This is a genomic window from Nostoc sp. ChiQUE02 (assembly GCF_034531305.2).
Taxonomy (GTDB): Bacteria; Cyanobacteriota; Cyanobacteriia; order Cyanobacteriales; family Nostocaceae; genus Nostoc.
The window spans coordinates 1-57,671 of the sequence record NZ_JAVRBN020000042.1 but is presented as its reverse complement, the minus strand read 5'-3'; the positions used below and the strand labels follow the sequence as shown (position 1 = coordinate 57,671).

Below are 57,671 nucleotides of genomic sequence, written 5' to 3'. Positions count from 1 at the left end.
CAAAGAAGTTAAGACTACACCGACAACACTACCACGACTTAAAAAAGCGATCGCAATGGCATCAAATCCGTAACCTGGTGAAACTTGTTCAAATAGCCGATATTTCAACCCCATCACCTCACAACTCCCAGCCAACCCAGCTAAACCACCTGAAAAAGCCATCACCAGCATAATGGTACGTTCAACAGATATGTGGGCATAACGGGCAGCAATCGGGTTAAATCCCACTGCTGTAATTTGATAACCTAGCGGCGATCGCACTAACAATACCCATAAAATACCTGCGGCAATTAAACCGAATAAAATCCCAGCATGGGCAAGGCTTTGCGGTAAGAGAATCGGCAAACGCGATGTTTTAGCAATTAATGGCGAATAAGGACTAGGCGCACCTGTGGCCATTAATGGGTTTTGTACGAGGTAGCTAACTAAATTCACCGCGATATAGTTGAGCAATAATGTAGTAATTACCTCATTCACTCCGCGCATGGCTTTGAGATAACCAGGAATCCAACCCCAAACTGCACCAAAGAAAAATCCTGCCAAAAGTGCTAAGGGGATATGAATCACCGCAGGTAATCCTTGCACATATAACCCAATTAAAGTACTTCCCAATGCACCCAGATAAATTTGTCCTTCTCCACCGATATTAAATTGCCCAGCCCGCAATGCTACTAACACGCCCAAACTAGCGAACAATAGCGGTGTCATTTTGGTGAGGGTGTTACCAAATCCAAAGTAGGTAGAGATAGATTCTTGAAATAAAATGCTGTATGCGGTGATGGGATTTGCCCCAGCAATTAGTATGAGGATAGCACCGACGATAAGGGCGGAGGTGATCGCAATTAGGGGTGATAGGATTGGTGACAGTAATTTCATACGATTAGTTGGGATCATTGATTAACCCCACCAGCCATCAACAAACCAATTTCTTCCACCTTCGCCGTAGCTGCATCCAAAATAGCCACAAACTCACCTCTGTAGATTATGGCAATGCGATCGCTCATTGCCATCACTTCTTCTAACTCAGTAGAAATATATAAAATTGCGGCACCGCGATCGCGTTCTGTTAAGATTCGAGACTGGACGGCTACTGTCGCCCCTACATCTAACCCTCTTGTGGGTTGCATAGCGATAATTAAAGCTGGTGTTAGCGCCAGTTCTCGCGCTAACACCACTTTTTGTTGATTTCCTCCCGAAAGCTGACTTACCTTGATATAAATCCCATTCGCCCGAATGTCAAACTCTTGCATTGCAGCTTGGGCACGATTAGCGATCGCTTCTGGTTGTAACAAAAAACGGCGACAAAATGGCAGATATTTAAAAGCTTTTAAAATCAAATTTTGGGCGATGCTAAATTGTAACACCAATCCCATTGTCTGCCTATCTTCTGGAATGTAGCCCACTGAGGAATGCTTGGGCGTAAACTCAATTTTACCCTGCTTAATAGTCCGCACAAAAGCAATGGCATCAGCTAATTCTCGCTGTCCATTCCCAGCGACACCAGCAATTCCTAAAATTTCTCCCGCCCGCAGTTCAAAAGATACATTATTTACAGCAGGAATATTTCTTTCATCAGCAACTTGTAAATTTTGCACCGATAGAATGATTTCTCCTGGTAATGTAGGACTTTTATTTAACTGTAAACTTACCTCACGTCCTACCATTAATGTTGCTAACTGCTGAGGTGTCGCTGCTGAAGTTAATATTGTTGCTACTACCTTTCCCTGGCGCAGAACTGTTACTGAATCACAGAGATTCATTACCTCTTCTAATTTATGACTGATAAAAATGATTGTGTTACCTGCGGCTGCCAATTGTCGCAAGATAGCAATTAATGATTCTACTTCTGTCCGTGTCAAAACTGCTGTAGGTTCATCAAGAATCAACAACTTTGCTCTCCGGTAGAGAACTTTGAGAATTTCTACCCGTTGTTGTGCCCCAACAGATAAATTTTCAACTTTGGCAGTGGGGTCAATTTCTAATCCATAAGCTTGGGATAATGCGGCAATTTGTTGCTGTTTATCTTGTAAATTTAGCCGCCAAGTTTTCTCCATCCCTAAGATGATATTTTCTGTGACAGTCAATTGAGGTATAAGCATGAAGTGTTGGTAAATCATACCAATACCTAATTTAATTGCCTCATTTGGTGAAGTAATTTTTATTGGTTTTTCTTGGAGATAAATCTCCCCAGCATCAGGTTGATAGAGTCCACTAATAATATTCATTAAAGTACTCTTACCTGCGCCATTTTCGCCTAGTATTGCGTGAATAGTTCCAGATGCAACAGAGAGATTGATATTGTCATTAGCAATAAAAGACCCAAAGCGTTTGGTAATATTGTTTAAGCGTAAATAGTTCATATTCACAAAACTGATAGCTCGTAGTGAGGACTTTAGTAAACCTCTTGCAAAAATCCCTAACACCCCTCGCCTTGCCCCCATTGTAGAGACGCGATTCATCGCGTCTAAAATACAAAACCATTAGACAGACGCGGTAACTCGTTGCACATTAGACAGACGCGATAAATCGCCGTCTCTACAAAGACAATTATTCTTGTTTTTTAATCTAGTCTACCAAACCTATGTTGTTGCTTGCTTCACGCAGCGCGTATCCTTACCAGCCTCTTTACAATCTTCAAAAACGATTTTTTTATTAACAATCTTTTGCTTTGCATTCAATACCTTTTGCTTAACCACTTCCGGCACAATTGCCCCAAACTTACCTAAAAATAATATATCTGGTCTTTCTAAACCAATTGTATATATTTGTCCCTTGAGTTGTTTTTGTTTAGCTAATTCTGCTATGTAAACTATCGCTAAATCTAAGCGTTTTACAGCGCTGGTTAAAACAGCTTTTGGTGCAACATCTAATTGATCCTTAGTGTTACCAAAAGCATATACTCCTTTTTCACCTGCTGTTTGTAAGACTGCTGCTGAGGCGTTATCTAACCATTGATAGATGACATCAGCCCCAGAAGAAATTAATGCAAGCGTCGCTTCCTTGGCTTTGGCAACATCATTCCAATCACCTGTAAAAGTAGAGGTAATTTGGATATTTGGTTTAACAGACTTTGCTCCTAATTCAAATCCCCGGAGTTCTCCCTCGGTAGCGGGGAACTTCTCTCCAGTAATATAAGATAATTTATTAGATTTAGTGACAGAAGCACCGATAATGCCACATAAATAACTAGCTTGTAGGTGATCTATTCGTAAAGAAGCAATATTCTCAGCCTTAAGATTACCATTCACACCCACAAAAAATGTGTTGGGGAACTGTGAGGCAACTTGTTCAATTGCGGTATCAAATTGTCCGCCATGTGCGAAGATGAGATTGTAGCCTTTACGAGCAAAATCTGTTAATACTTCTGTTTGATCTGCTTGTGCTACTTTTTCTACATAGGCGGTTTCTGCACCTAGCTTTTGTTTTGCTAGATTAATTCCTTCATAACCAGATTGATTCCAGCCTTTGTCAGTAATCATTCCAGGGAGAGCGATCGCTATTTTAAACTCTTCAGTACCACCCGTTGTTGTCGCTGTTGGTGTCGTCGGTTTATTACTGCAAGCTTGCACCACTAAGCTAGTAGCAAACGCTGCTGAACCAAACAAGATAAATTCACGCCGACTAAAGCTTGTTGTCATACCTCGCCTTCAGATAGATAGTTATTTCAAAACTCTAAAGTCGTAGGTTGACATACTCTGAAATAACTTAAAATAAACAATACTTTAGCACGCGATCTCTACACATAATGAAAAAAGAAATTATATATTATTGACTAAGTTATCTAAGGCTGACTTAGCTACTGATTCTGCTCGTGAAGATGTGATTTTCTGGTAGCGTAAGGTAGAAGGATACAGATGACACCACAAGACGCACGACAATATGCACCAGCAACCGAGCGTAACCGCGAACCAATTCTAGAAGTACTTTTACAAGTGTTGCCTTTAGTGGCACTATTTTAGAAATTCTTGTGGTACTGGTGAACACGCAGTCTTTTTTGCGTCCAGGCTCAGAGATTGTCTGTGGCTACCAACAGATGTTTTTCCACAATTACGAGCGAGTATTATTGCATGGACTGAACACAATGAATGTGTTGAAGAAGAATTCAGCTATTCACCAATTCAGGAGCAAAGCCGGAGACGTTTCCTGTCTTCTCCGGTCAGCAATCTTGACGCGACTCGAAAATACTCGCTACGCTTTGCTATCACGGACTCGCTTTCCACGTCGCTATCCACTTTTTCGGTCAGAATACCTTTCCTGTATTCTGACGACTGACGCATGTATTCTGATTGATAATTTTTAAAAATCATTATCCGTAAAGGGAACTTACGCGATCGCTTTGGTCGTTTGATTCAGATATGGGTCGATGGAGGTTATTGTGGTAAGGATTTCGCCCATTGGATTATTGATGTTTATAGGTGGATTTGGAGTGTTGTTACCCGCCACCAGCAACAGAAAATACATGAATGTCTACTGAGATTAATTTTCTTGAGACAGCTGTGCCTGTAATTGCTGTACTTGTTTTACGGTTAACCCTGTTACTCGCACAATCACTTCATTTTCTCCCTTGGTTAAATGGACTGGGGTCTACGGAAAGGGATCACACTCTCAATCAGGCGAACGCTGCTTTTGCTTGGTCAGGCTTCAAGGCTTTTACCATGCCAACCGCCGATATCTTCTAAATCTGCAACACCCTATAATTAAAATCAGGGGTAACAAAACGGACACTGTATTTCTCTCTACGAGACACTATAAGGCAGTACTATGTATCTGGAAATACATATTTTTCTGAGACATACATGAATATAATAGCTCGTACTTATAAGGTATGGGGCAAACAGTCTTTCCCTACACCCCACACCATCAACCCTGTTTGCGATCAATTCAACTACCTACCGAAAAGAGAAAAGAGCTGATGTTAGACAACTGGTTAAGCAAAAAACAGATATGGTTGCTGCGTGGTGTAGTGATTGTGATTTTTGTGATACAAGTCGGAGCATATTTCAGGAGCAGTTACCGAGCAACGAATATCTGCAAGTTGTCGCAGCCTCATTCCCAGTATTGCGATTTGACAGTAGTGCAGAAGTTAAGTGGAGTAGCAGAAGCGATCGCCCTTTCTTCTGATGGTCACACCCTAGTGGGCGGCGGTGGCAAAAGCTTTAGCGTCTGGCATCTGCCAAGTCAGCAGCCGCAATTAACTCTCAAAGGACACGCAAATGATATTTATGACCTTGCGCTTTCTTCTGATGGTCAGACTTTGGTGAGTGGGAGTTTAGATAAGACCATTAAGGTGTGGAATTTAGCGACGGGAAAACTCAAATTTACGCTCAAAGGGCATTCTGAAGTTGTTAATGCACTGGTGATCACACCCAATCAGCAAACAATTGTGAGTGCCAGTTCCGACAACACCATTAAGATATGGAATTTGGCGACTGGAAAATTAACAAGCACATTGGCACAAACACCGAATGCTGTAATCACTTTGGCGCTGAGTCCCGATGGCAAGACTTTGGTTAGTGGCGATTGGAGCAATCGCATCACTGTATGGGATCTGGCAACTGGACGAAAGCGCACCACTTTGACTGGACATTATGGTGCAGTATCTGCTTTAGCCATTAGTCGTGACGGTCAGTTGCTCGCTAGTGGTAGTGCCAAGCAGGTAAAAGTGTGGAACCTGACAACAGAAAAATTGTTGCAGGATTTTGGGGGCTTTTATTTTCCACAGATCACCATCGCCTTTAGTCCTGATGGGCAATCTTTAATTGCTGGTGGAGGATATAAACCATATCGGGTTTGGAATCTGGTAACAGGAAATATGGAAGCAACTCTGCCCGATGTTAGCAACTGGTCAGGGGCAATGGTATTTAGTAGGGATGGCAAGACTTTGTTTAGTGGAACACAGGACGGAATTACAGAGTGGAAATTTCCTGCACCAAACCACCCGTAAAAAAATGTTTGGAAAGTTATTAGAGTCTTGCGCTTGAGCTATTCGTCTGGTTTTAAAACTTCCAACTTCGGGCAAGTGAGAGTACTGTATCTGCCAAACTAAAATCTCGTTTGTGTTCGCATACGAATTGATCTAATCGTGGATTTTGTCCTTGAAAATCCACCAGTGAACTGGAGATTTTATCTGTGTCATTTCTCCGATTATCATTATTAAATGCTAGCCCGATTCTGCTGATATTTTTGAGGAATTCTAGTGGCAAGTTGTTTGGGTTTCTGCAATTTTATAGTTCCCGAACCACAAGTAATAATACCATTTTGATAAATAGGATCGCTTAAGTGGATAGTGCCTGGTAATTTGTTTTGACATATAATTGCGAAAGTTGTTAGTTTATTTTTAGAATTTTTAGTATTAGGTACAATAAATACACCACTAACATAACCTATTACTGGTATTTTTACGAACCATCCCTTTTTTACATACTCTCGTCGGGGATTTGCATAATTGAATGCAGAGATTGGGGTTATTTTTATAGAATAGTTATAGTTTTTTGACGAGTTTAACATTTGTTCTTTAAGAGCAATATCTATTTCATGAATCGACTTACTAAAAATGCCATTATGCTCTAAAAAGTATCTCTGCTGACCACGAGTCATCATGCCAACTGAAGCCAGTCCTACTGATGATGTATCCCAACTTTCATTACTAAAATTTAAAGGGAATAAATTATATAAAAATGGTGGCAATATAATCCAGACAAAAGAAATAAATGCTAGCAAAAATAGAGCCTTGAATTGTGTTTTTTTATCAAGTTTTAAGAAAAGATTCATGACTATTTTCTGTCTGAGATAATTTGTTTTGTTAACGAACACTCTGAAGTCTTTAACACAACCTTTTAGTTCAAGTTTTCCCATAGTAGAGGCTTTTCTAACAACTTACTGACCGCAGAGAAGGTGTTTTCTCTTCTGGAGTTTGTATTTTCTGAACACCTCTGACCAATTACGGTCTGCCCTACCCGACTTGTGAGAATTCCGCTTCTCGTCTAGCCTACCGGGGGTTCGACTGCCCCAAGACTCACAAATCGTTTTTATTCGTTCCCTCGGAGAGATTGATAGTTCCGTTAGGCGTGGTCATTTCAACTACTGGATTCCCTTGACTCTAGCCGTTAACATCAACTTCTATGTCATTTCCAGCAAAGGCACGAATAGCATTGCGTGACTCCCAATAAGAGATGACAGTGAACTCTGTAATTGTGCCATTAGTACGACGAAATACTTGCGCTCCAAGATTACCAGGAATCGATTGAATTTTTTTGATTCCAGCTTCAGTTAAATATTTATAATATTCGTCTGCTTTATTGGTGAATGTTTGACCATGCCAAATACGTGCAACTACTGTTTTGGATTGGGCGGTACTACCATTAATTTTAGATGGAACTGCGCTAGGATCAGTCTGTGCAACTGCTACACAAGGTAAAGAACCAATTAATAGTGCAGAGCCAAGAAATATGCCGAAAATTTTTTCTCTTCTCATTGTAAATCTTTTGCTAAAGTTAGAAGATTTGAATGATGATATTTCTTTATAAGATTGTCAGGCTTACAAAATAGATTACAAGATATCGGTTACAGTCGCAAAGGGCTATCTTGTTGGGGGTAGGCGTTGGATGTAGTGTTAAGAAAATTGAATTTTAGTGCATCAAATAGGACAACATCTTCTTCCTTTCCTACGCCCCACACGCTATACCCTATACCCTTTCATCCAGGAAGACCAGGAATTTACGCAAAACAAGCGTGCCATTCCCCTTTCCACCTTTAAGGCTAATTCCCCTTCTTTACCGTTGTCAATTTCATTTGACGGTTACAAATCAAAATCAAGGCTGAATGTTTCTCCATCAGAATTTTCTTCTTCCTCCTCTGTAAATGAAGTTGCAGTCCTTGAAAAGAGTTTATTATCTTCTGTATTAATCGGGGTGAAAGCTACTTGTTGTGTGGGAAATGCACCCTTTCTGAAAGCAAAATAGCAATCAATAATAAAATAAAGCGTCTCCAGGTAACTTTTACCTAGTTGCTGTGATTCGGCAAATATCCGCTCTCGGTAGCTATCTTTGATCCGAACTTTTTCTGGAGTTAAGTCAAGTTTGTCTGCCATTGCGATCACTTAATAGATGTAGATGCTGAATTCTTGCTGCTGATGGTCTTTGCCATCTCTAAAAGCCCAAAGACATTGGCTTCTACTGGATTGTCGAGAATCTTGAAACCGTTCTTCTCTAACAATTTTTTAAATCCTGGTAACAGACAGCCTCCACCAATCGCCCAGATTTCATCCCCTTGGTGCTTGGCATCCAGTGTCAGATTCACCACTTTCTTTAAGTATTTTTCATACCAATCTTTCAAGCAAGCGCTGTATATATCTTTAATATCGATGTCACGGCTGTACCTAGTATGCCCCATTTCCAGACAGAACCGAATCTTGGAAGCATCCCCAATTTTTCCACCATTTAAATGTTTCATTTTTTGGGAGATATCATCGATGAGAACTTCTACACCGATGGGGTAGGCAGTGTGAACTTCTCGCTGACCCCGGTTGTAACGAGAATACAGGGTCGTACCATTGCCAAAGTCTAAAATGGTTAACTTTTTGGGTAGTGGATGCCCAAACAATGCACCCATCCCCTCTAGCACAACTTTGATGACTTCTACCTTCACGTCTGATTGTTTGCCAGCAAGTATTGGCTGATATTCTCCATTGAGTACTTTTTGCAATTCTTCAGCCAGACCAACATCATGTAAGCTGACGACTAATTTTAAGTGCCAAGCCTTACGGTGTGGGAGATGTGCCAATGCACCCAATAAAGTCAACAATGCATTATTGACTTTATTTTCATTATTGTCTGTGTTGCGGTCAAAATAATTCCCTGTCCGGTAAGCAGATTCTCCAACTGTATAAGCACTACCGTTAAAAACTACACGCCCTGGCACATCTTCCATCTCGGCATTGGTTATATAGCTCGGCACACGAACTACTTCAAACCCTTCGACTAAAAGTTTGAGACTTCCGTAACCGTTATCAAAACCCGCAGGAAAAATTTTTTGCAACGTGTGAATGTTTGACATAAAGACAAAGGTAATACACTTTGAGAAAGTGAAAATTATCTGTTTAAGTGATCTGCAAGGGCAAGAGAAAGAAGAATAAAATAACTATCCCTTTTTGATCCAGACTCAAGAGTTTATCATAAACCCTTGGGGGCTAAGTGGGGTACACAATATCAAAAAGTCAGATGTACCCCACTTAGCACCTATATACATCCTATATAGGGGTCAAAATGTCCCAAAAGTCCTAAGATATTGTTGGGGTATATATAGCCCCCATATAGCCCCCATGAGGAATTTTTGAAATCTTTTTTATCAATACAGCAGAAATTAATTTAGATAGTTGGCTGTTTGATTTATACTTTAATGCCTCTGTAAGATGTTCAAGGTGATAAGCGTGGTCTAGCATGATCGTGATTTTGGGGATAGCGACGGGTTTGACTGGAAATAAGCGATGTTGAGAGTTAATATCTCAATTAAACCTGCATCATTCGAGACATTCGCAGGGGTGCAGTGTGTAAAGAAGGGAAAGTTGGAGTAGCTAAAAAATATTGCTGGAATAACCTATAACTGCTGGATTTGAATCAAGAAGGGGCAACTGATCTACAAATGGGAGTGGAAAAGTTTAACCTTTATAATTGGCTAGTCCAATGCTATGTTCCTTTTTTTTCTGATATCTTCCCACAGTTACACTTCAAAGATGTTATTGATGGGCTACCGGTAGGTGCTAGAACAGTAGTAATTAGCGAATCTTAGAGCAGAAGAAATTAACCTTAGTCATATACAAGGTTATGAAACTAATGTTAGTTTCATAAACGATCCGTATATTATGTATCAAGTTGCCACTATCAAAGATTTGAGGAGCCTTGTTATGTAAAACAACCTTTTTATGAAATCACGATTTTTTTGAATTAACTCAGTTGTTGGTAATAAATAAAACTAAGAAAGATGTGAGTTTTAAAAGACATTGTAATGAAAAAGAAAACAGTTAAAAAGCAGATCCGGCTAACAATTGCTAGTAATGCAGGCGGGTCAGGTAAAACCACGGTAGCAACCCATTTAGCATATGCTGTAGGTGCCAAAGGTTACAAAGTTACCCTAATAGAACTCGATCAAAACGGCTCACTATGTATTTTTGCAAGGCTTGCACCAGCATCAATGGAGCAGTCTCTAGCTGCTGTCTTCAAAAAAACATTTACAGGTGACTACCCACTTGTTCCACTTTGGACAGAACATCTTTCCACGGTTACGGCTATTCAAGGAGGAAAATTTCTCGAAGAAAGCATTGCAGAAATATATAACTATAATCGCCGTCACTACACACTGAAAGATAGATTAGAAGATTTTCCCTTAAATAGCGATTTGATTATCTTTGATACTCCTGCTTCCTTAGAGCCTATGGGTTTGATTGCACTAGCAGCTTCTACACATGTGCTTGTTCCTATCAAACCAGAATATAAAGATACAGGAGCTTTCGCAGGTTTTTTAGATTGGTTCTATAGTAAAGTAGACGATTTGAGATTGAAACCTCAACCTGAAATATTAGGGTTTGTACCTACACGAGTAGATTTATATGGCGTTGGGGCACATCGAGATATTTTAGGTTTAGACAAAAAGGGCAACCTCAGAACTGATATTGAGCCTGAGAGAACTCTTCCCTTTCTAATTAAACAGATGGGAATCCGATGCTTTCCCTACATTCGAGAATCTAATTACTACCTTAAAGCTAGTGGTTCTGGATTACCCTTAAATTTATATCGACCTGGTTATGATGCTAGTGAAGACTTTAAACCTATTGTGACTAGCTTAATTAAATTGATGACAGAGGAACTGTAATGCCAAGTAAAAAACCTGTAGAAATTAGTCAACTGTTTGGCCAAGCAGGTCAGTCTCAGCAAATTCACCAACTTAAAAGTCAGATAGAGAAACTCGAAGTAGAAATTATACAGCTGCGAACAAATGTATTTAGTTCAGAAGAAAAAATTACATTAGAGCAACAAATTGAGCAACTCACTAATCAACTGGCTACTCAAGGAGGGATACATGAAATTGCAGTAAATCTTATAGATCCCGATCCGGCTCAACCGAGACAAACGTTTCCTCAATTAGTAATCCAAGAACGAGCAGAGAGTCTGCGTCGGCAAGGTCAGCAAAACCCAATAGTGCTTATTCCACAAATTGATGGACGCTACAAAATATTTGATGGAGAACTCAGATGGAGGTCAGCTCCACTTGCTGGAATGACAAAACTGAAAGCTGTCTTTCTACCTAAAGAAGAAACTTCAGATGAAGTCGTAGTTTTTGAGGGTCAACTGGTAAGTAGTATTCACTCACAAAAACTTCATGACCTTGACTTAGCAACTGCTCTTATTCGATTAATTATTTATAAATATCCGGATCTGAGCGGAAGAGAAGACGAGATTCCAAAGTTTTTGAATGCTTTCATTAACCGACTAGTCCGTAGCAAGAAGCTTCAATATCTCGCACTGATTAAAGATTCTGATTTGATGACACAACAAGAATGGCTAGAAACATCTGATTTCAAGGAACATGAGGAACATGAGATTGTCTCAGTTTTGTTAGGACTACAACTCAATCCGGTATCGATTAATAACAATATCTTTCCTCTTCTTAAAGTGACAGAAGACCTCAAAAATGTCATTCGCTCTGAAGGGTTAGAAACCAGCAAAGTAAGAGAACTCAATAAGTTATCCTCTGAACAGATGAAGATTGAAGAATCTAAAGCTCTGATGATTCGTACTCAGGTAACTCATCGAGTCATCGAAGAAAAACTATCATTGAGCCAAACTAAAACACTAGTTAAGCAAACCCTAGAGCAGTATAGTGCTTCTAATTCTGAAGCCAAGCAGAACAAACAGATGGACAAAACTATTAAGGATATCCAGTCAATAAATTTAAAAATATTGGAACAGACACGACTTATTAAACTACGCCAAGTCCTTCAGGAAAAGCTCGATGAGATTAAAACCCTGATGTAGTAAGCAGTTTTTGTAATTTGTAATATAGTTATCCCGGACAAAGTGAGTTACCAAGTCAAGGTGTCATATACTTTGTTCTAAACGTTTTTGCTCACCTCGTTGATAATAGGTATAACCAGCATCGCTTTACTGCGAAAGCTACCGCCCTCCTCCAGCACCCAAAAAATCAGTAGTTCCACTTAAGAAAAGGAAGCCTAGAACTATGACATATAAGAGTGATGAAGGGAAATTAGGGTGAGTTTTAGATGACACTAATGCTGGGTGTGTCATATAGTATTTATGTACTATAATTAACTGACTTCCAGTATTATAATAATGTGCGGCCTCTTCTAACAGGCAATGTCCACTCCCCCTAATCTTTCCCCTCAACAAGTAAGTGCCTTTCCTCAACACGAAACAATCACCGGAGTCGTAGAACGCCTAACTTTTTACTCTGCTGAATCGGGTTACACTGTGGCAAGGCTGACCCGTCCCCGTAGCACCGAACTCACAACAATTGTTGGCAGCTTTGCTAACATCCAGCCAGGGCAGACTTTACAACTAACTGGTTTCTGGCGTGACCATCCACAATTTGGCCCCCAGTTCCAAGTAGTCAACTACAAAGAAACCAAACCAGCTACTCTCACTGGAATTGAAAAATATTTGGGTAGTGGGCTGATTAAAGGTGTTGGGCCAGTAACAGCCAAGCGTATCGTCGCTCACTTCGGTTTAGAAACGCTCGACATCATCGAAAATCAGATTGAACGACTGATTGAAGTCCAGGGTATTGCCAAAAAGCGGATCACTCTCATTAAAAACGCCTGGTCAACTCAAAAAGCCATCAAAGAAGTGATGGTATTTCTCCAGGGGCATGGCGTTTCTACCACTTATGCTGTGAAGATTTACAAGCAATATAAAGATGAGGCGATACCTTCGGCACGTCTTCGACGAACGCTACTGTTACCAAAAACCCCTACCAGCTAGCAGCTGACATCTACGGTATTGGCTTTCTGACTGCTGACAAGATTGCGAGAAATATAGGAATTGCACCAGACTCAGAATTTCGTTACCGTGCGGGGATTATCCATTGCCTAAGTGAAGCTGCCGAAGATGGTCACTGTTACCTGCCACAAAGCGAACTGATTGAGTCGGTAATCAAACTGCTGACAACCGAATCTCATCAGCCCACAGAAGAAGCAATTGCACAAATCATCAAAGACATGGCTCTAACAGATGAACTGATTAGAGAGTGGGATGAGAATAAAACCCTACTTTGCTACAAACCGACTTACTTTCATACGGAACAGAATTTAGCTCAACTGATCCGCCAACGCTTAGAAAAGCCTGTTGATACTGACATTGAGCGTGTGCGTGATTGGATTAACCGCTTTACAGCCAGCCGTAAAATTCAGCTTTCAGAACAGCAACGCCAAGCTGTAGAAACAGCAGCCTACTCCAAAATCATGATCCTCACTGGTGGCCCTGGCGTTGGAAAAACCTTCACAACTCACACGATTGTCAGCCTGTGGAAAGCAATGGGTAAATCCATAGCCCTAGCTGCACCCACTGGACGCGCTGCTCAACGTTTGGGTGAAATAACTGGGTTGGAGGCTAAAACTATTCATCGCTTGTTAGAATTTGACCCGCGCTCAAGGGGTTTCAAGCGTGATAGCGAAAATCCTTTACCCCACACGGCAATTATCGCTGATGAAGCCAGTATGCTTGATTTATTTCTGGCTTACTCCTTAATTAAAGCAGTACTATCTGGCGCTCTACTGTTGTTGGTGGGTGACATTGACCAGTTACCATCTGTGGGCCCAGGTCAAATACTCGCTGATTTGATTAATTCTGGGCGAGTTCCCGTAGTACGGTTGACCCAGGTATTTCGCCAAGCTCAACAGAGCGCAATTATCACCGCCGCCCACCAGATTAATCGAGGAATTTATCCCACAATCGAGCCAATCTCCGACAATCCTGTGTCTGACTGTATTTGGCACGGCGGCGGACATCAGCCCGAACATGGTGTACAGGCAATCTGCGAGTTGATTAGCGATTTGATTCCACGGCTGGGTTTTAATCCTGCTACTGATGTGCAAGTACTTTGTCCAATGTCGCGGGGCTTGGTAGGGACTCGCAACCTTAATACTGTATTGCAGCAGTTGATTAATCCACCTACCCCCGACAAGGTGGAAATTAATAGAGGTGGGATGATACTGCGAGTTGGCGATCGCGTCATTCAACAAATGAATGATTACCAGCGTGAAGTCTTCAATGGAGATTTGGGAATTATCACCGACATTGATACTGTTGAACAAGAAGTAATTGTGCAGTATGGAGAGCGTACTGTGATTTACGACTATGCTGACCTGAATGAAATTACTTTAGCCTGGAGCGTTACTATACATAAAAGCCAGGGTTCAGAGTATCCGGTGGTGATTCTGCCAATTTATATGCAGCACTATATGATGTTGACCCGGAACCTGTTTTACACTGGTATAACTCGTGCCAAGAAGTTAGCGATCGTAGTTGGCGCAAAAAAAGCGATATCTCTAGCGGTGCGTTCTACTGATGACCAACGGCGGTACACAAGGTTACAGCAACGCTTGCTTCAGACAGGGCTGCATTGGTGAGATGTAATCTATTAGTGATGAATTTTGATTATTAAAAATAAAAAAGTTTATCGAATTATTTGATTTATACTTTTAAATCCCCAGGTTAAAAAAAAGCCGAAAAGTTTGTATGTCCAGCCTCAGTTCAGACATGGTTCGCATCTATTTGCAGGAAATTGGTCAGTATCCTTTATTGAAACCAGACGAAGAAATTGCTTATGGTAGACAGGTACAACAAATGATTGCTATTGAGCAATCTAAAAATGAACTAACCCAACAGCTAGACCGGGAACCAACAATGAAAGAATTAGCCAATGCTGTTGAAAAAACTGAAACACAAATCCGAGCAGCGCTACACCTTGGTCAAAAAGCTAAACAGAAAATGGTGACAGCTAACTTGCGACTGGTAGTATCTGTTGCCAAAAAATATCAAAACCGCAATTTGGAATTCTTAGATTTGATCCAAGAAGGAGCAATCGGTTTACAGAGGGGTATAGAAAAGTTTGACCCCAACCTGGGCTATAAGCTCTCGACCTATGCATACTGGTGGATTAGCCAAGCTATAACCAGAGCAATTGCAGAACAATCCCGCACTATTAGATTGCCTGTTCATCTAACCGAAATTCTTAATAAAATTAAGAAGGTGCAGCGAGAAAGCTTTCTAAAACTCGGTCGCCATGCCACTGCTGAAGAAATAGCTGCATCATTAAACATCAGCCCCGATAAGCTTCGAGAATATCTCAGTGCCTCTCGTACAGCCATTTCTTTAAATAAAAAAGTCGGAGATGAGCAAGAAACAGAATTGGGCGAAATTTTAACAGACGTTGGTGTTTCACCAGAAAAACTCCTTACCCAAGAACTTCTATCGCAAGACGTAGCTAAATTATTAGAACCACTGACACCAATTCAACGTCAAGTGTTGACTTTAAGCTTTGGTCTGGAGAACGATCAGCATTTTAATCTCGCTCAAATTGGTAAAGAGCTAAACCTAAGCCGAGAGAGGATTCGTCAAATCCAAGTCAAGGCGATAAGTATTCTCCGTCGTCAGCACAATGACATCCAAGAGTATTTATTTGATTAAGCCATCATGTAAAAATAAGTTGTACAAATTTCAGTAGACCGAAAAGTTTGGTGTTAGCGTTCGCGCAGCGTTCCGCAGGAAAGCTCACCGTACCACTTCGTGGAAGCAAGCTACGCGTAGCGTCTCGCAGAGAAGGGATCGTTCTGTGATAAATACCTGGGAACCTGATTGTTGTCTGAAAAACTGCAATTTGGGGTAAATATAGCGTAGCTGACACTAAGAGAAAGATAGGCGGAAAGCATTAGTTTATAAGCGTTTTAGCTATCACTTTTAGATAAATTATTCAAGTCATGCTTGCTCCTTGTTAGACAAGCCTGTAACGAAAGAATAAGGGCTTTAGTTTTGTCATTGGCATACTACAAACCTCGATTTTAGGTAAATTTGTACTATTTTGCCCCTGGTGTCAGCTACGCTATATCTGCCCCGTGTTGGAGGAGTTGCTAGAATGATTGACCATGACAGGCTTTTCAAAGAATTAATATCTACATTTTTTGTTGAGTTTCTCGATTTATTCCTGCCTCAAGTAGCCAGCCAAATAGACCGCGATTCTATCCAGTTTTTACCCCAAGATGTATTTACTGATGTCACATCTGGCGAAAAGAAAGAAATTGATTTGCTAGCGCAGGTGCGTTATCAGCAACAGGAAACTTATTTTTTAATTCACGTTGAAAATCAGTCTTATACTGAGTCAGAATTTGCCAAGCGGATGTTTAAGTATTTTGCACGCTTGCATGAAAAATATGATTTACCAATTTATCCAGTTGTAATTTTCTCCTTCGATGAACCAAAACGTGCTGAATCTCAAAATTATCGTGTCACGTTTCCCGATTTAAAGGTACTGGAATTTCAGTTTGCAGCAATTCAATTAAATCGCCTAAGCTGGCGGGATTTTCTAACTCAATACAATCCAGTGGCAGCGGCGCTGATGGCGAAGATGAATATTGCAGTGTCAGAACGTCCGCAGGTGAAGGCGGAATGTTTGCGGTTACTGACAACTTTAAAGTTAGATCCAGCACGGATGCAATTAATTTCGGGGTTTGTTGATACTTATTTGCGGCTTGATGATACTGAGAAGCAGGTTTTTCAAACGGTGATTAGTAGAATGGGATTAGATGAACGGGAGGAAGTTATGCAAATTGTAACAAGTTGGCAACAAGAAGGTGTGGAAATCGAAAGAAGAGAAACAATTTCGACGCTTTTAAAAGTACGTTTTGGAAATTTAGATAGTGAGTTAGAGGCAATTATTCCTCAGTTAATGCAGTTATCTAGGGAAGAATATCTTGGCTTACTTTTACAGGCTGACCGTGAAGAATTATTATTGCGGTTTCAAAGGTAATTCTAATTTAATAAAAGCGGGTGTGCCATTTAGTACATTTACAGAATTTGTTTTGCTACTTCAGTTCAACTCAATATTGTGACTGCTAATATAGTGTCCATTATGTGATGGCTCATGTTTCCTGTGAAGTAATCGTTCCCTCTCTAAAATCATAACTTCTAGCTCACTGGCACGTTCTTCTGAAAGCGGAAATATCTCCTCACTCGTCTGTAGATTACCTCGAAAAATCGTCCGCTTACCTTCATTTCGGACAATAAAATCACACTCGTGTTTGAGCGAAAAATAAGCTGATGTATTTATTAGATACATCAGCTTTTGACTTATCCCAAGATTTCAATCACAGCCGCGAGAATAGCTGGCGCTTTGTCTGAAACCGGAATGAACACACGCTTTTGCCAGTTGATGATCTCGGTGAAACATCCAACAGCTAAGAGTCGCTCTGCCAGTGAGATAGCATTAACCAGTTCTATGCGAGGTTCTGTGGCAATATAAGAACGCCGTAAAGTAACGCCACCCGGTAACTGCTGGGAATAGCCTTCGTTTAGCACTAAAGAGACTAACTCCTGTGGGCTTAACAGCTTATCCTTCAGACCGAGTTGTTCAGCCACCGACTTAATATCATTACCATTCACCACCCGACCGAGTATCTTTTGTCCATCGCTGGTTTGCAGTCGGAATACTCGACTATTTTGCTGTGGTAGTATTTTCCAGATGGGTAGGAGAATACCAGTTACCAAATGCAGGTAATCGGTAGTCAACTTGGGCAGTGCGTCTACTTCAATAGACCAAGTAGCAGCAAAGGTGTCAGCCGAAACCTGCCGCCAAGTGGAAGATTCCAAGTCTTGGACTGATATGCGAGTTTCTTTCTGTGGGCGAATCAGCAAAATTCTTGGGACAACTCCACCCTCAGAGTCGAATAGACTATGCGTTGGAATTGTTATCGCCGCACGACCTTTCTCATTCACCATGAATTGCCCTTGGTACTTGGCAGCAAATTCAACCATCTCTTGAGCCGTTCTGATGTTGTTCTTCTGAACTCGCTCAATTTTGAGGTAGTTGGTGACGCTACCAGTGGTGGGATGAGTGTACACAGCTTCTTGGCTTTCGATAGTAAACCTGTCAGCCCTAAGCGTTTCAACACCCATCTCATAGACCCCCGCCGCGATCGCTGCTTCAATCTGCTGACTCAAGAGTAGTTCAAACCTCTCGAAAATGATGTTTTGCATATCGATGCGTAGAGCCAGCAGCCGATTGAGGAATTGCCGCAATGGGGGCAAGTCGATTTTCATCCCGCCTTCATGAGAGGTTAAGCTAAGTCCCGTCATCTGCTCAAAAGTTCCCAAAGGCACTTGGGCAAACCGCCCTTGGAATATCTGCTTGAACAGTTCATACAGTGCATATTCGGCGTAGTTTGACTCAAGGTTATCTTTGTTTGAAAATATTCCGTTACCTCCAGTTTGCCTCTGTCCACGAGTGAGTGCGCCCAAGCTATCCAGCCGTCTAGCAATAGTGCTGATGAATCGACGTTCACCGATGACGTTAGTGGTTACAGGTCTGAACACGGGCGCAGATGCTTGGTTGGTTCTGTGCGATCGCCCTAATCCCTGAATTGCGTTGTCTGCTCTCCAGCCGGCTTCAAGCAGGTAGTGCGATCGCCGTCTCCTATTCACAGCGTTGAGGTCAGCATGATAACTTCTGCCTGTGCCACCAGCGTCACTGAAGATGAGGATTTGTTTGTCTCCCTGCATAAACGCAGCAGTTTCAGCAATATTCGCCCCACTGCCTCTAGAATCCACAAACAAACGTCCAGATTCATCTTTCAGAACTCGTTTACTGCGACCTGTGACTTCAGCCACTTGCTTGTGACCAAAATGCCACAGCAATTGTTCTAATGCGCCGGGGATGGGATCAAGGCTTGCTAACTTATCGACTAACGCATCTCTCAAGGCTACAGCTTCTTGGGAAATAACTGGAGAGCCATCAGCGTCAAAGACTGGCTCGGATCTTTCTTCTCCATCCTCGCCAGAATGAATGGAATGCAGATGAATGGGGAAAGCACTCATCAGGTAATCCATAACGTATTCCCGTGGGGTCAAGTCAAGATTGAGATCCTTCCATTCGGAAGCCGTAACTTCATCAAGTCGTCGTTTCAAAAGTTCTTCATTAGTCGAAACTATTTGAATGACAACAGCAAGACCTTGGACTAAATCCTGCTCAATCGCTTTGATCAGGGTAGGGCATTTCATCCCGGTCAGCAGATGATTGAAGAATCTCTGTTTATGGCTTTCAAACTGCGACTTAGCAGACATCTTTGCAGCACGGTTGTAAGTTTTGGAACCAGAGATATTACAAGCTTCCAGGGCTTTGTCTAAATTATGGTGAATAACTTGAAAAGCATCGGAATAGCTGTTATAGCTCCGTTTCTGCCTCGGCGTTAACTCAATTTCGAGAGTTTGATACTCAACTCCCTCGAATGAAAGGCTCCGCGCCAGATACAGCCCCAAAGCCTTGAGATCCCTGGCTACGATTTCCATCGCAGCGATACCACCGCCCTCAATGGATTCCACAAAATCCTCACGGGAGGTAAACGGAAAATCTCCAGTCTGCCAAAGTCCCAGGCGATTGGCGTATGAGAGATTTGAGACTTTAGTTGCACCAGTTGCAGAAACATAGATAACCCGTGCTGATGGCAGTGCGTTTTGCAACCGCAGCCCAACAATACCTTGCTGGGATGCTGCAACCATGCCCAGTTTGCCCTCTTGCGCCATTGCATTGCCCATACTGTGGCACTCGTCATAAGCGATTGCTTCCTCAAAATCAATGCCAGCCCATTCAACAATTTGCTTGAGCCGACTTTTACCATTCTTTTGAGAACGTAGAGTAGAGTACGTGCAGAACAGAATGCCTTGGATGAAAGGGATGGGGTCGCCAAGCTTGATATTTGAGAGGTCGATAATGTCTTTTGCATCACCTCCTAAAGCACACCAGTCCCTACGTGCGTCCTCAATAAGAGCAGCACTCTTTGATACCCATATTGCTTTTCTTCGTTCCTGACACCAGTTGTCGAGGATGATTCCTGCACATTGTCTTCCTTTCCCCGCACCCGTCCCATCGCCAAGAAACCAGCCACGGCGAAATTTTACAGCATTTTCTTCGCCAGTTGCCGCTACAGTCACATTATCCCAAGAATCATCCACAATATAAGACCCAGACAGGAATTCACAGTGCGCCTGACCTGCGTAAATAACGCTTTCAAGTTGTGCTTCAGATAACAATCCTTGTAAGACAATGTTTCGCGGGAGATGCGGTTTGTAAGTTGGTGGTGGTGGCGAGACAAGCGCTAGAGCTGCACTTTCACAAAGAAGCGAGGGATGAGGTAAAGCGTCCTTGATTCGGATTCGCTGTGGGCGATAGGTTTCGTATAGGGTATCTTTAAAACCCTCACTAGCCGTCCACTCGATAACCTCATATTCCAGCACTATTACGTCGTCTGGAAGAAAGGAAACTGTTTCTGGTTGTGCAACTGTAGTACGTTTTGGCAATTGAACAACTTTTGCCTTCGCAGCAGCTTTGACTTCTTCTGAGCGTTTCCACGAAGATCGCTTAGGTAATTGCTCAATCAACGCTAGCAGTTCGGGTAAGTCCAAAGTTTCGGAAATACAGGGGATTTGCCTGTGATTATCAGCCGGAACCTTGTCAATTACTGTGATTCTAGTGTCGATTTGTGTACCATGTTTTGAGTACACCTTGCCGTTAACCCCGACCGACATTAAAACTCGTGCTTCCGAGTGCCACTTAACAAAAGTCTCTCGCCAAGTAGGATTATTGGGAGAGAACCAGTTGGCTGTGATTGTTACCAATCGTCCACCGTCAGCCAGTCTTTGCAATGCCGAGTTGATGTGGCTCTTTGTTGCGTCGGGGTTGCGACTGTTGATTTTCGGGGATGACGAAAACGGTGGATTCATCAGTACAACTGAGGGCTGAGTTTTACCAGCTAGGTAATCGTTAATCTGCTCCGCGTTTACTGAGAATAGTGGAGTGCCAGGGAATAATCGCCGCAGAATCTTACTTCTATCGGGTGCAAGCTCGTTGAGCATCAGACTTGCGCCTTGTAGTTTTCCAAATTGGGCTATTAAGCCAGTTCCGGCAGATGGCTCCAGCACCAAATCAGTAGCTTGTACAAATCCTGCTTTGGCTACCAGATAAGCAAGCGGCAGAGGGGTGGAGAACTGCTGAAGCTTTACTGACTCTTCACTGCGCCGTGTTTGCGTTGGGCAGAGGGCTACTAACTTCTGCAATTCCAATAATACTGTTAGCGGCGACTCTAATAAAAGTTTATAACCTTTTTGACGCAGATATAATATTTGCGCCACTTCCACAGCTTCGTAAGCATCTTTCCATTGCCATGCACCAGACGCGGCAGTGCCTAGAAAGTAGCGATTCATCTGGGAAGAAACAGTTTTTGTAGAGAGAGGGCGATTATCTGTTAAAACTTTTGCAAGCTCTTGGGCAACATTAATAACTGACTGCCCATAATCGATTACTGTTTGCAAATCGAATAAAGAACCTTGAGTGAAAAGTTGCTGTACCATTGCATCACTCACAATATTATTTTTTCACTCTTGCTATGGCGAAGCCTTTCTCTTATTAATAAATGAGGCAAGTAATTGCCTCATTTGAACTTTTGAACCTTCCGACATTTATTCTTAGGTGATCAGCCGAGGCTTAAAAAGCGAATTAGCCAGCTTTACGCGGTCTAACTGGCTTGCGTTTGCCTGAAGAATTTACATCAGCCTTTTTAGTTTTCGGTGACTTGTTGGCAGAATTGTTAGCTTTATTGGAACGAGTAGTACGTTTTGGTTGTGGTGAAATTTCTTTAATTGGAGGCAGTAATCTCAATGGACTTCTTACAGAAGTCGGGTAAAAGGGCAGGGGTAAAGGGGAAAGGATGGAACTTTCTCTTTCCCTTTCATTACTTGTACGATGAACAATTTCATCCTCTAACATCCAAGGATCTGATAATTTTTCAAAAGTCAGAGTTTGTGGCGTGATTATTTCTGATACTGGTGGGATTGTAGAAGTAGCTATATTTCCATTACTAACCGAAACCAGATTACTAGTGTAAGCAGCCGATACAAATAGTCCGTTAATGAACTGGAACATAACGAGAGTCACAAATGCCCAAAAGATGACTACGATTGCCAAGGTGAGTAGAGGTTGCATATCCATGATTATTCCTCAACTAAGTAATTGTATTTTTCAATTGATTTACGCAAAGCGTTCTTAAGCCTTGTTCAAATGTGAAGCGAATTTGAACATCTTCTCCCTTTAAGAGAGGACTTCACTCTAAAATTAGCGTAGCATTTCTCTAATTTAATTTAGCCAACTTTCTTTGTTTTTTTAAAGCTTGGTTATAAAATAAAGCAAATTTTAGTATTTATCTATTTGAAGATTTCAAGTATTATAGTTATAAACTTTTTTCCCAAAGATAAACATTGGGGTTAAGATTTAATTTGCTAGCTAATCCTTGAAATAAAAATTTCTATTCAAACGAAAAATAAAAGTATTCGTCACAATTAATTGAAAGTATGCCCAGCCAAACTACCGACTTAGTTCGCTCCTACCTCAAAGAAATCGGACGCTACCCTCTGCTAACTCCTGAGCAAGAAATTACAAACGCTAGGCTTGTGCAGCAGATGATGGCGATTGAAGAACAGCGCTCAAGTCTCGCACTTGAACTAAACCGACAACCAATCACAAGAGAATTAGCTACCTCGCTTGGGCAAAGCGAAGCTGAAGTACAGTCAATCATTCAACAAGGTCAAAAAGCTAAACATAAAATGGTGACAGCTAACCTACGATTGGTGGTAGCGATCGCTAAAAAGTACCAAAATCACAATTTAGATTTTCTCGACTTGCTCCAAGAAGGGGCACTGGGATTGCAACGAGGAATCGAAAAGTTTGACCCTAACAAAGGCTACAAACTATCAACCTATACTTATTGGTGGATTACCCAGTCAATAACACGTGCTGTAGCAGATAAGTCTCGCACTATTCGTTTACCAATTCATATCAACGAAAAGTTAAACAAAATCAGGAGAATACAGCAGCAACTATCTCAATCTTTGGGTCGTCCTCCAGTTGTAGCAGAAATTGCCGAATCGTTGAATCTATTGCCCAATCAAATACGGGAATACCTTCACGTTTCCCGGACTCCAGTCTCGCTAGAAATGCGAGTCGGGGATGAGCGCGAAACTGAACTAGCTGATATTTTACCGATGGATGGTATTTCCCTAGATGAGCAAATAACTCAAGAGCTTTTACACCAGGACTTGAGCGAGTTGCTGGCATTGCTTAAGCCAAGGCAACGAGAAGTATTGACTCTACGTTTTGGATTGGAAGATAATCAGCAACTGACTTTGAGTCAAGTTGCAAAACGCCTAAATCTTAGTCGAGAAACAATTCGTAAAACTGAACATCTTGCTTTGAAAATTTTGCGCTCTCATCAAAACAAGATTAAAGACTATCTTCTTAATTAGGACTAACTAAGGGTTATTGGACTCTAGTTTCATTTATATAAGTCGAACTCGCTACTTCAAAGACTAAAAGCAGTTGCCACTGCTGTTAAAGATGCCTCCAATTGCTGCTGTCAGGAGTGCGGTGCGATCGCGTACCCGCACTCCTGACAGCAGCATCGCCTCTGCTTAGTCCCCGGCCAAAAACCATCAGATTGCCCCTGTTTCAATCAAATGGTGTATGAATATATTTCTATCTAGAAACTATCCTTATAAATAGAACACCAAAGAAAGAACCGATGCCCAGCAAAACTATTGAAGTCCGAGAGTACACCGTCAGAGCGCATAAGCGGGAAATTCACACTCGCGTTTTCAACTTCGTATGTAAGCAGTGTGAGCAACCCACACAACGAGAAACCTTTGGAGTTCGACCTCTATATTGCGAGAAATGCCGCCCTCCCCAACCACCCAAGAAATCAGTAGTCCCTCTCAAGAAGAGAAAACCCAGAGCTATGACTTACAAGAGTGATGTCAATTTGGCAAAATAATCTGAGAACACTTTTAGAGCAAACAAGATGCCTTCCAAGTAGTTATTCTAAAAGCATCTTGGATGTGTTTTTAGCAATGAAAACGATTTCATTGCTATTATCGATGTATTGATCCCGTGATGTTGTACATATTTAGCTAGCAGCAGATTTGACGAGCTAGTTGCATCAGGATCAACAAAAAAATGTAGTCATGGTACAAGGGATAGCGGTTTTGGTGAAATTAAAAGTTTATGGATAGTCAATCACAATTACAGCCTCCTCCTGAAACCTTTCTTGCTCCCCTGTTGTCATTACGAGACTACTATGCTCCGATTGTGGAGAAGTACGAAAAGTTATACATACAAGCTTTAGCAAATCTCAATCACGTAGAAGCATTGCTATCTGTCTGGTCTGATAGAGCAGGGGGGCAGAGGGGAATTTCTAAATATCTGAACGCAATGCCTAAAATTTCTTCTTTCTCCCCTGCTCCTTTGCTCCTCTGCACCCCTGCTGCCTCAACGATTTTCCCTTTTCAAGCGTGCCATTCGGCTGATGCACAATGCAAATGTCATACAATTTGCCATGTCATTTCCTGCCCCGCCCCCAAAGGTACAAGCCCAGATTCCATAAATGGAACTTCATCAGGAACGCGCCAAGTCGTTTTGGACAAGGTAATTCGCTCGGTATTACGCGGCAGTTGATAAAAATCTGGGCCATAGAAGCTAGCGAACGCCTCCAGTTTATCCAGGGCTTTCACGCTTTCAAATGCTTCGGCATACAACTCAAGGGCGTGCAGAGCCGAAAAGCATCCCGCGCAACCACAGGAACTTTCTTTGCTGGTGCGGGTATGGGGAGCGCTATCGGTACCTAGAAAAAACTTCGGATTAAGCGATGTTGCCGCTTGCAACAAAGCCTGACGATGCTCCTCCCGTTTCAAAATGGGCAGGCAATAAAAATGGGGGCGAAGGCCGCCTTTGAACAGGGCATTACGGTTAAACAACAAATGTTGTGGCGTAATTGTTGCCGCGATGGTGTTGGCAGACAGGACATACTGCACCGCATCGGAGGTGGTGATATGCTCAAGCACCACCCGCAGGTTGGGAAATCGCTGCTTGAGGGGGATTAAATGTCGCTCGATAAACACCTTCTCGCGATCGAACGTATCAACATCGTTATCGGTCACTTCCCCGTGCAGTAATAACGGCATGTCCACCTGCTGCATCGCTTCAAAGACGCGATCACCCTTCCGAATATCCGTCACACCGGAGTCTGAGTTAGTCGTTGCACCGGCTGGGTAGTACTTGACCGCTTTGATAAACTGGGATTCTTTTGCCCGGAGAATGTCGTCGGGGCTGGTGTTGTCGGTGAGGTAGAGCGTCATCAATGGCTCAAACTGTTGTCCCTCTGGAATGGCGGCGAGGATGCGATCGCGATAGCAAGCCGCATCTGCCACCGAGCGAATAGGGGGCTTCAAGTTCGGCATGATGATCGCGCGGGCAAACTGACGCACCGTGTAGGGCAGAACCGCTTTCAGTGCTGCACCGTCGCGGAGATGCAGATGCCAATCGTCAGGTCGGGTGATGGTAAGCTTTTGCATCCTTTCATTATAAAACGGCAACAAGGGCCTCATGAAAATAGGGGCGATCATCCAGATCTGGTATGGGGCGAGCGCTATCTATGATACTGCACTCAAGTTTGCTCCTAATGACCTCAAAACTCTTAAGCGCAAGGGTTTCGCTCTCGAAAAGCTGTCCGAGCTACAGTTATCTCAACAGCAGTATACAGAGGCTATTAAGGCTTTAAAGCAAGCGATCGCCTATGATAGTGCCTTTTCTCGATACCACAGTGATGCAATTGATATCAGTTATCACGGAATGATTATTGAAAGATTAGCCGAACTATACTTAACCAACAAGCAGTATACAGAAGCATTCGCAACTTATCAACAAGCACTTGCTACTTATGAAACTGCCATTCAACTTGCTCCCGTTGACTTTTGCAATCACGGGATCAAAGCTGGTCATTAGCATCTGTGGCTGATTTGCATTGCAGCTTGTCACAATACACCCAAGCAGTTGGCGCATCTGTCACCAGTTGAGCAAACTTTTGAGGGCAAGCGTCTTCAAACTCCAGCATCAGTCCGCAACTTCAGGCGTAACCCCTTCCATCCTTGAGCTTCTTGCGTTTCGAGACTATGGTAAGATTCAAGACTATGCAGGAGAAACTTGGTTGACGCTCAAACAAGATTTACTGCAAACACTGCAAAATCAGCCAGATTGGGGAATAGGAGAAGCTCAAGTCGATATTTTCCTCCATAAAGGATTAATTGATGATGCAATTAAAACAGTAGAAAGAGATACTTACTATGCTTCAGAATTGGTTCATCGAGTCATGGATGCAGCAGTTTCCCATCGTCCAGATTGGGTAATTGATAACGCTCGCAGACGGGCAGAACCAATTATGGAACAAGGAAAAGCTGACCGTTATGATGTTGCGGTTAATTGGCTAAAAAAAGTCAAAGCTGCGTATCTCTAACTAAGGCAAAAAGCTGAATGGTCTGCTTATCGCTCGAAATTAGAAGCGGCTCATGGACGTAAACGTAAATTAATGGAATTATTTAAAGAACTGAATTAATAGTATGATTAATTTGGCTAATGATACGACAAAACTGCAAACAAAACTCGCTCATATATACTTCGAGTTACATCCTTCCTTACAAAAAATTATTCAGTTATTTTCGGTAATTTATGCACCGATAGACAAAAATTCCCTCGTAAGTTGTCTTAGTAAAACTGGTGCTTTAGATGAAAATAATAAACCTTGGGGTACTAAAACCCTTAGTCCCCAGGAAGATGCGTTGACGCTGCTAGAAGAAGAATGCTCTAACAGTGAGAAACATTGCTCAGATTATCTACATCTGATTTTGACAGAACAACTGTTGTTACAGGGTTGTACCCAAGAAGCACAAGAAAGTCTGGAGCGTGTATCAAATGAATATCAAAATAACGCCGGCGTTTTTTGGGGTTGGTTAAGTTTTCTGCGGGGTGAAAATGAACAAGCCATAAAATATTATACAGATGCCCTGAAAGCGATCAAAAAGGCTACAGGCAAACGGCAAATATATTTCAATACAATTGGGGGCTTATTTTTTATCCTCGCATTGTTAAAAGATGGTTCAGTGCAACGCCTCAAAGAAGCAGAAGAGTATACCAGTTTGATGTCCCGTCAAGGGGATCATTGGCTCAGGTTCACTTATGGCAGACTGAACATGGTACTGCAAGTTCAGCTTGGCGATATTACCCAAAAACAATTTGTAGTCAGTGGTCATATTTCTTCCGTGGAAGAAGAAAATAGCTTACAAACATTGTTTTGTTCGCTATGTCTTTACTGGATGGATGCAGAAAGTGCTAAAAAACGCTTACCTAATTTACTAGAACCATTGTATCGGCGATCGCTCGCCTCCGGTTATCACTGGTTGGCAATGGAAACCGCAGAACTCCTATCCCGGCTCAAACCTAGCAGTAACTATAATAAACTTGCTCCCGCACTGCGAGAAGATAGCAATATCCAAACCATCGTAGACTTAATTCGACCCCAAGAAGCTTGGGAAATGTGCCTTAATGCCCTGGCAAATCTCCAATCAAGACCACAAACATCCCTAAAACCAGAATCGGAACTGCGTTTAGCATGGTTCATAACCTTCTATCCCAGCAGATGTGTCTTACAACCACGAGAACAAAAAGTAAATGCCAAAGGAGAATGGAGTAAAGGTCGCCCCATAGCCCTCAAGCGTCTGAATAGTGCATTATCTGAGTTTGATTACATCACACCCCAAGATATGCGGGTATGTAGTTGTATTGAGGTATATAGTGAAGGCTATTACGGCAAAGTTGATTATACCTTCGGAGAAAAAGCCATCTCTGCTTTAATTGGACACCCGTTGGTTTTTTGGGAAGATACACCTACTATCCGTGTAGAAATTGTCAAGGGAGAACCGGAACTACTGGTTAAAAAAGGGAAACAAGATCGTCTCACCTTGGAATTTTCTCCCAAGTTACCAGAATCACAAAATATTCTGCATATTAAAGAAACCCCAACCCGCATCAAAGTCATTGAAATTACTGCCGAACACAGACGCATTGCGGAGATTATTGGTAAAGATAATAAATTAAATGTACCTGCCTTCGCCGAGAAGCAAGTTTTGGCAGCGATTAATGCCGTGTCTGGCATCGTTACCGTACATTCTGACATTGGTGGCGGACTCGAAGGTGCAGAAGAAGTACCTGCCCAGACTCTACCCCATATTCACCTTTTACCTGCCAATACTGGCTTGAAAATCAGCCTTTTGTCGCGCCCCTTTGCCCAAGGTGGCCCCTACTACCGTCCTGGTACAGGTGGTGAAACAGTAATTGCCGAGATTGACGGGAAACGTCTGCAAACCAGACGGAATCTACCTGAAGAGAAACAGCTTGCTAAAGCTGCCATCAAAGCCTGCCCCACCTTGACGCGAACTGAAGAACAAGATGGTGAATGGGTTATAGCTGACCCAGAGGACTGTTTAGAATTGCTGCTAGAACTGCAAGCACTGGAAAGTAGCGTAGTCATAGAATGGCCACAAGGAGAAAAACTGCGTGTTAGCCACAATGCGGACTTGAAAGACTTTAATTTATCAATTCAACGTCAGCAAGACTGGTTTGCAGCAACTGGGGAGTTGAAATTGAATAACGACCTAGTGCTGGATATGCAGCAACTACTAGAACTATTAGAGAAAACCCCCAGCCGTTTTATCCCCCTTGGTGATGGTCAATTTCTGGCTTTAACTCAAGCTTTTCGCAAACGCCTCGACGAATTACGGATGTTTTCAGAAAAACATAGTAAAGGTATTCGTTTTCATCCCTTGGCAACATTAGGGTTAGAAGATTTTGTCGATGAGGTAGGTAAGGTAAAAGCAGATAAACATTGGAAGGCACATAGAGAGCGACTTAAGGAGGTGCAGAATCTCCAACCAGAATTGCCATCTACACTTCTTGCAGAACTACGTGACTACCAAATAGAGGGTTTTTGTTGGCTGGCGCGGCTGGCACATTGGGGTGTAGGTGCTTGTTTGGCAGACCAAATGGGACTCGGTAAGACCTTGCAGGCATTGGCGGTTATTCTCAGAAACGCTCATGAGGGGCCAACTCTAATTATTGCGCCGACTTCCGTGTGCATGAATTGGGTGAGTGAAGCGCAGAAGTTTTCCCCAACTCTGAATATTATTCAATTTTCTGGTGCTAACCGCCAAAAATTGTTAGATGGTTTACAACCATTGGATATGTTGGTATGCAGCTATGGTTTATTACAGCAGGAAGAAGTAGCGCAAATGCTTTCTGGTGTACAGTGGCAAACGATTGTCCTGGATGAAGCCCAGGCGATTAAAAATATGACCACTAAACGTTCTCAGGCAGCCATGAACCTCAAATCTAACTTTAAGTTGCTGACTACTGGGACTCCGATTGAGAATCACCTGGGTGAGTTGTGGAATTTATTCCGTTTTATTAATCCTGGGTTATTGGGTTCTTTTGAAAGCTTCAATCAACGCTTTGCTACCCCCATTGAAAAATACCAGGATAAACTTGCACGTAATAAACTCAAAAAACTGATTCAACCATTTTTGTTGCGACGGACAAAAAGTCAAGTATTAGAAGAGTTACCATCTCGTACCGAAATTCTGTTGCATGTAGAGTTAAGTCGAGAGGAAAAGGCATTCTATGAAGCGTTGCGCCGTCAAGCCATATCTAAACTTACCGAAACTGATGCAGATGCAGGAAAGAAACATTTGCAAGTTCTGGCTGAGATTATGAAACTGCGTCGCGCTTGCTGTAATCCCAGCCTCGTTATGCCTGATACTGAATTACCCAGTTCTAAGTTGCAACTTTTTGGTGAGGTGCTGGGTGAACTTCTGGAAAATCGCCATAAGGCGTTGGTGTTTAGTCAGTTTGTTGACCATTTGCACATTATTAGAGATTATCTCGAACAGCAAGGTATTAATTATCAATATCTAGATGGCAGCACTTCAGTGGCAGAGCGCAAAAAACGGGTGGATGCTTTCCAAGCTGGTTCAGGAGATGTATTTCTGATTAGTCTCAAGGCAGGAGGGACAGGACTGAATCTGACTGCGGCTGATTATGTGATTCATACAGACCCCTGGTGGAATCCCGCAGTGGAAGACCAAGCCTCAGACCGTGCCCATCGCATTGGGCAACAACGCCCTGTTACGATTTACCGTCTAGTAGCAAAGGATACTATTGAAGAAAAAATTGTGCAATTGCACCACCACAAGCGAGATTTGGCGGATAGCCTGTTGGAAGGTGCTGATATTAGTGGCAAGATATCAACGGAAGCCTTGTTACAGCTGATTAGCGAAGGTTAAGGCATTTACCAAGGCTTTTTTGACAATAATCGCTCATTGAGTAAGTTGCTTTTATCTCCCTTGAGCGATCGCTAGCGGTAAAGTCAGAGTTTCTTTACAGCGCTTCCGGCTATTATGCGATATAGTTTTCTCCTTAGCCCTCTCCTATCATGGCTTTCAGCTTTTAGGATGTACCTCATAGCTACCGGAAGTGCTGTAACGCAAAGGTTGACTCAGTCAGCAGGATCATTTGTTACAGTTAAAGTACTTGTTCGCCACCGGGATAACAGAAGGAAGAACGGGGAGCATAGAAGCCAAAGGTAATTTCAAGCGGTCGTCTTGGTCGTAAAGCATAGACAGGATGGCTTGGTTGAAGGAACTCCAAATCAACAATTTGCCAAGGGGTAACGATCTCTGCAACATAAGGATAAACACCACTAGAGAATGAACCATTGGCTTTTTTAGTGATGTATCGCAATTGACCACTAGCCACATTAGCAATGGTGTTACTGACCCTAGCAGTAGTGCGAATGATGGGAATACCGTTAGATTCAGTTGTAGCTATTAAGGTATTGCCATTAAGGCTCAGAGTTGTACGTCCCGGTGTTGCAGGAACGCCACGCTCTAAAACATATTTGATTACGGTAGAACTGGAGTTAAAGTAGTGAGTCCACCATCTACCGGGATTTACACCGCCAGGGGCATCGAGGTTTTGGAGATCGGCACCAAGATAAGTCAGCGAGTACGCACCAAAGCCGGAAGTCTGCTCATCAGTATCGACTACATATTGGTTCATGAAGACTGCGCCCCTGTAGTTTGGTGTGAAACGATTTGGGACTAAGGACTTCACAGCGGTAGAATCTTCCGGAATCCAGCCGAAATATAGCATTCGACTATTAATAACCATCTGCGGGGCTGCAAGCTTGTTAGGTTCTTCAGCTTGTGCGGAACTATCAGTATTAGAACCAGTAATAAAATTGCTTAGTAGCGGTGTACTCCCTACTGAAGCAGCGCCAGTAATAAAGCCAGCGGTCTTGAGAATTTGGCGGCGAGAGAAATTATAAGACAATTTAAGCTCCTGCAATTCTATTTTTGTTAACTTATTAATCCGACAGAGAGTGTCCGCCTGTTTTGGATAGTGTTCTCTGCTCTTGTGATTTGAATTTAAAGATAAATAGGGGAGAAATAGGGGAGATAATTGCAATTGCAGAAAAAATTTTCAGCACCAAATAATTGGGGGGATCAGGCTGGATCTGACAATACCTCTGGGCATGTAATTGAGTAAACAAGGTGGGTAGCCATAGCCCCACCCTTAGCACTGAATTGGTAGAGAGTTTTGCATCTGTGTCCATACCCCGCGGATGTGACTTGCAGGTTTTCGATTTGAGCAAGTGGGTAAGATACTAGCTTCATCAATGAATAGAATGTCATATGCCTAGTAAATCCTTCGCCATCTTATACCTCCCGGTTCGCCGACAGTTGATCTGAATTTTTGAGCATCACTAGTTAACTGCAAAAAATATACACTGCTGATGAGTGCAGTACTTAACTTAGAAGGACATTAACGATCAGTTTCAGACAACTTCAGATTTTCCATAATCGTCTTTAAATGAGGTTCAAACTGCTCGAGGCTGGCAAGCTGTTTGAATGTGTTACTTTTTGCCGCTGGCTCATAGCCTGTAGTCATAATGTACAAATTCCCATTAAATGCCATATAGCTCACATACTTCTCGCGCACCTGTCCTGAGCGGTCTATACTCTTAAAGCCATACTTTAACCCTGGCAAATCACCAATTTTGACTTCTTCTGGTTGTTGCACCTGAACTTTGTAGGTTGTGCCATAAGTCGAAGTACGTTCTTTTGTAATCGTTTGGTAGTAATCTGCGATTACAGCTTTTAATGCAGTTAGTACCTTAGCTTTATCATTAGGATTGCTATAGGTGAATAGCCCTGGGGCTAACCCAAGTTGTTCAAATTGGGTTTGCAGAATGGGATAGTCAGTATACATCAGGCGTTGAAGTTCGACGCTTCCCACATCAAGTTTGTTGCGGTAGACGCACAGGAAAGGATTCTGATAATGGCAAGGGCTGACATTCCATCCCGCAGGAGAAGAGGTTTTTCCTAGAACCGACAGCCACGGATTACCTAATTCTGTTTGAGTATCGTACAGAGGGGTACCATCATTCGCTATTACTACATAGCGATATTGATGAAACGCAGTTCCTAAATAAGGCTTGAGTTGGGTAACACCATCAGCATTACGAACTGTGACTTCAAAGTAGCCCCCTTCCGGCACCCAACCAATCCACCAGCCTTGGTTGTATTTGTCATAGCCAACTGTTTCCCAAAACTTGAAGCGCGCTCTACGCTCATCTTCGGGATGTATACTCTGGTTAACTTTGCGCCAAGTGAGTTGCCCCCAATTACGTAAAGCATCGCGTAACATCGGCAGTGGCATTGCTACCGGAGGGCGATTGAGATACCAACCATAGCGATCGCGCTCAGTCTTCAAGTAAGTACGAGTACAGCCATCATATTGTGCCGAAACCAGCCGTTCATCAGCTGCGTAAACTTCGTAGGTTGAACCGTTTAATTCTAAAGTATTGAGAACTTGTTGTTTCTCGATTCCCGTTAAACGATCAAAATCTGGAGTCAAGGTGATGCGGCGATTTGTAATCATATCTAAAATCTTTTTTCCAAAGAATTGATTGGGATCATTTTTGAGTTGGTTTGCACGTTGCTGTACTTCAGGGTTCAGTTGTTCTGGCTCCCGACTAAAACCTGGACAGTTTGCCTGGGCTGGATGTGTCCCAATCCCTATATAAGCGGCGAGTAAGACAACTGGAAACAAAGAGTTCAGTATGTGCTTACGCATTTTGAGCTTCAGGATATATTTCACAAAAATTTTTTGAGGAATTATATGAACGAGGGTTAGAGTTAGTTACTAAATCTAAAAAGAACATGAAAAACCGCTTGGTAAAACTCATTGATAAAATTCTCTTAGGCATACGTGTAACTCGATGGATGGGCTTCCTACCTCAGCCCATCCTACGGCGCTTGAGTGCAAATGTCTTATTTCTGTTTGCAGGTTGCAGTAAGTTCTACATTGTAGAAAGTCCCTGGTTTGGGATTAATTGAACGCAACTGCTGGATAAAAACATTAAATGTTGTATTGCTTATGCCGAAGCCAGCTTCAGCACAAGCAGATAAACCTCCTTCGATGGGAATAGATCCGGTCTTGGGACTATATACAATGAATTTATCGACGGTACTAGTGCCGACTGCAAAGCCGATAACCTGGCGAACTGTTCGCAAAGCAGCATTATCTAAGGAACCACCAATACTGCCAATACTGATATTAACCGCACGACTTTCAGCTACAGCTGGTGCACTAATCGACAATACTGCCCCGACAATCATCAAACAGGTGAACTTCAACATTATCCTCTCCTCCAAAAAATTGAAAAACTAATAATTAGGTTTCGACAGCGATGAAGTACATCACAGACGCGAGCCATGTAAGCTTTTCAGACACGCTTGTGTGTGTAAACGGCAAAATCTGTGAATTTATCCCATAATTCTAAAAATCTCTACATCTTTTCGTAAAATGTGCTTAAAAAGCTTAATTTTTCGTTGTCAGTTCTCGATAAGCTTAAGCTTTGTGACACAAATATTGTTAGTGGGATAAGTTCTAATAAGACAGAGAGTGTCCGCCTGTATTAGATGGTGTTCTCTGCTATTGTGATTTGAGTTTAAAGATAAATAGGGGAGAAATAGGGGAGATAATTGCAATTGCAGAAAAAATTTTCAGCACCGATTAATTGGGGGGATCACCCTGGCTCTGACCCGGTTGCGAGGTTAGGGTCATCCCAGAAGTGTATTGTATGTGCAGCCTGAACGAGAGCTAGAAAAACTCTTTGATGATTGGGATCGAGAATTGAAAGCTCAGGATGCCATTGCACACCAATTGCCCAAGGATGGTGTTCATGCTCCACAGCTTCAATGACTCCATCATCCCAAGCATGAGCAACAACCCGCCAACCAGGGGGTACTTTTTCTACCGCTTGATGATGCCAAGAAACTACAGATATGCGAGAATTCTGTAAACAGTCAGCTAAAAGGCTTTCTACATCTATCCTGACGAGATGTTCTGTAGGTAAACGTCGTCCAGGTCCAGGCTCTAGACGATATAATGCAGATGTATCGTAAACATCTGGAATGTGAGGAATTAGAGTACCCCCATAGGCGACGATGAGAATCTGTAAACCCCGGCAAATACCCAATATCGGCAGATGACGTTCAAGAACAAACTTGCCAAACTGCAATTCAAATGATTTTTAAAAATTTAAAAAATAGTTGGGGAATTAAAAAATTATCAATTGAAAAATCAATTGCGGTTTGAGCCACAACCTAAACAACGCATACAAACAGAGAAAACCGCTAGAAGTGAGACAATTTCAATAAATAATTGCAGTGACAATGAAGCTAGAGCTAACCCCCAAATTAGAAAAATTGTCCCGCTGAACATCGCAGTAATGCGATGAATCTCGTCTTGAGCCTTCCAAGCTAAGAAAAAAGTTCCAAAACCCATTAATAATAAAAGTAAACTACTCATAAACGAATGCATAATTGATGGGCTGCTCGTGCTGTGTTGAAATTAAGTAATTAATAGGTGATGAGCGTGCTAATCGTCGATAAATTAGTTAGGTAATGATTTTCGATATTGCAACTAACTGCCGTAAATTCTCTTTTCATAACCTATCCATTCTTTCTCCCGTAACAGATACTTTTGAATTTTACCAGTGCTAGTTTTTGGCAAAGTAGTAAATTCAATCGTAGTAGGGCATTTAAAAGCAGCAATTTGATGGCGGCAGAATTGGATTAATTCTTGTTCTGCAACTTGTGCGTTTTCTTTGAGGGTAACAAAGGCTTTTGGCACTTCACCACGCTTGGCATGAGGTACAGCAATAACTGCACATTCTAACACGGCTTCATGGCGGTAAAGGCATTGTTCAACTTCAATACTAGAGACATTTTCCCCATTGGTAATGATGATATCTTTGATGCGATCGCGCACCTCAATATAACCGTCAGAGTGCATTACTGCTAAATCACCGCTATGAAACCATCCTCCTCTAAATGCGATTTCGGTTGCTTCTGGGTCATTATAATAACCTGTCATCACCATATTCCCCCGCATCACGACTTCCCCCATTGTTTCACCGTCCGCCGGGACATCATTCATATTTTGATCTACAACTCGCAAGCCATCTGCACTAATATAAGGTACGCCTTGACGTGCCATAAGTTTTGCTTGTTTTTCAGTATTTAAATTATTCCAATCTGATTGATATTCACAAACAGTATATGGGCCATAAACTTCTGTTAAACCATAAACGTGAATAATTTTTGCGCCAATCTTACTAATTTTTTCAATCAATGTTGGTGATGGTGGTGCGCCTGCTGTAGTAATAGTTAAAGGTTTTGCTAATAATTGCGGACAGTCTGAATGATTGAGCAGAGAAATTAAAATTACAGGTGCAGCATTTAAATGAGTTACTCCAAGTTGTTGAATTAACTTCCAGACATTACCAGGATTAAACTTACGCAAACAAATATGAGTACCACCGATAGCGGTTACCGCCCAAGTAAAACACCAACCATTGCAGTGAAACATGGGCAGAGTCCATAAATAAACTGAGTTAGATGTTAGCGCTGTTTCAATTATTTCTCCTAAAGAGTTAAGATATGCACCGCGATGAGAATACATTACACCTTTGGGTTGACCAGAAGTCCCACTAGTATAATTAATAGAAATTGTATCCATTTCATCCGTGATTAACCGAGGCAAAGGAGTCGGGCTACCAGTTTGGAGAAATGCTTCGTAATCTTCTCCATCTAAAGGTTCAAATCCTTCAGCATCTTTGATATTGATTGTATACTTAACAGTTTCTAGACTATATTGAATAGGACGAACTATATTTGCTAACTCTGTATCAATAAAAAGAAATTTAGCACCGCAGTCATTCAGGATATAAGCAACTTCTTGGGGAGCCAAGCGAGTATTAATAGATACTAGAATACCACCTGCTAAAGGGACAGCAAAATGGGCTTCCAACATGGGTGGAGTATTGAAACAAAAAAAAGCGACGCGATCCCCTTTTTCAAGCCCAGCATGATGCAATGCTGAGGCTAGACAATTTATCCTCTGAGCAAATTCCTTGTAAGTAAAGCGTTTTTGATTATATATAATAGAAACTTTATTACTATAGACTTTAGCATTACGTTGAATAAAAGTTAGAGGTGTGAGAATACTGCGCTCAACTGCTTCCGGATTCATGGCTAATGCTAATAGTAATTATTTACTGCATGAGCATACCATCAGGGCGACTGCATCATGTGCATTGTTAATTTTCGTATGTCGCTTGATTCTTACTTCTTTTCCCTCTTTGCTTATAAGAGCTATTAATGCTAGATTTCCTTTATTTGCAATACTTCAGGGTAATTTATGAACAAAGGTGAGCTAGTGGATGCTGTAGCAGCAAAAGCCAACGTCACAAAAAAGCAAGCCGATGAAATCATCAGTGCTTTTTTAGAAGTTGTGACCGAGGCTGTAGCTAATGGTGAAAAGGTAACGCTCATAGGGTTTGGTTCATTCGAGCGACGCGATCGCTCAGAACGCGAAGGGCGTAATCCCAAAACCAATGAGCCAATGACTATTCCAGCGACCAAAGTGCCTGCGTTTTCTGCTTGTTACAGTTTAAAGAAAAAGTAGCGCCATAGATGAATTGCTTTATCACTAGCAATCCAATCACTGCAAAGCTGTAGTGTTCGCTGTTCTCAAGACAGGATATGGCAATGTTAGGGGAAAGGTGAGTGTTGAATTGCAGATGTAAAAAAAGCGCGATCGCAGCATTTAAAAAGGAAAATATGTATTTTTTATCACTTGTTCAAACAGTTGCCTACTGTTTTCTTATTGCTTAAAAACTAGAGGTAGATGAAGAATAGACAAAGTTTAGTATTACTATATACATTGAGCGGCAGATAATGTGAAGAGTATGCAAAGATAAGTGTTTAAGTATAAACATCTAAGTAAGATATTAACTATGTAGTTATTTGGAAGCTACTGAGATGTTCCAATATTTTTCGGTTAAAGGGAAAAGTGAAAGAAAAAACCTTTTACCTTTCCTCCATACCAAATTCCTCTTTTGAACTGCAAAAACCGAGAATTATTGTGAGATGTTCTCTATGTTCAAGCTAGACACCCACCGAGAATAGCCCACTAGGAGGGTACAAAAAACTCTTTCCGTTCAAGAGCCAACTGTTGATTATTTTATCTTCTAGTAAGACTTAGGCGCTGACAAAACAACAAATTATGAAGGGTGTGTTTTAGTATTCAATTGTCAGATTTTTTGATAATTGAAAGAGTGATTTCGGCAAATAAAGATGCTTAAAAAAGCATGAAATGAGCGATTCTTTTAAATGCTCACCTTCATGAATTTGTACAGTGCTTAAGACTTAGTTAGTAAAAGAATAGTTGGATAAGTACTAGTGAAAAACCTTGGAATCGGGTAAATTTTAGAGAATTTACTGTTCCTCAAGGGTGACGTATAAAGTATGTCGATTTCGGTGAATTTTTGCGCCCTTAAACAGCACAATCTGCAAATTGACAACTGAAAGTTACTGAAAAAATTGATTGAGGTAGGTAAAAGTTATGGCAAATATCATTGGAACCAACGGTGATGATACCCTACAGGGTAATAATGACGCGGATACGATTAATGGTCTTGCAGGCAACGATACCATATATCCTAACGGTGGCAACGACACCTTAAGTGGTGGAAGCGGTAATGATAAATTTGTTACCAGCAACACTGCTATCATCATCGATTTTGGTGGCGTAGGTAAAGGGACAAACCCGACAGCAGCAGTCATAGCCGAAGTGGACACCCTAGAATTCCAGAGCGATGGCTCCACTGCCCAAAATTTGCTGTTGACCCAGAAGGGCAAGAATCTGGAAATTGGCTTTGAAGGGGATGCTTATACAACGAGGTTTTTTTATGCCCCAATTATCCTGCAAAACTTTGCCTTGGAAAACCTGGAAAACCTGAGCAAATCTACAGGAACCACTGTAGACTTGGGCAATATCCTGTTTTATGGACAAACTAGCATCACGGATAGCTTTGATATTTTCAATGCCAACTCGACCCAAAGCACTATCTTCAAGAAGAATACAGTCACTTTTATTAACGACCTGAACAATAATGTTAGCGGCTTTGATAACTCAAATGATGTCATCAATAGTCAGGGCGGCAATGACATCATTAATGGCTTAAGTGGGAATGACATACTCAGAGGTGGTGCGGGTAATGATAGTCTCGTTGGTGGTGCGGGTAATGATAGTCTCGTTGGTGGTACGGGCAATGACTCCTCCACAGGCAATAACTCCCTCGTTGGTGGTGCGGGCAATGACTCCCTCGTTGGTGGTACTGGTAACGATTACTTAAATGTTGAATTTTCAACAGGCGATAATACCCTCAACGGTGGCGTTGGTGATGATACCTTGGATGCTGGGGCAACATCCGGGAATAACTTACTTTTTGGGGGCGATGGCAATGATTCTCTTTCCACCTCTAACGTTTATAGCAACGTCAGCCAATACATTTATTACCCCTCCTCAAGCAATAACACCCTCAACGGTGGCGCTGGTGACGATACCTTGAATGCTCGGTCTCCATCCGGGAATAACTTACTCTTTGGGGGCGATGGTAATGATTCTCTCTCTACTTCTGGTATTAGTACTTATAAAGGTGAGCCTAATTTTAGCTCTTCAGGTAATAACACTCTCAACGGTGGCGCTGGTGACGATACATTGGGTGCTGAGTATTCAACAGGCAATAACTTACTCTTTGGGGGCGATGGCAATGATTCTCTCTCCATCTCTGGCTATGTCGGACCCTACGATAATTTTTTAATTACCTCAGGCAATAACACCCTCAATGGTGGCGCTGGTGACGATACATTGGGTGCTGAGTATTCAACAGGCAATAACTTACTCTTTGGGGGCGATGGCAATGATTCCTTCTATCTAAGCCCCACATCTCCAGATTCTGCCCCCTCTGATTTAGCAATTCAAACGGTAGATGGGGGTAAGGGTGACGATTTGTTGTCCGTCGATTACAGCAATACTACAGAGGGAATTACAACGACATTCAATGCCACTACAAACAAGGGAGTAATTACGGCGGGCACGTATCGGGTTAGCTACAAAGATATTGAAAGATTAAATATCTCAGGTACAGCCTACGATGACAATATTGTGGGGAACAGTGGGAATGATACGCTTTCTGGCGGCTATAGTGGCAAAGATACCATCGATGGGGGTCAAGGTGACGATTTGTTGTCCGTCGATTACAGCAATGCTACAGAGGGAATTACAACGACATTCAATGCCACTACAAACAAGGGAGTAATTACGGCGGGCATAAATCAGGTTGGCTACAAGAATATCGAACAATTAAATATCTTAGGTACAGCCTACGATGACAACATTGTGGGAAATAGTAGGAACGATACACTCTCTGGGGGCACTAGTGGCAAAGATACCATTGATGGGGGTGAGGGTGATGATGTGTTGTCCGTCGGTTACATCGGATACAATGATGCTGGTGTAGGGATTACTTCGACATTCAATTCCGCTACAAACGCAGGCTCAATTACGGCGGGCATAAATCAGGTTAGTTACAAGAATATCGAACGATTAAATATTTCAGGTACAGCCTACGATGATAACATTATGGGGAACAGTGGCAACGATACGCTCTATGGGGCCGCTGGCAACGATACGATAACTGGTGGTGCGGGCAATGATAAATTTGTTTATAACTTGAGCGACACCTCCTTTTTGAACAGGAATAACACTGATATAATCACCGATTTCAGTGGCGTAGGTAAAGGTTCAAATCCCTCAGCAACCGTGATTGCCTCCTTAGACACTTTGCAATTTACAGGTTTCACTGCTGAAAATCTGCAATTAACTCAAAATAGTAACAATTTAGAAATCACTTTTGAAAATGCCGCTGATACCAAAGTCATTCTCCAAAATTTCAAATTAGAAAACCTGGATAATCTGCCAGCAACTTCTTCAAGACCAGCTATTGGCAATATCTTGTTTACTGGACAAACCAGCACTACCGACAGCTTTGATGTGTTTGATGCTAATTCCACTCAAACTAGCCTGTTCAACAAGAATACTGTTACCTTCCTCAATGACCTCGACAACAACATTACAGGTTTTGACAACTCCAATGATGTTATCAATGGTCAGGCAGGTGACGACATCATCGACGGCAAAAGTGGTAATGACCTTTTGAGAGGTGGTACTGGTGACGATACTCTCATTGGCGGTGCAGGAAATGATACTCTCATTGGCGGTGTGGGAAATAATACTCTTGACGGTGGTACTGGTGACGATCGCTTGAATGCTAACGGTTCAACAGGCGATAATACCCTCAAGGGAGGTGCTGGTAATGATAGCTTGAGTGCTAGCGGTTCAACAGGCGATAACCTGCTCTTTGGGGGCGATGGCAATGATTCTCTTGATATCTCTGGCGCCTATATCTTCTCCTACTCCTCCTCCAACTCTCGTTCTTTAGGCAATAACACCCTAGAAGGAGGTGCTGGTAATGATAACTTGAGTGCTGGTGGTTCAACAGGCGATAATCTGCTCTTTGGGGGGGATGGCAATGATTCTCTTGATATCTCTGGCTACTACAGCTACAGCACATCTATCGACTCCTACAACTCTCGCTCAGAGGGCAATAACACCCTCAACGGAGGCGCAGGTAATGATTACTTGAGTGCTGGCGGTTCAACAGGTGATAACCTGCTCTCTGGGGGTGATGGCAATGATTCTCTTGATATTTCTGGTGACTACTCCTATGATGCCTCCTACGACTACTCCGACTCTCGCCCGTCTGGTAATAATACCCTAGAAGGAGGCGCTGGTGACGATAGCTTGAGCTTTAGCAGTTCAACAGGGGATAATCTCCTCTCTGGGGGCGATGGCAATGATTCCTTCAATTTAATCACTAATTCCGTAGATACTGACCTGTCTGATTTAGTGATTCAAACGGTAGATGGGGGTAATGGTAATGATTCGTTGTTCGCCAGGTATAATTTTACTGCTGGGGGAATTACTTCGACATTCAATGCTACTACTAACACTGGTTCAATTACAGTGGGCTTGTATCGGGTTAACTACAACAATATCGAACAATTAAATATCTCAGGTACGGACTATGATGACTTGATTGTTGGGAGCAATGGCAATGATACCCTTACAGGTGGAAATGGTAATGACAGCCTAATTGGAGGGGATGGGACTGATACCTTTGATTTCTATAACTACAATGGGGGTGTTGACACTATTGATGACTTCAACGCCACTAATGACTTAATTCAGGTAGATAAATTTGATTTTGGTGGTGGGTTATCAATAGGTTCACTCTCAGATGCTCAGTTTACCATCGGAACATCTGCAACGACGATCGCTCAACGATTTATTTACAACGACATTACAGGTGGACTATTCTTTGACCAAGATGGCAGTGCGTCTGGGTTTACTCAGGTAAAATTTGCACAACTATCCACTGGATTGTCACTAACCGAAAACAACTTTGTGGTTGTTTATTAGCCGTAATTAGCATTCTTCTATCACTCTAGGCACAGTTTGCGAGGTGCTATTTTAAGTATTGATAAAAAAGCAAATCCTGAACCCATAAAAGAGTGGATTACAGCTTTATCATCAGAAGAAAAAGACTATTTTATTTTGGAAGTGGCAACAGGTAAAAATAATGTTGGAATACAACTTGTAAACCGACTGCGAGAACTATTTAAGATTCCGAGAAGTGAGAGCAATTATGATACTCACAGACGCTCATTCTCACAGTTACTAGAAAATGCTAAAAAGCAAATGTAACAGCGTCAGCAACGAGAAAAACTAGCAGCACAACAGGAAAAAATCCGTAAGTTAGAAGTTCTAGCTAAAAATCAAGATAAAGTATGGTCAGAGATATATAAGTTACTTGAATTCAAGCAATCCAAAACTTATGACCAAGCAGTTGCACATCTAGTTGACTTACGGGAATTGGCTGAATATCAAGGAAAGCTAGAGGAGTTCAAAGCTTCTATTAAGCAGATGCAAAAAGATTATAGCACCCGGATTGGATTGCTATCGCGCTTGAAGAAAGTTGGATTATCGTAAATTCTCTAAGTTTTCCCAATTTTCTAAGAAAGATTCTACATCTTGCTGATTTTCTTCAAGTAACTCATTAAGTAGTTTTTGGCCGATCTTGATATCTTTTAAATCACATATTTGTTGGTGAAGCGCATAAAATATAATTTTCACCATTGAGGGTTTAGGAGAGTTGTGCATACAAATAGAAATATTGGAACATTGATAATCAACCCCTGTCATTTGACGACAATCTAAACCCAGTGGACAGTACATAATATAATAAAGTAAGTAATTTGATATTAGTATAAGTGCGAGACGAATTAAGGTTAGGTAGCAGGGCTACAATTTAAGCGTGACAGAGGTTCTGTATTTAGAAAGCAATCAATTAGTTGATTGGTACACTTGTAAAAATATCTTTCTCAGCAAATTGAACTGGCAGCTTTGGGGGCAACCGTTTTGCTAAGAGAAGCGTTGGTGGCAGAATTTGAGAATAATTAAGGTTAGGCACAAGCCTTGAAAAAAGATACCAGCCGTCACAACCAAGATCCACGCTACACAACGAATAAACTCGAAACACGGCTGGTATCTTTTTTTTGCGGTCTCCCCTTACAGCAGCGCTAACATAGAATTTACTTCCATCAATAAATAAAGTATGCCCAAGACTTGGAACATTAAGATAGATAACTATTTTCAAGCCAACCCCAATTGCATCATCGCCACCGCCCATGTAGACAGCTTCCCTATAGACCTGCCGCTAGAACCGAACATCCGGGAACCGAACCGTAAAAGCGCGACCTACAGACAAATCTTCGACTCGCTGACGACCGAACCTGGAAAATTCTTCTCTCGCCACAGTGGAATCGTTCTGTCAGCCAATAAAACTAAACCTGTCAAGAACAAAACTGAACTGGAGCTAGAAGTCTTAGAAGCTAACGAGGGGGGTAGCGATGGTATTATTAACGGGGGGCATACAGTTTTAGCTTTTGAGCAAGCGAAAAATTACAAATATGACCTAACCGAAGCCAGGGTAAAAGTTACGATTCACATCGGACTGACTGAAGAATCAGCCAAAGATATAGCCCTAGCAAGTAATACTACAACGCCAGTAGATTCTCGCTCCAAAGTCAACGCTAGGGGTGATTACAAATTCATCAAGCAGTATCTAGCCCAGTTAGAACAGAAAGAAGATAGAAAATTCCGCATCGCTTATTACCAAAACCAAAGCGGCGCTCCCAGAAATGCCCAGTGTAATGTCACCCACTTGCTCAAGCTCCTTTACTGCCTCGACAGGAATAAATACAACCCCGACGGCAATAAACGAACCAAGCACCCAGCAGGGATGAGTCTTCCAAGTAACATCACAGATGCAGAAAGGGAAAGATTAACCGCTTTACTGCCTCTCTTGACTCATGCTTTGTGGATAGAGCAAAGACTGTACGAAATAATCCAAGAACATATCAGCAACCCCAGAAGAAAGGGTGCCAACGATTTAGCTTCAATTGATATACGTAAAACGACGTTGTTGCCGGACAGTAAGTACTCTTTTGGGTTTGGTGCGCCAACTGACCTGGCATTACCAATAATTGCGTCTTATCGGGTATTTTTGGACAAGGACTATAAATGGATTCTGCCGTTTAACGAATTCGCTGAAGATTTCCTGCAACACTTGTGGAATAACTACTTCCGCAAATATTTGGTGTCGGAGAAAACAGCAGGAAATACAGTTGGTACAAAAATCAGCCGCAATCAAGAGATTTGGGAAAGCCTTTATATCTCGGCGCAGAGTTATCTAAATCAGCACTTGATGAAAATGGTTAATTCTAGTAAGCAAGCAGAAAAACCGAAGGCGACACAAGGTACAAACAAGAGAGCAAAAGGGAAAAGGGGCGAACTCAACGCGACTACTGTCTCTAAATAGTTTTTTACCAAATGGAGGAATGTCACGCTTGTTAAGCTGAACGGTAGGCGGCATAAGAATTGCAGAGGGGCAGAGGAGAATTTCTCTTGCTTCTTTCCGTATGCCTCAAGTTTTCTGTCCGTATGCTTCTTCCTTTGCACCCCTGCTGTCTCAACGATTTTCCCTTTTCAAGCGTGCCATTCGCTACTGTACGTTAGCTCCATATTTCTTTTCAAGATAGTGAACTTCAGGATCATCTTCCCGTTGCCCTAAATCAACCCATCCGTGATTGAGATAAAATCTCATTGCCACTCGATTCGTAAGACTGACGTTCAAGCGAGCTGACTGACAACCCAGACGCTTGAAAAAATGGGCTGCGTATTGATCTAACTGCTGACCAAAACCCTGACCTCGATACTCTGGAGTCAGGTAAAACAAATTGACGTAGCCAACGCTTGAATTGTGTTGACAACGCATCATCTCAATTTGCCCAATGATTTGCTCTTGTTTCCAAACGTGTACACAACTGTTCGGGATTTCTGCCATTCGCTGTCTGAGCCACTGCAAATATTCTTTAGATCCGCTTCCATCCCAGGGCGAACGCATCTTATTTACTAATAAAAACTAAGAAAGATTTCAAAATGACATAAATAATTGTAGAAGTTAAGTAAATGATAAACAAAGTAAATCAAATACTTTCGCAATCTGTGAATTAGCTTATCTTCAACTGAACGGCTATTCATTAATACTAAAAATATTCAATTATGGAGTAAACAAAAGCGTATTTACCGAGAGAATAAATAAACCTTTCATCAAAACATTCAATTCAAGTTTTGATATACTGTTTTAAGCTAACGCTAAAACACTTAATAAAGAGTTATTATCCATCGCGGCGAGAAACTGTTTATTTTTGATTCCTCGTTTGACTCGCTTCTATGCAACCTAAAAGATTGACTGCAATTTGCCGTAATACTGCGAAATTCTGTGGAGCATTGTCTTTCCTAATCCGGCAGTCATCTTCTTTTAATGCAACATCCAACACCCAATGTAATGAGTTTTCTATACCCCAATGGCTACGAACAGCATTAGAAAATTCTTCAGCATTCTTGATAAGGCTACTAATGAAATAACGAGTTTCGGCTGTTGTTTTACTATCCGATAAGCGGATGGACTCTACCATCCCAACACTGCTAAACAAACGACTCTGCAACGCTGAGTAGAAAATAAACGCTTAGTAAAGAATGAGACTTGTCCCGATTAATAGCGAATGCAAATATAGACCGCCCATTGATTTTTATGCAAGCAAATCGCAGTTGTGTTATTATCCAGATGAATCTCGGTTCTAGTGGGGAACAGCCACTAGAGGAAACGGGGAAAGTCCGGTGTAAATCCGGCGCTGTCCCGCAGCTGTAAACAAGGCTTGCCTTGTGAGTCAGAATGCCCGCCGAAGTTGACTTGTAAATTTTGTACATCTGCGAGGCACAGATAAGTATTTTTATGAAGGTTTATACAACTAATCAGCTTTACGTTCTCATAGTCCCACATATCAAGACGCTACAGATTACGACTTTCTATGAGAGGGTAAGCGGTTAATTTTCGGTACAAATTGTGTCTTGAGATCCAGCGATCGCTATAATCTACTCCAGACGAGAGTATCGTTTGTAAATAGTCATTGCGACAAAAAGAAGCTGTATTAACTAACAGGTGGAAGTTGTTTAAAACAGGTAGAAAATGGCGTGTATGACGTACATATTCCTGTTTGACCACTGAACAAATACTTTCCCAATCACGTATAGAAATTGCTAAGTTACTAAATGAATACTTCAGTTAATTATCATGTCGAAATTCTATCTTCACCGAACTGGGAAGATTCCTACTGCTATTCACCCCTTTGTCAAACAAACGGGTATCCCTCAAGGCAAATACAAGCCCAGTCTACTGCAAGCGAAAATTACTCAAGATGTTCAAAACATTGCAATATCGATGTATCGGATGATTTATATTGCAATTGCATCCGTCGGGCGGTTACGACATAGCTTGTCTGATTCGGGACGAGCAGCAATAAATAAACCGTTAGATCGACTCAAATAGATGTACAGGATAGTTCAAAAAAATGCCAAGTTTATTATATTCTGTAATTGTTTTTCTGATGCTATTAGTAATTGGAATTGCGGCTTATTTCCTAACTGCCCGCAAGTATCAATCCTCATCCACAGTTGCCAATTCCTACGATCAATGGACACTTGACGGCATCCTAGAGTTTTATTGGGGAGAACACATTCACCTTGGTCACTACGGTTCGCCGCCACGACGAAAGGATTTTTTGGCTGCTAAATCTGACTTTGTACATGAAATGGTTAAATGGGGTGGAATAGAAAAATTACCCCCTGGTGCTACTGTCTTAGATGTTGGCTGTGGGATTGGGGGTAGCAGTCGGATTTTAGCGCGGGATTATGGGTTTGCTGTTACAGGGATTACCATCAGTCCTATTCAGGTGAAACGCGCCCAGGAGTTAACACCCCTTGGGCTAAACGCCCAGTTTGCGGTTGATGATGCAATGGCATTGTCGTTTCCAGATGCCAGTTTTGATGTGGTCTGGTCAATCGAAGCAGGCCCCCACATGCCAGATAAAACCGTTTTTGCCAGAGAATTAATGCGGGTGCTAAAGCCTGGTGGAGTGTTGGTTGTAGCTGACTGGAATCAGAGAGATGACCGCCAAAAGCCGCTAAATTTTTGGGAGAAATCAGTAATGCGGCAACTGCTCGAGCAGTGGTCTCATCCAGCTTTTTCCAGTATTGAAGGCTTTTCTGAGCTTTTGGCGGGGACAGAATTAGTTGATGGGGAGGTAATTACGGCAGACTGGACTCAAGAAACCCTTCCTTCTTGGTTCGATTCGATTTGGCAAGGAGTGGCTCGACCAGAGGGATTGGTGCGTTTTGGACTGTCTGGTTTTGTCAAGTCTGTGCGCGAAGTACCGACGCTTTTACTAATGCGTTTGGCGTTTGGTGCAAGGTTGTGTCGATTTGGAATGTTCCGCGCTGTGCGGGCAAACTCACGCACAGAATTGATGGACAGAAACTTTGCCAACCAAAATCCCTCAAGCTTGATTAGGTAGCGATCGCAGCTATTTATGAATATTTGGATTTTAAATAAGTTTGGGGGGTTAAATCCCCTAGTTCTAGAGGCAGAACACAATTGAAGCCTAGCTAAATCCCCGTCACAAAACGTAATTATGAATTATGAATTATCGAATTAAGGGATTTGTACCAGTTCCAAACAAAGCTATCCGTCCGGTATTACAGGGGGTTGGTAATCGATTTAACTACTTTTATGACCATCTTTGGCAACCCCAGGAACCCCGTCAAACGCGATTAGTATTGATTGGACGAGAGCTTGAGCAGGTTCGCATTGAATCATTGGTGTTGGGGGAGGAAGTCAATGCGACCATCCAATAGTGTTTGGCAAGGAAATTTTGGCTACTGGCAAAACAACTTTATTCATAATAATCTGCTGGTAATCGGTTACACAGGATGGAAGGGATTTCAGTCATTTGGGCGGGGAATTGTTATTTGTGATGTGGATACTAAAGTTACTCACCCTACAAATACAAGTCTTGATACAGTTCCCTTTACTCTCCAATTTCTCCCCTGGGATCTGATTGGGTTTTACTTGCGATCACAATCACTTAACTCATCTATAATCTCATCCATTTTCCCAGCAGTCGCAACATACAATCCCCATCAAGATATTCTTCTGGTGCTAAAGGCAGAACCTCAGATAGAGGTTAATTTTTTACACCAACTAAAAATTACTCCACCCGATTGCTACGAACAAGTTTGCAAGCGATGGTCAGAATTTCAACCAAGCTTAATGCCCTAATACTTACTTTATTCCTCAATGCTCAAACCACAATTAAGCAAGATTCCGAAACCTACTCGCTACCAAAATGCGGCGATAGATTATTACATGGGACTCACAAATTCCAACTATCTCCATTATGGGTATTGGGAGCCACTACTTACTTATGGTGAAGAATTAACTCTAACTCGCCTGCGTGTGGCGCAAGAAAGCTATGCAGCCAAACTTTTCAGTTTTATCCCAGAGGGTACAAAAACTGTGCTTGACGTAGGCTGTGGCATTGGTGGTAATGCGGCATATTTGTGTGATCGCGGTTTTAGTGTTGAGGGATTAGCACCCGATGTACTTCAGCAAGAGAGATTTATTCAAAATACCAACGGTCAAGTACCTTTTTACTTAACGAGATTTGAAGATTTTCACTCATCAAACTCCTACGATTTAGTTCTGTTGAGTGAAAGCAGTCAATATATTGCTGTTGACGATTTGGCTCAGGGTGCGGCTTGTTTATTGAGTAATGGTGGCTACCTGCTGGTTGCCGATATGATGCGTTCTAATGCGGAATACAGAGAAGGTATTTTTTCTAATTGTCATATTGCCACTGAACTCCAAGCGACTTTAGTGCAGGCTGGATTCAAGTTAATCAAAACTGAAGACATTTCAACCCATATTGTGCCAACGATTGACTTGTGTGTTGATAACTTTCGTACTTTTGGGCTGACAACGGTTAAATATATTGCTGATGTTGTGGCGATCGCTGTTCCTCCATTACATATACTCGGTCGTTGGGCATTTAAGCGCTGGCTGGAAAAATTGGTTGTCGAGGGGTTAGCAGCACGCGCAATTTTTGAAAGCCATTTATGTTATTCCATCCAACTCTGGCAGTTATCAAAATGACCCCAGAAATAAACATCCAAGATTGCTAACAAGCTTTTATCGCCACCAATATATTAATAATTGGTTACAAGGCTTGGATCACTTATTGAGGAGGAGTACGTTGACAAACAGAGCGATGGTCTCGAAGATTATTATCGCCGTAGGCGATCGCTCTTTGCGTATACAAGACTGCCGACGTACCAGAAGACATCGCTTGGCAACTAAAATTAAAGTAGTAAATGGTATTACAAATTTAGCTAACGTTTGTAAACCAAAAACCCGGCTATTGCATCTAAAAGCGCTTCTGGCTCATCTGCGCGGATCAAATGACTGCTATTCTCAAAAATTCTCAAATCGGCATTAGGAATTGCCTGAGCAATTTCTTCAGAAAACTCTGGAGCGCAAATCCAGTCATACCGGCCAGCAATAACTAGAGTGGGTGCAGTAATTTTATGTAACTGGTCAAGAATATTATAGGTGCGGAGGAAACCGCCAAAAGCAACATTAATCGCATCAACTGAGAGAATATTCCTCTGCCAAGCAATGCTTGACTTAATGGGATCATATCTTAGCGAATACATTGGCCCCAAGACTTGAAAATACTGTCTTAGCTGTTCCTCATTTTCAAAGTTCCCATCCCAAAGTCGCTGAACGCTTGCTTTCTGTTCCTCAGTTCCTTTTGATGCTAAGATTTCCTTAGCTCTTTCTAAAAAGCGACTATGGGCTGCTGTGGCAATCACAATCAGATGAAAGACATTGTGAGGATAGCGAACTGCATAAGTTAGAGCCACCATACCACCGTAAGAACTGCCAATCACAACAATTTTCTCCAGACCAAGGTGTTGGCGCAATGCTTCCATATCTTCAACATTATTGTCTAAAGTATAGGTTTCTTTAGACCCACGGGCAGACCTTCCTTGACCGCGATGGTCAAAATAAACTAGTTGTAGATTTCGGCTTAAAGCCGAGAAAGTTGGTTTGAAGGAAGTATGATCTGCACCAGGTCCCCCGTGAATTAGAAAGGCAACAGGTTTAGAGCAGATGCTCGCGCCATCCACCACTAGTGCAGAACCCAATACGGTTCGGTTAAGCTCTAAGCGGTATTGAGAATAGAAAAAGTCAGTGTTCCTAATTTAGCTCCTTGCCCTCTATGTATCGGTTTCTTGGAAGGGAATTTGGCTCTAGTTTTTTTGACTACGCGAGGATTGCTTCGACCTTCAGGTTCTGGTATCTGCTCATCCAGAATTTCTCTTACAAGCCAGGTGAAAAAAAAGGAAATTCTTCGGTTTGAAGTCGCTGAAATTTAGGAACAGCACGACGGACAATGTTCAGTGTGCCAGTAAAACTTAATCTTTTGGGGGAAATATGAGTGGTTTGGGCAACCTGACACATAAGTGAACGCACAGCCCAATGTCCAAGCAGCCAGCCATAAACTTCCTGAACAACTTCACGAGGATTGAGAGAACGAATTAGAGTTTTGCGCCCTAAAAGATGGACTTTGAGTTCATCAATGGTACTTTCCACTTCCCAACGTTGGTGATATTCAGTTGCCAACAATAAAGCGGGAAACAAGGAAATATCCGTCAAGTTGGTAATTAGACGGTAAATTTGCGGTTGGTCATCAGTATCAATGGTGTACTCAATAACTCGCACCATGATTTTTGTACAGCCTTTTTTCTTCGATTTACCATCAGGAGCAATCCAAGACAGATAAGAACCATCTTCCAGGACTTTCTCGACTGAGAATTTTACATTTTTAGGTACTCGTCCCAAATAATTACATTTTGGTGTAAGAGTTGCTTGTACCATTGTGTAGGAATGTAAGCCTCTATCCCACATCAACAACATTCCTTCTGTCACAGACCGCAGTAACTTTTTAACTCTCACTCGCTCACCTATCCGGTACGGACACATTAAAGCATCAACAATTAAATGTGTTCCAGTTTCAATTAATAGTACTAGGCGTACTTTGGGGAAAGCCGCTCGCGTTCCTGGTCGTGTTCCTGGATATCCAAAAACTCTGGCATTCGATTGCGTATCCGGGACATCAAAAACTGTTCCATCCACTGCCATCACTCGCAATCCCTCTAAAAAAGCACCAGGGGTTTCAATTGTTGCTAGCGGTTTCACTACTAGATGAAATAGACGGCTCATCACCCCTGCTCCGACTCGCTGTCGTGCTTCTGTTATTGATGATTTACAGGGTATTCGCCAATATTTCCCCATTCTCACCCACGCTTCACTTAAGCCATCCACAAGATTTTTCAGAACCGTCCTCATTGATGCTTTTGACCACAAGCTCATCGCAATCACCTGACAGATCACCAGATGCGACGGTAAAGCCCGGCTCCGTTCTTCATTACTTTGTGTCTGTGCGATCGCACTCGAGATTGCCTCTGCTGGAATAGCTGTTTCTAACGCTTTGAGTACCGTACCTGATTCCACTACAGGCGAGATCAGTGAAAATTCTTTAAGTTGCATTCAATCTCAGTACACTTGGGTGATAACCCTCAGTTTATCTGGTTTTTAGCTTAACCGAACCGTATTGGTGCAGAACCTTCCACATCAAAAAAAATCTCTGTATCTCGTATTTTCGCTCGCATTTTCGGGATTCTATAAAATCAAATGACTTAAATATATATCAGACTTTTACCCTTTTATCCTTATCTTGAGAACTAACGTGTCGCTTCAATTTCCTGAATAGCTCCGACCAATTCCTTGGCCATCGGAGCTATTTCGGGACACAACGCTTGTACACCTCGAAGGATAGTGATGGTTTGGAGTTCTGCACTCAGCCTTGTACCAGCAAGTACCTTTTGCCCAAAGTTAACGAGTTCATCAAGAGTGGGTTTGGTATTCTGCTGTTGCTCAGGCTTGGATATTTCGTATTTACCAGTGCGCCGTAGCGATGGCAGTACTTCTTCTGCAATCCAATTAGTCAACCTATCCGCTTCTGGTTTATTAGAGCGAAATGCTAATTTGTACACGCCAGACTCTTTAATTACCCAGCCAGATTGGGTTCTGCCCTGTGAGTCCGGAATTTCCGGACTCACCTGTTTCCACCGTTCTGGTATAGCATTGAGAGTTTCCGCACCCTTCCAAGGAATCGTTAGTCCAAGACTTACATCTTTGGCAACAAACCAGGGTTCATCATCAATTGATACTACGCGAATTTCCTGAGACTCAAATACAAAAGTTGATAAATCAGACATAAATTCATTCCTCCTTTATCGTCACCCAATCGCTCAAAACAGCCATACAGCAAGCGGTCAATGTTGGCCTTCTCAAGGTCTTACTTTCATGTTTAGCGACGTAACCGCCCTCTAATTCGTTCTGCTCAAAAGAAACTCCAATTACGTCAAAAATTTTATTAGCAACGTCCATTGAAATAGATTTCGACCAAGACATACAGCAATTTTCGTTTACATGAAGTACAAAGTCATTGGTTTTGAGGCAGGAGGCAGAGGGCAGTTCTTGCTGGAGGGAGAAGAATAATTTGATTTGTGAGTTTTTGGTTCTGTACCTCACTTACCTGCAATCTGCTGTATTTATCTCCCACCCAATCCCGGAAAAAACTTACTCCAAATACTTTGCTCTTTTGAAGCTAATTCTTCTGAATCTAAAACATTTTCTAGCCCTCGCTGATTACTCTGAATCTCCCGCATATTGAGAGCGTGAATAGTTTGGGCGAACTCTGGATTATCTTCTAACAGTTCGGCTTCAAGTAACAATTCTTGCTGCAACAATTGGGCGTTTCGACGCAAGAATATTTGCTGATTGTGCCGTCGTCTAATCTCCTCTTCAGTCAGGTATAATTGTTCCTCAAAACTCAAACCGTCGTATTCGTCGTTATACATTTTATTCAACTCCAATTAATCCAAAGTATTCTGCGGAAAGTTCCATTAAATATTTGAGTGCCAAACAGTCGCCATAACTAGTGTATATTTGAGCAATAGTTTTGAAGATTTCTAATATATTATCAGGCGTTACTTCAGGAAAACGCGAAGCTAAATTAAATGCTGAATTTTCATCTTCTGGCTCTAGTGGCGGTGCATCTGTCCAGACTATTAAACCTCGCTTGTCCAGTTCTGCTAAAGAAATATCATTCACAGCATCCACAACGGAATCAGGTGAATATTTTAGCAATAGCTTAATCATAGACAATTCCTCCATAAAGTAGCTGATACCCTAGCCTCAATCTCGTAATAAATTCGTCAGTATTACGATTGCCCCAAACGGGATTACTAGGATTCTTAATCCAGTTAACTGGGCTATGACAAATCTCATTATGACAAGAGATACACGTAGGAAATGTTGATACTCCAATGATGTCGTTGCCGTAGTAAGCGTGATGGATCTCTTCACTTTTATTAGTTAGACAGACTACACAATAATTGTGAGTTTTACGGTGAGCGATCGCTACTTGTTTTCTGTACTCTTTGGGATTACCATACCGAGCATTCCAGTTTAATTGTCTGGGTAGCCGAGATTTTCTAATGAACCTATCCCACTAATAATATTTTGTTAATCCAGATGTGGAGCGTAGCAAGGTAAATAAATGCGTCAAAATAAACTTTTCGACGTTCCCATCTGACGACGAGACGGCGGTATTTACGTTGATACCAAGCGAAGCACCGCTCCTGCTGAAATCTAGGGACAGAAATTTTGATAGGTCTTCCTCTGTTTTTCTTGGTTTTCCAGATGCGTTTCGGTATTTGAGGACGAATACCTCGTTTACGTAGTTCACTACGTTTTTGTTTCGAGTCGTAACCTTTATCAGCAGCTAGTACTTTGATTCGCTTACGTGGTCTGCCACGTTTTAATGTTTTAAGTTTAACTTTATCGAGTAGAGGTATTACTTGTTCTCTCTCGTTGCCATTGGCTGGGGTAGTGCAATTAGCTAAAGGCATTCCGTTTCCCTCTATAAGTGTGTGAATGAGAATTCCCTTACCCTTACCACCATAAGCAACCTCTTCACCTCCTCCTTTTCCAGGGGGAAAAAGACCCGTCAACCGCGCCAAAGTTCCAGTTTATCAATCCCTTATCATCCGCGATCGCTAATATGCGTGCTTGTAAATGCTCAAATGTTCCGTCTTCATACCATCGTTTTAACCAGCGATGAGCAGCACTCTTCGATGCCCAAATTTCGCCACGTGGTAGATCGCACCACCTGCAACCACTGATCAGAATGTACAGCAGACTATTCAAAACATACCGAAATGGAACATGAGGCATTCCCCGACCACGCTCCTCCTGAAGAGGAAAAATATCCTCAAATAACTTCCATTCCAGGTCACTCAATCCTTCAAAACGTCCAGCCATCTACCCCTCCTTATTGAGAAGTAGATTACCATACTTTTATATTAGTGGGATAGGTTCATAGTAATTTTACTCCCTTTTCGTTTAACTCTTGCCCCGTTAATTCGTGCCACTTTTGTTTGATTTCCTGAAAATGTGGTTTTCTCCCTAATTCTGTTGCCCATTTTCTAATTTCTTGATACCAGTCAACCTGCTGCTGTGAGGATTGCTGATTATTTTTAGAACTATTAACAGTGTCAGCATTCGGTTTGGAATCCTGTTTTTGTTCCAGACCTTTGATATCAAATTCCCGGATTAGAGCAACGAAGGGATTACCACGAGTGGGAATCACCAAGGCATATCGAACTCCGGCTTTGTCTAACATTTCACAAGCCTGCCGCAAGATTTCAAGAATCTCCTTTTTAACGTTTACAAAGTCTTGGGGATGGTCAAGGATTAAACTAAGCGAAACTCTCACGAGTCCCGCTCGTCTTCAGAACCGTACGTGAAACTTTCGCTTCATACGGCTCCTCAATGATTTGGCTCTTATGAGTACCTCGGCTGCCATCGTTGGCAGTTTTTATATCATGGCAGTGACGGTGTAATAGTTGAAGATTCTTGTACGTATCCTTTCCGCCTGATGACTTCGGGATAATGTGATCGACTTCTATTAAATCGTCTTCCCTAAAATACAGACAGCAGTGAGGACACTTACCTTTTTGTGCTTTCAAAAGTCTTGCAACTCTTGTAGACATTTGAGGGTGTTTCCCTTTTTTACTACTCCAGTAGACTAAGTTTCCGTCGAATGGTGATGCTGATCCTTTAACTTTGACATGCCGAGCAATTTCCTTGCTCGTATGACTGGTTAAACTTTCAGCTACTTTCCCATCTCTGGTTACTGAGAATACCCAATTATTCCCGCCTACGGTATGCCAATATTTATTGGATACCCATGAACCAGATTTCCCTGGGTGGCGGCGATTCGCCCATCTAGAAAGCTTTTGGTAGACTAGATTGTCAAGCTTAGAGAATGTTTCTTTGCTTACAACTGTTGAGTAATAGTTTGCCCATCCGGAAATAATCGGGTTGAGTTTAGCTATTAATGCAGCTTGAGGGGCTGACTTGTAAGCATCAATCTCTTTTGCGATCGCATTGTAGTGTTTCTTAATCGCTTTCTTGCTGGGTTTGATGAGTGTCTTAAATCCGAGTATCTTACCATTAGATAACTTACCTGAGTGGTTCTTTCCCACTTCGTATTGTCTTACGTTGAACCCTAGAAAGTTAAAACCCGGTTCATCGGAGAGTTTGGGATATTCTCCTTTACCCTTGATGTTCCATAATTTCCTGGAATATGTTGAGCCATACTCTTCATATTCCTTGTCTTCCTGGGGATTTCGTAGTGTGTGACCAATACTGGTTTTACTCGGACTTAATTCCAGCCCCATGACTGCCAACCACGTTTTGACTAACTCTTTCATCTCAATTATTTGGGATGATTCATTGGCAAGGATTACAAAATCATCGGCATATCTTATTAGAGATATGGATTCTTGATTATTTCTCTTAATCCCTTTTAGTCTTCTGGCATAATCTACTGTTAGTTGTTCTAACCCGTGAAGGGCTATATTTGCTAATAGTGGTGAGATTACGCCGCCTTGTGGTGTACCTTCGTTGGTGTCAAAGAATTGTCCATCATCCATTACACCCGATTTTAACCATGCTTTGATAAGTCTCTGCATTGTTGGGAATGTATTGATTTTCTTGAGCAATTCTTTGTGGTTGATTTTATCGAAGCATTTGGATATATCAGCATCTAAAATCCACTTGGATTTATGGTTAATGGCAATATATATTGCTTGGATTGCATCGTGGGCGCTTCTCCCTGGTCGGAATCCGTAGCTATTTGGCTCAAACTTAGCTTCCCATTCTGGTTCAAGAGCCAGTTTGGCAAGTGCTTGAGTCGCTCTATCGTGTAAAGTTGGTATTCCTAATGGGCGCTTGGAGCCGTCGGATTTGGGAATCCATACCCGGCGGGTTTTACTAACCTTTTGATTAATATCCAAACTCAGTACCAAAGTAAGACGGGCTTTAGGAGTTAAGGATTTAATTCCGTCTACTCCGGCAGTCTTCTTACCCTGATTATCCTGGGAAACTTTACGAACAGATAAGGCTTTTCCAGACCAAGACCTCATCAAGGTTTTTTGGAGTCTGCGTACTGCTTTAGTATCATCACGAGCAGAGGCTTTGAAAATTCTCTTTTGAAGCTTATAAACAGCTACTTCTAACTTGCGCCAGTTTATTCTGTTCCATTCCACCGTCTGACCATTCAGCGTTTTAGACATTTTACTTACTACTTAAGATTTTCATTCCACGTCATTGTGAGTACGTCAGCATATCTTGACCATTACAGCCAAGCGTTCGCTTCTTACTCAATCTTGCCCGTCAAGGCATCCGGTTAGCACCTACTCAGGTATTCGACCACCTGAGAGCGTTTGACGGGTTACTTCGTTCCGATTAACAATACTGATACCGTTAGAGTGACACTCTTCACCGGGTTTATCGGGGGTGCTTATTGGTCGGTCATATAACCGCCAATCCCATATCCTTTTGCCTTTTGGCGTAGCGTATCAGCCTGATTACGCTATTTCATCGTAACGGTGATTCAGACGTGTCTTGAAGCCTAAGCTTTACTCATGGATATCTTGCTCGGCGTGTAACCAGATTTAGGCTTCCAGTCAGAGCGCCTTTCATTCCCGCTTTACGGATTGAGGACTAGTCGCTACCGTAGGGAAAGGGCTTTCACCTCAGCACTTGAGGGGTAGGATTCACACCTACATTGTTAATCAGTTCTCTAGGCTAACCTAGGGACTAATCCCCCAGAACGAATGGCACTAAGAAAAGCTCTAAACTATGCAGAATAAGGGCTACAGCTTTTAAGACTCAGACGGGGCAGACGATATCCGTTGATACAGTGCCTTGATACAGTGCTGCCCAGTTTACCGCTTTCTCTACGAGACACTCTGAAAACGGCATCGCCACA

47 protein-coding genes, 6 pseudogenes and 1 riboswitch (1 of these 54 running past the window's edge) are annotated in these 57,671 nt (G+C 42.0%); of the genes and pseudogenes, 24 read left to right on the top strand and 29 right to left on the bottom strand.

Annotation, left to right across the window (positions count from 1 at the left end; translation table 11 throughout):
- The 3 genes from RM347_RS29040 to RM347_RS29030 all read right to left on the bottom strand — a co-directional run.
- Positions 1-894: the 5' portion of an ABC transporter permease gene (locus RM347_RS29040; RefSeq protein ID WP_322720271.1), read on the bottom strand. It extends 165 nt beyond the left edge of the window; 894 of the gene's 1,059 nt are visible here — the first part of the coding sequence; its start codon is at positions 892-894; its stop codon lies off the left edge, out of view.
- A complete protein-coding gene (locus tag RM347_RS29035; RefSeq protein WP_322720272.1) occupies positions 891-2,360 on the bottom strand; it encodes an ABC transporter ATP-binding protein in 1,470 nt (489 codons plus the stop codon). The genes RM347_RS29040 and RM347_RS29035 overlap by 4 nt, the downstream gene beginning before the upstream one ends.
- Positions 2,361-2,579: 219 nt before the next feature.
- Positions 2,580-3,638 carry a BMP family protein gene (locus tag RM347_RS29030; protein ID WP_322720273.1) on the bottom strand — a complete coding sequence of 353 codons (1,059 nt, stop codon included), beginning with the start codon at positions 3,636-3,638 and terminating at the stop codon, positions 2,580-2,582.
- 216 nt (positions 3,639-3,854) lie between these two features.
- Between RM347_RS29030 and RM347_RS29025 the strand changes: the two are divergent.
- Positions 3,855-4,089, top strand: a pseudogene (locus RM347_RS29025) (DUF938 domain-containing protein); the annotation flags it as partial.
- Positions 3,977-4,300 carry a hypothetical protein gene (locus RM347_RS29020; protein WP_428850628.1) on the top strand — a complete coding sequence of 108 codons (324 nt, stop codon included), beginning with the start codon at positions 3,977-3,979 and terminating at the stop codon, positions 4,298-4,300. The pseudogene RM347_RS29025 and the gene RM347_RS29020, both read left to right, overlap by 113 nt.
- Positions 4,301-4,323: 23 nt before the next feature.
- On the opposite strand, the gene RM347_RS29015 is transcribed toward RM347_RS29020, so the two are convergent.
- Complete coding sequence (locus RM347_RS29015) at positions 4,324-4,461, bottom strand: hypothetical protein (RefSeq protein WP_322720274.1); 138 nt, start codon at positions 4,459-4,461, stop codon at positions 4,324-4,326.
- Positions 4,462-4,463: 2 nt separating this feature from the next.
- On the opposite strand from RM347_RS29015, the gene RM347_RS29010 reads away from it, so the two are divergent.
- Positions 4,464-4,679, top strand: coding sequence for a hypothetical protein (locus RM347_RS29010; protein WP_322720275.1), 216 nt, complete (start codon positions 4,464-4,466; stop codon positions 4,677-4,679).
- 233 nt (positions 4,680-4,912) lie between these two features.
- Positions 4,913-5,944, top strand: coding sequence for a WD40 repeat domain-containing protein (locus RM347_RS29005; RefSeq protein WP_322720276.1), 1,032 nt, complete (start codon positions 4,913-4,915; stop codon positions 5,942-5,944).
- A 209-nt stretch (positions 5,945-6,153) separates the two neighbouring features.
- Here RM347_RS29005 and RM347_RS29000 read toward each other — a convergent pair whose 3' ends face one another.
- The 4 genes from RM347_RS29000 to RM347_RS28985 form a co-directional block, all read right to left on the bottom strand.
- Positions 6,154-6,771 carry a type IV pilin-like G/H family protein gene (locus RM347_RS29000; protein ID WP_322720277.1) on the bottom strand — a complete coding sequence of 206 codons (618 nt, stop codon included), beginning with the start codon at positions 6,769-6,771 and terminating at the stop codon, positions 6,154-6,156.
- 328 nt (positions 6,772-7,099) lie between these two features.
- Positions 7,100-7,474 (bottom strand): antibiotic biosynthesis monooxygenase family protein, encoded by a 375-nt coding sequence (locus tag RM347_RS28995; protein ID WP_322720278.1) that lies wholly within the window; start codon positions 7,472-7,474, stop codon positions 7,100-7,102.
- A 324-nt stretch (positions 7,475-7,798) separates the two neighbouring features.
- Positions 7,799-8,089 carry a hypothetical protein gene (locus RM347_RS28990; protein ID WP_322720279.1) on the bottom strand — a complete coding sequence of 97 codons (291 nt, stop codon included), beginning with the start codon at positions 8,087-8,089 and terminating at the stop codon, positions 7,799-7,801.
- 5 nt (positions 8,090-8,094) lie between these two features.
- A complete protein-coding gene (locus tag RM347_RS28985) occupies positions 8,095-9,054 on the bottom strand; it encodes a ParM/StbA family protein (RefSeq protein WP_322720280.1) in 960 nt (319 codons plus the stop codon).
- Positions 9,055-10,002: 948 nt separating this feature from the next.
- Here RM347_RS28985 and RM347_RS28980 point away from each other — a divergent pair.
- The 5 genes and pseudogenes from RM347_RS28980 to RM347_RS28960 all read left to right on the top strand — a co-directional run bounded on the left by RM347_RS28980 (position 10,003) and on the right by RM347_RS28960 (position 17,034).
- Entirely contained in the window at positions 10,003-10,866 is an 864-nt protein-coding gene (locus RM347_RS28980) for a ParA family protein (RefSeq protein WP_094331605.1), read from the top strand.
- On the top strand, positions 10,866-12,029 hold the full coding sequence (locus RM347_RS28975; RefSeq protein WP_322720281.1) for a ParB/RepB/Spo0J family partition protein: 1,164 nt from the start codon (positions 10,866-10,868) through the stop codon (positions 12,027-12,029). Before RM347_RS28980 ends, RM347_RS28975 begins: the two co-directional genes overlap by 1 nt.
- A gap of 339 nt (positions 12,030-12,368) precedes the next feature.
- Positions 12,369-14,638 (top strand): annotated as a pseudogene (gene recD2, locus RM347_RS28970) (SF1B family DNA helicase RecD2).
- A gap of 109 nt (positions 14,639-14,747) precedes the next feature.
- Positions 14,748-15,698: an RpoD/SigA family RNA polymerase sigma factor gene (locus tag RM347_RS28965; protein ID WP_322720282.1), complete on the top strand. Its 951-nt coding sequence runs from the start codon at positions 14,748-14,750 to the stop codon at positions 15,696-15,698.
- Positions 15,699-16,143: 445 nt separating this feature from the next.
- Positions 16,144-17,034 (top strand): Rpn family recombination-promoting nuclease/putative transposase, encoded by an 891-nt coding sequence (locus RM347_RS28960; RefSeq protein ID WP_322720283.1) that lies wholly within the window; start codon positions 16,144-16,146, stop codon positions 17,032-17,034.
- A gap of 60 nt (positions 17,035-17,094) precedes the next feature.
- Here RM347_RS28960 and RM347_RS28955 read toward each other — a convergent pair whose 3' ends face one another.
- The 3 genes from RM347_RS28955 to RM347_RS28945 all read right to left on the bottom strand — a co-directional run bounded on the left by RM347_RS28955 (position 17,095) and on the right by RM347_RS28945 (position 22,263).
- Complete coding sequence (locus RM347_RS28955) at positions 17,095-17,343, bottom strand: hypothetical protein (RefSeq protein ID WP_322720284.1); 249 nt, start codon at positions 17,341-17,343, stop codon at positions 17,095-17,097.
- Between the two features lie 11 nt (positions 17,344-17,354).
- Complete coding sequence (locus tag RM347_RS28950) at positions 17,355-21,626, bottom strand: strawberry notch-like NTP hydrolase domain-containing protein (protein ID WP_428850627.1); 4,272 nt, start codon at positions 21,624-21,626, stop codon at positions 17,355-17,357.
- A gap of 145 nt (positions 21,627-21,771) precedes the next feature.
- Complete coding sequence (locus RM347_RS28945; RefSeq protein WP_322720286.1) at positions 21,772-22,263, bottom strand: hypothetical protein; 492 nt, start codon at positions 22,261-22,263, stop codon at positions 21,772-21,774.
- A 359-nt stretch (positions 22,264-22,622) separates the two neighbouring features.
- On the opposite strand from RM347_RS28945, the gene RM347_RS28940 reads away from it, so the two are divergent.
- Together RM347_RS28940 and RM347_RS28935 are read left to right on the top strand one after the other, a co-directional pair.
- Entirely contained in the window at positions 22,623-23,573 is a 951-nt protein-coding gene (locus tag RM347_RS28940; RefSeq protein WP_322720287.1) for an RpoD/SigA family RNA polymerase sigma factor, read from the top strand.
- 275 nt (positions 23,574-23,848) lie between these two features.
- Positions 23,849-24,097, top strand: a complete 249-nt coding sequence (locus RM347_RS28935; RefSeq protein ID WP_322720288.1) for a hypothetical protein — start codon at positions 23,849-23,851, stop codon at positions 24,095-24,097.
- Between the two features lie 547 nt (positions 24,098-24,644).
- Here the strand turns inward: RM347_RS28935 and pyrC are convergent.
- Entirely contained in the window at positions 24,645-25,673 is a 1,029-nt protein-coding gene (pyrC, locus tag RM347_RS28930) for a dihydroorotase (RefSeq protein ID WP_322720289.1), read from the bottom strand.
- 31 nt (positions 25,674-25,704) lie between these two features.
- Here pyrC and RM347_RS28925 point away from each other — a divergent pair, with 31 nt between their 5' ends.
- From RM347_RS28925 to RM347_RS28915, 3 genes are all read left to right on the top strand, one after another.
- On the top strand, positions 25,705-26,103 hold the full coding sequence (locus RM347_RS28925) for a tetratricopeptide repeat protein (RefSeq protein WP_322720290.1): 399 nt from the start codon (positions 25,705-25,707) through the stop codon (positions 26,101-26,103).
- Positions 26,104-26,182: 79 nt separating this feature from the next.
- Complete coding sequence (locus tag RM347_RS28920; RefSeq protein ID WP_322720291.1) at positions 26,183-26,611, top strand: hypothetical protein; 429 nt, start codon at positions 26,183-26,185, stop codon at positions 26,609-26,611.
- Between the two features lie 103 nt (positions 26,612-26,714).
- Positions 26,715-30,488 (top strand): DEAD/DEAH box helicase, encoded by a 3,774-nt coding sequence (locus tag RM347_RS28915; RefSeq protein ID WP_322720292.1) that lies wholly within the window; start codon positions 26,715-26,717, stop codon positions 30,486-30,488.
- A gap of 238 nt (positions 30,489-30,726) precedes the next feature.
- Here RM347_RS28915 and RM347_RS28910 read toward each other — a convergent pair whose 3' ends face one another.
- Together RM347_RS28910 and RM347_RS28905 are read right to left on the bottom strand one after the other, a co-directional pair.
- Positions 30,727-31,536 (bottom strand): hypothetical protein, encoded by an 810-nt coding sequence (locus RM347_RS28910; protein WP_322720293.1) that lies wholly within the window; start codon positions 31,534-31,536, stop codon positions 30,727-30,729.
- Positions 31,537-32,028: 492 nt separating this feature from the next.
- The gene (locus tag RM347_RS28905; protein ID WP_322720294.1) at positions 32,029-33,342 is read right to left on the bottom strand and encodes a hypothetical protein; all 1,314 of its coding nucleotides are present in this window, start codon (positions 33,340-33,342) and stop codon (positions 32,029-32,031) included.
- Positions 33,343-33,353: 11 nt separating this feature from the next.
- On the opposite strand from RM347_RS28905, the pseudogene RM347_RS28900 reads away from it, so the two are divergent.
- Positions 33,354-33,470, top strand: a pseudogene (locus tag RM347_RS28900) (transposase); the annotation flags it as partial.
- A gap of 69 nt (positions 33,471-33,539) precedes the next feature.
- Here RM347_RS28900 and RM347_RS28895 read toward each other — a convergent pair.
- The 3 genes from RM347_RS28895 to RM347_RS28885 all read right to left on the bottom strand — a co-directional run bounded on the left by RM347_RS28895 (position 33,540) and on the right by RM347_RS28885 (position 36,807).
- Positions 33,540-33,908, bottom strand: a complete 369-nt coding sequence (locus RM347_RS28895; protein WP_322720295.1) for a hypothetical protein — start codon at positions 33,906-33,908, stop codon at positions 33,540-33,542.
- A gap of 389 nt (positions 33,909-34,297) precedes the next feature.
- Positions 34,298-34,792, bottom strand: a complete 495-nt coding sequence (locus RM347_RS28890; RefSeq protein WP_322720296.1) for a gamma-glutamyl-gamma-aminobutyrate hydrolase family protein — start codon at positions 34,790-34,792, stop codon at positions 34,298-34,300.
- A gap of 404 nt (positions 34,793-35,196) precedes the next feature.
- The gene (locus RM347_RS28885) at positions 35,197-36,807 is read right to left on the bottom strand and encodes an acyl--CoA ligase family protein (RefSeq protein WP_322720297.1); all 1,611 of its coding nucleotides are present in this window, start codon (positions 36,805-36,807) and stop codon (positions 35,197-35,199) included.
- Between the two features lie 168 nt (positions 36,808-36,975).
- Here RM347_RS28885 and RM347_RS28880 point away from each other — a divergent pair.
- The 3 genes and pseudogenes from RM347_RS28880 (at position 36,976) to RM347_RS28870 (ending at position 42,447) form a co-directional block, all read left to right on the top strand.
- A pseudogene (locus RM347_RS28880) lies at positions 36,976-37,250 on the top strand (HU family DNA-binding protein).
- Positions 37,251-38,181: 931 nt separating this feature from the next.
- On the top strand, positions 38,182-42,162 hold the full coding sequence (locus RM347_RS28875) for a beta strand repeat-containing protein (protein ID WP_322720298.1): 3,981 nt from the start codon (positions 38,182-38,184) through the stop codon (positions 42,160-42,162).
- Positions 42,163-42,198: 36 nt separating this feature from the next.
- Positions 42,199-42,447, top strand: a complete 249-nt coding sequence (locus RM347_RS28870) for a hypothetical protein (RefSeq protein WP_322720299.1) — start codon at positions 42,199-42,201, stop codon at positions 42,445-42,447.
- A gap of 276 nt (positions 42,448-42,723) precedes the next feature.
- On the opposite strand, the gene RM347_RS28865 is transcribed toward RM347_RS28870, so the two are convergent.
- Complete coding sequence (locus tag RM347_RS28865) at positions 42,724-42,903, bottom strand: hypothetical protein (RefSeq protein WP_428850626.1); 180 nt, start codon at positions 42,901-42,903, stop codon at positions 42,724-42,726.
- Positions 42,904-43,357: 454 nt separating this feature from the next.
- On the opposite strand from RM347_RS28865, the gene RM347_RS28860 reads away from it, so the two are divergent.
- Complete coding sequence (locus tag RM347_RS28860; RefSeq protein ID WP_322720301.1) at positions 43,358-44,623, top strand: AIPR family protein; 1,266 nt, start codon at positions 43,358-43,360, stop codon at positions 44,621-44,623.
- Between the two features lie 183 nt (positions 44,624-44,806).
- On the opposite strand, the gene RM347_RS28855 is transcribed toward RM347_RS28860, so the two are convergent.
- Both RM347_RS28855 and RM347_RS28850 read right to left on the bottom strand, forming a co-directional pair.
- Positions 44,807-45,208: a GNAT family N-acetyltransferase gene (locus RM347_RS28855; protein WP_322720302.1), complete on the bottom strand. Its 402-nt coding sequence runs from the start codon at positions 45,206-45,208 to the stop codon at positions 44,807-44,809.
- 240 nt (positions 45,209-45,448) lie between these two features.
- A pseudogene (locus RM347_RS28850) lies at positions 45,449-45,791 on the bottom strand (ISAs1 family transposase); the annotation flags it as partial.
- A 131-nt stretch (positions 45,792-45,922) separates the two neighbouring features.
- Positions 45,923-46,065, top strand: a riboswitch (cobalamin riboswitch).
- Positions 46,066-46,438: 373 nt separating this feature from the next.
- Here RM347_RS28850 and RM347_RS28845 point away from each other — a divergent pair.
- The 5 genes and pseudogenes from RM347_RS28845 to RM347_RS28825 all read left to right on the top strand — a co-directional run bounded on the left by RM347_RS28845 (position 46,439) and on the right by RM347_RS28825 (position 49,354).
- Complete coding sequence (locus RM347_RS28845; RefSeq protein WP_322720303.1) at positions 46,439-46,693, top strand: hypothetical protein; 255 nt, start codon at positions 46,439-46,441, stop codon at positions 46,691-46,693.
- Between the two features lie 22 nt (positions 46,694-46,715).
- The gene (locus tag RM347_RS28840; RefSeq protein WP_322720304.1) at positions 46,716-47,717 is read left to right on the top strand and encodes a methyltransferase domain-containing protein; all 1,002 of its coding nucleotides are present in this window, start codon (positions 46,716-46,718) and stop codon (positions 47,715-47,717) included.
- A gap of 130 nt (positions 47,718-47,847) precedes the next feature.
- A pseudogene (locus RM347_RS28835) lies at positions 47,848-48,057 on the top strand (GTP-binding protein); the annotation flags it as partial.
- Positions 48,041-48,481 (top strand): hypothetical protein, encoded by a 441-nt coding sequence (locus RM347_RS28830; protein WP_322720305.1) that lies wholly within the window; start codon positions 48,041-48,043, stop codon positions 48,479-48,481. The pseudogene RM347_RS28835 and the gene RM347_RS28830, both read left to right, overlap by 17 nt.
- 18 nt (positions 48,482-48,499) lie before the next feature.
- Positions 48,500-49,354, top strand: a complete 855-nt coding sequence (locus tag RM347_RS28825) for a class I SAM-dependent methyltransferase (protein WP_322720306.1) — start codon at positions 48,500-48,502, stop codon at positions 49,352-49,354.
- Positions 49,355-49,590: 236 nt separating this feature from the next.
- Here the strand turns inward: RM347_RS28825 and RM347_RS28820 are convergent, their stop codons facing one another.
- The 9 genes from RM347_RS28820 to ltrA form a co-directional block, all read right to left on the bottom strand.
- Positions 49,591-50,409: an alpha/beta fold hydrolase gene (locus RM347_RS28820; RefSeq protein WP_322720307.1), complete on the bottom strand. Its 819-nt coding sequence runs from the start codon at positions 50,407-50,409 to the stop codon at positions 49,591-49,593.
- 175 nt (positions 50,410-50,584) lie between these two features.
- A complete protein-coding gene (locus tag RM347_RS28815) occupies positions 50,585-51,724 on the bottom strand; it encodes an IS4 family transposase (RefSeq protein WP_322720315.1) in 1,140 nt (379 codons plus the stop codon).
- Between the two features lie 284 nt (positions 51,725-52,008).
- Positions 52,009-52,545 (bottom strand): BRO-N domain-containing protein, encoded by a 537-nt coding sequence (locus tag RM347_RS28810; RefSeq protein WP_322720308.1) that lies wholly within the window; start codon positions 52,543-52,545, stop codon positions 52,009-52,011.
- A 336-nt stretch (positions 52,546-52,881) separates the two neighbouring features.
- Positions 52,882-53,190 carry a hypothetical protein gene (locus RM347_RS28805; protein ID WP_322720309.1) on the bottom strand — a complete coding sequence of 103 codons (309 nt, stop codon included), beginning with the start codon at positions 53,188-53,190 and terminating at the stop codon, positions 52,882-52,884.
- A gap of 1 nt (position 53,191) precedes the next feature.
- Positions 53,192-53,491 carry a hypothetical protein gene (locus RM347_RS28800; protein WP_322720310.1) on the bottom strand — a complete coding sequence of 100 codons (300 nt, stop codon included), beginning with the start codon at positions 53,489-53,491 and terminating at the stop codon, positions 53,192-53,194.
- A gap of 344 nt (positions 53,492-53,835) precedes the next feature.
- A complete protein-coding gene (locus RM347_RS28795; RefSeq protein WP_322720311.1) occupies positions 53,836-54,354 on the bottom strand; it encodes a transposase in 519 nt (172 codons plus the stop codon).
- Positions 54,308-54,655: a transposase gene (locus RM347_RS28790; protein ID WP_322720312.1), complete on the bottom strand. Its 348-nt coding sequence runs from the start codon at positions 54,653-54,655 to the stop codon at positions 54,308-54,310. The genes RM347_RS28795 and RM347_RS28790 overlap by 47 nt, the downstream gene beginning before the upstream one ends.
- Positions 54,656-54,710: 55 nt before the next feature.
- Entirely contained in the window at positions 54,711-55,109 is a 399-nt protein-coding gene (locus RM347_RS28785) for a hypothetical protein (protein ID WP_322720313.1), read from the bottom strand.
- Positions 55,093-56,973, bottom strand: coding sequence for a group II intron reverse transcriptase/maturase (gene ltrA / locus RM347_RS28780; protein WP_322720314.1), 1,881 nt, complete (start codon positions 56,971-56,973; stop codon positions 55,093-55,095). Before ltrA ends, RM347_RS28785 begins: the two co-directional genes overlap by 17 nt.
- Between the last annotated feature and the right edge of the window lie 698 nt (positions 56,974-57,671).

Coding starts and splice junctions, on each gene's coding strand:
- RM347_RS28940 (WP_322720287.1), top strand. CDS start 22,623: ATGCCCAGCCAAACTACCGACTTAGTTCGCTCCTACCTCAAAGAAATC.
- RM347_RS28990 (WP_322720279.1), bottom strand. CDS start 8,089: ATGGCAGACAAACTTGACTTAACTCCAGAAAAAGTTCGGATCAAAGAT.
- RM347_RS28885 (WP_322720297.1), bottom strand. CDS start 36,807: ATGAATCCGGAAGCAGTTGAGCGCAGTATTCTCACACCTCTAACTTTT.
- RM347_RS29030 (WP_322720273.1), bottom strand. CDS start 3,638: ATGACAACAAGCTTTAGTCGGCGTGAATTTATCTTGTTTGGTTCAGCA.
- RM347_RS28855 (WP_322720302.1), bottom strand. CDS start 45,208: ATGCGTTCGCCCTGGGATGGAAGCGGATCTAAAGAATATTTGCAGTGG.
- RM347_RS28865 (WP_428850626.1), bottom strand. CDS start 42,903: ATGCACAACTCTCCTAAACCCTCAATGGTGAAAATTATATTTTATGCG.
- RM347_RS28805 (WP_322720309.1), bottom strand. CDS start 53,190: ATGTATAACGACGAATACGACGGTTTGAGTTTTGAGGAACAATTATAC.
- RM347_RS28965 (WP_322720282.1), top strand. CDS start 14,748: ATGTCCAGCCTCAGTTCAGACATGGTTCGCATCTATTTGCAGGAAATT.
- RM347_RS28925 (WP_322720290.1), top strand. CDS start 25,705: ATGAAAATAGGGGCGATCATCCAGATCTGGTATGGGGCGAGCGCTATC.
- RM347_RS28860 (WP_322720301.1), top strand. CDS start 43,358: ATGCCCAAGACTTGGAACATTAAGATAGATAACTATTTTCAAGCCAAC.
- RM347_RS28945 (WP_322720286.1), bottom strand. CDS start 22,263: ATGGATATGCAACCTCTACTCACCTTGGCAATCGTAGTCATCTTTTGG.
- RM347_RS29035 (WP_322720272.1), bottom strand. CDS start 2,360: ATGAACTATTTACGCTTAAACAATATTACCAAACGCTTTGGGTCTTTT.
- RM347_RS28915 (WP_322720292.1), top strand. CDS start 26,715: ATGATTAATTTGGCTAATGATACGACAAAACTGCAAACAAAACTCGCT.
- RM347_RS29005 (WP_322720276.1), top strand. CDS start 4,913: ATGTTAGACAACTGGTTAAGCAAAAAACAGATATGGTTGCTGCGTGGT.
- RM347_RS28950 (WP_428850627.1), bottom strand. CDS start 21,626: ATGGTACAGCAACTTTTCACTCAAGGTTCTTTATTCGATTTGCAAACA.
- RM347_RS28810 (WP_322720308.1), bottom strand. CDS start 52,545: ATGTCTGATTTATCAACTTTTGTATTTGAGTCTCAGGAAATTCGCGTA.
- RM347_RS28800 (WP_322720310.1), bottom strand. CDS start 53,491: ATGATTAAGCTATTGCTAAAATATTCACCTGATTCCGTTGTGGATGCT.
- RM347_RS28845 (WP_322720303.1), top strand. CDS start 46,439: ATGTCGAAATTCTATCTTCACCGAACTGGGAAGATTCCTACTGCTATT.
- RM347_RS28960 (WP_322720283.1), top strand. CDS start 16,144: ATGATTGACCATGACAGGCTTTTCAAAGAATTAATATCTACATTTTTT.
- RM347_RS28935 (WP_322720288.1), top strand. CDS start 23,849: ATGCCCAGCAAAACTATTGAAGTCCGAGAGTACACCGTCAGAGCGCAT.
- RM347_RS28875 (WP_322720298.1), top strand. CDS start 38,182: ATGGCAAATATCATTGGAACCAACGGTGATGATACCCTACAGGGTAAT.
- RM347_RS29010 (WP_322720275.1), top strand. CDS start 4,464: ATGTCTACTGAGATTAATTTTCTTGAGACAGCTGTGCCTGTAATTGCT.
- RM347_RS28830 (WP_322720305.1), top strand. CDS start 48,041: ATGCGACCATCCAATAGTGTTTGGCAAGGAAATTTTGGCTACTGGCAA.
- RM347_RS28825 (WP_322720306.1), top strand. CDS start 48,500: ATGCTCAAACCACAATTAAGCAAGATTCCGAAACCTACTCGCTACCAA.
- RM347_RS28905 (WP_322720294.1), bottom strand. CDS start 33,342: ATGCGTAAGCACATACTGAACTCTTTGTTTCCAGTTGTCTTACTCGCC.
- RM347_RS28955 (WP_322720284.1), bottom strand. CDS start 17,343: ATGTATCTAATAAATACATCAGCTTATTTTTCGCTCAAACACGAGTGT.
- RM347_RS29000 (WP_322720277.1), bottom strand. CDS start 6,771: ATGAATCTTTTCTTAAAACTTGATAAAAAAACACAATTCAAGGCTCTA.
- ltrA (WP_322720314.1), bottom strand. CDS start 56,973: ATGTCTAAAACGCTGAATGGTCAGACGGTGGAATGGAACAGAATAAAC.
- RM347_RS28840 (WP_322720304.1), top strand. CDS start 46,716: ATGCCAAGTTTATTATATTCTGTAATTGTTTTTCTGATGCTATTAGTA.
- RM347_RS29015 (WP_322720274.1), bottom strand. CDS start 4,461: ATGTATTTTCTGTTGCTGGTGGCGGGTAACAACACTCCAAATCCACCT.
- RM347_RS28790 (WP_322720312.1), bottom strand. CDS start 54,655: ATGGCTGGACGTTTTGAAGGATTGAGTGACCTGGAATGGAAGTTATTT.
- RM347_RS28975 (WP_322720281.1), top strand. CDS start 10,866: ATGCCAAGTAAAAAACCTGTAGAAATTAGTCAACTGTTTGGCCAAGCA.
- pyrC (WP_322720289.1), bottom strand. CDS start 25,673: ATGCAAAAGCTTACCATCACCCGACCTGACGATTGGCATCTGCATCTC.
- RM347_RS28980 (WP_094331605.1), top strand. CDS start 10,003: ATGAAAAAGAAAACAGTTAAAAAGCAGATCCGGCTAACAATTGCTAGT.
- RM347_RS28995 (WP_322720278.1), bottom strand. CDS start 7,474: ATGAGAAGAGAAAAAATTTTCGGCATATTTCTTGGCTCTGCACTATTA.
- RM347_RS28985 (WP_322720280.1), bottom strand. CDS start 9,054: ATGTCAAACATTCACACGTTGCAAAAAATTTTTCCTGCGGGTTTTGAT.
- RM347_RS28895 (WP_322720295.1), bottom strand. CDS start 33,908: ATGTTGAAGTTCACCTGTTTGATGATTGTCGGGGCAGTATTGTCGATT.